Genomic DNA, 56,209 nt, shown 5'->3' with positions numbered 1-56,209 from the left:
GCGATCGAGGGCATGGCCGAGACCGTGCTGCGCAACCAGGGCTTCGCCTTCGGTCGTGACGACTATTACCCGACCGACCTGATGCAGCACCTGTTCGACCGACGCCGAACGGTCGCGGGACGGCCGGCGAACGTGCTTCTCTTCACCCTTGTCGGCCGCTACGTCGACGCTCAGCACGGTCGGCTCAACTACGCCAGGGCCGTCAACCGGACCCGGACGCTGCGCGCCGCCTACGACGAGGCCCTGTCGCGCTTCGACGTCCTGTTGACCCCGACGACCCCGCAGACCGCACGGGCGCTACCCGCTCCCGACGCGAGCCCGGGTGCCGTGATCCAGGCCGCAATCGAGATGTCGTCCAACACCACCCCGTTCAACATCACGCACCACCCGGCGCTGAGCGTGCCGTGCGGGACGGTTGACGGACTTCCGGTCGGGCTGCAGCTCGTCGGGCGCCACTTCGACGAAGCGACGCTCTACCGGGTGGGGAACGCCGTCGAGCGGAGTCGGTGACCGTCCGGCCCTAGGACGTGGCGTGCACGACGCCGTAGAAGCTGTCGACCTGTTCGGACCGACCGTGACGTCGACCTGCACCGGTTGCCCCCGGAGGCGCAGGTCGGCCACGTCCTGCGCCGTCGAGGTGCATTCGAGGTCGCCCTGCGCGACGACGCGGGGCTTGCTGTGCTCGGCGTCGGCGAGGGTGACGCGTGCTCACCGCTCGCAGGCGATGCCGTCCTTGTCGCGGTCGGACTTCTTGTTCTTCGCGTACGTCTTCTTGTCCCGCGTGAAGTCGGTGACGTCGCCACCCTTGTCCTCGGCCCCCGGCTTGCCCACGCCGTGCGGGTAGACCTTTACCAGCGCGGTGCAGTTCTTGTACGCCTTCGGCTTCGGGAGGGGCTTGGGCTTCGGCGTGACGACGATGTGGTCCCCGGGAGACGCGCCGGCCTCGGTGGTGGAGCTGCCGGCGTAGACGTAGCGGAACGTTCCCGAACGGCTCGCCTTGACGGTCGTCTTCAGCACACCCTTGCTGGACGACTTGACGGTCTTCACCTTCGCGTAGTCACCGCCGTCCGCACGGAACTCGAGCGCGGTCTTCAGCTTGACCTTCTCGCCGTCGCGCCGGACCGAGCCCTTGATCGTGATCTTCTTGCCCTGGGTGACCGTCTCGGGGGAGGCGTCGACCGTGAGGGACACCGTCCGCTTCACCGGAGCCGGCGGCACGGGCGTTCCCCGACGCAGGTCGACCTTGGTGACCAGCGTGACCTCGTCCGCGAGCTGGGCGCGCAGCTCGACCGTCTGGGTCCCGACGCGGAAGCCTGCGCCCTTCGCGGTCAGGGGCACGGTCACGGTGCGGTCCTGGGCACAGGCGATCCCCGCGTCCCCCGTCGCCTCGTCCTCCCCCTGCACGCTGACGGACACCCCGCTGGCCCAGCTGTTGCACTGGACGTCGAGCGTGACGCTCCCCTGGGTGGCCGTGGTGAAGACGACATCACCGTCGACCACGATGGACGGGGTCACGACGGGCGGCATCGGGTCGACGTCCGTGCGGACGATCGAGATCGCCTGGTCGAGCCGGCTCTCCTGCAGCGAGACCTCGGCCCGGGCCGGGCCGCCCTTCGACTGGGGCCCGAGGGGGTCGTTGCCGTCGCTGGTCAGGTCGACGACGACCGTGCGACGGGTCCCGTCGCACGTCACGCCGGAGCTGCCCGTGAACGCGAGCGTCGCGCCGGTCACGTCCTGCAGGACGCGTACGCCGAGCGCGTCCTTCGCGGTCGTCGGCATCGTGCACGCGTAGTCGATCGTGATCTCGCCACCGAACCCTTCGTAGAACCCGGCGGGCTCGGTGATCGGGTAGATCGTGGCCGCATCGGCGGCAGACGCGCTCGGCGCCAGGCCGACCAGGCCGAGAGCGGCCAGCGCGAACGCAGCAGCGACTCTGAGACTTCTCACGGGAACCTCTTGGGGTCGGGGACGAGCGAGACCCTGCCACGGTCTTGGCCGCAAGTCCAAGCCCGCTGATGCGTCCGGCAGGCTCACCGGACTGCTCGTTCCCCCGCCACCCGACGCGCTCGAGAGGCCGCCGCGACGGCGGCCCCGACCAAAAGGCCGGCCAGCACGGCCTCACCGTGCGCGTCGCCCAGGACGAGCAGGGCGATCCCGCACCCGGCCACGATGAGTGCCGCCGTACGGATCTGGCGCGCGTGGCTCCCGACGACCAGGACCCCGAGCATGGAGGTGGCGAGGAAGAACGTGGCCCCGGAGTTCCCGCCGCCGCCGTCGTGCCACGCGAACGTGGCCGGCAGGTTGAACACGAGCGCGCCGGCGACGAAGACGGCCACCGCCCGGAGCGGGCGCCACAGGGCCGTGGCGGCGGGCGCGGTCAGCGCGAGCGTCACCAGGTTGTACGCCGTGCCGACGAGACCTCCGTCCTGGACGAGGACGGAGGTCAGCAGCCGCCACCACTCGCCGTGGCCGGTCAGGACGGGGTCGCGCGCGAGGGCGGCGTAGATCTGGGGCCGGACGAGCTGCAGGAGCGACGGCACGGCCACGACGAGCCACAGCACGACGGCGACCGGGTGGGGGCGGCGAGCGGCCCGACCGCTGCGGAGGTGGCCGTACACCGTGCGAAGGGTCGCGACGTAGACGACGACGTAGATCAGGACGGAGGCGAGGCCGCCTTGAGCCGTGCTCATGAGGGTCTCCTCGGACAGGATGGTCGGACAAGAACAGTCCGCCCGTGGGTCTCGGCCGGCCCGATCAACGGGGTGGGGGCGAGTCGCGTTCGGGGCGGAGGCTGAGCTCGTTCCCGGCGGGATCGGCAAGCCGGACGTCGTCCGGTCGTGGGGCGAGACGGGTGGCTCCGAGCGAGAGCAGGCGTTCCACCTCGCCGGCCGGCTCGGCGCTGACGAGGTCGAAGCGGTACCGGTTCTTCCCGACGCGCGGTTCGGCGGGCGACCGGTACTCGAGGTCCCAGGCGATCTTCGTGCCGCCGAGCGGCGACTGGATCGCCGTCTGCTCGCCCTCGTCCCACACCAGCGGCCAGCCCAGCGCGTCGCGCCAGAACAGGCCGACGGCCCGGGGCCCGTCGCAGGTGATCTCGCCGAGGTGCCCCGTGCCGGCGAGGTAGCGGTTGCCCGGCTCCATCACGCAGAGCTCGTTGCCCTGCGGGTCGGCCAGGACGACGAAGCGTTCGTCGTCCGTCTGACCCACGTCGTGGTGGCGGCCACCCAGCCGCAGCGCCGTCTCGATGGTGCGTCGCTGGTCCTCGGGAGTGCTGCTGGTCAGGTGCAGATGGAGGCGCGGCCTGCCGACGCGCTCGGTCTCGGAGGTGACGAAGCGCAGTCCGACCTGGGTCGCGTCACCCGGCAGCAGCGCGGCACCGGGCTCGGGGACGACCTCACGCTCCAGCAGCCCGGCCCAGAACACGGCGGCCGACGACACGTCGGCGACGTCGAAGGTCACCGCTTCGAGGTGCAGAGCCACTGCTGCCGGCCTCCGATCGCCACGGGCCTGCTGCCCCGGTCGTCGGGACACACCTGACCCAGGCTTGCACTGCGCGGCAGCGGCCGGGCGCCCGGTCGCCGGTCGGAGCGGGACCGGATGCGGCGGCCGGCCCTGCGACGATGGCGTCGTGCGCCTGCAGGACTTCGACCCGCCCCGTACGCCGGCGTCCCGGGCCGCCGTTGAGCTGGCCGCCGCGTCCCACACCCCGGCCCTGCTCCACCACGTGGTCCGCTCGTGGCTCTGGGCCGAGGCGTTCGCGCTGGTCGAGGACCGGCGGGGCGTCGACCACGAGCTGCTGTACGTCTCCGCGGTGCTCCACGACCTCGGGCTCGTCCCGGCCTACGACAACGTCTCGCTGTCGTACGAGGAGGCCGGCGGGCACGTCGCGGTCGCACTCACCGCGGGAGCGGGCTGGCCCGCGGAACGACGCCGGCGTGCGCTCGAGGTGATCGTGCGGCACAACTGGCCGTCGGTCGACCCCGGGCTGGACGTGGAGGGACACCTCCTCGAGGTCGCCACCAGCCTGGACATCAGCGGGGCGCGACCGGACCTCCTGCCCCGCGAGTTCCTGCTCGAGGTCCTCGAGGCGTACCCCCGCCTGACGCTGGCCGACGAGTTCACCGCGGGGGTGACCGAGCAGGCGCGGCGGAAGCCGACGACGGCCGCACGCCGGATCGTCGAGGGCGGGGTCGCGCAGAAGCTGGCGCACCACCCGCTCGAACGTCTGGACCGCTCGCGGCCGTGAAGGTGCCCCTGTTCCAGCTGGACGCCTTCGCGACCCGTCGGTTCACCGGCAACCCGGCCGCCGTCGTGGTGCTGCAGGAGTTCCTGGACGACGACCTCCTCCAGGCCGTCGCCGCCGAGACCAACCTCTCCGAGACGGCGTTCGTCGTGCCCGGCGGGCCCGGCTACCGACTGCGCTGGTTCACGCCGGTGGTCGAGGTGCCGTTGTGCGGGCACGCCACGCTCGCCGCGGGGATGGTGGTGCTCGACCGGCTCGAGCCGGGGCGTACGAGCGTCGCCTTCGCCACCGCGAGCGGCCCGTTGACGGTGAGCCGTCGGGAGACCACGTACGAGGTCGACCTGCCGGTACGTGCGGTCGAACCCGTCGCGACACCGCCGCTGCTGTCGGCCGCGCTCGGCGTCACGCCCGAGGAGACCGCGAGCGACGGGGGGAACTACCTCGCCCGGCTGAAGTCGGCCTCCGACGTACAGACGCTCGCGCCGGATCTCGCGGCGGTCGCGAAGCTGGACCGGACCGGCGTCGTGGTCACCGCAGCGGGCGACGGGCCGTACGACTTCGTGAGCCGCTACTTCGCGCCGGCCAAGGGCATCCCCGAGGACCCGGTGACCAGTGGTGCGCACTGCGGGCTGGTGCCGTTCTGGGCGGCGCGGACGGGTCGGGACACCTTCGTCGCCCACCAGGCGTCGCGGCGTGGGGGCGACCTCACGGGCCGGCTCGTCGGTGACCGCGTGCTGCTGGGTGGCGCGTGCATCCTCTTCCTCGAGGGCCACATCGAGCTGTGAGCACGGCGCCCGTGAGGGCCGGGCATGACCTCGCCACCTCGACCGACGACGTGCGGTGAGTCGCGGGCGCCGCGGAGACGGACGAGGGAGGCTTGTTCCATGAAGCCGAACCGCGCCAGCAACCCGTGGCGTCCGTCGAGGCGCGCAGGGCGTACGCGGTGGGCCGGTCTGCTGCTGCTCGTCGTCGGTGTGCTCACCGTCGTCAGCCCCACACCGGCCAGCGCCCACGACGTGGACCTGGGTGGCTCGACGCCCTCCGCCGACGAGGTCGTCCGTACGGCCGAGGTCATCGAGCTGCGCTTCACCGGCCCGGTCCGGACCGAGGGGGCGACCTTCACGCTGCGGGGGCTGTCCGGCTAAGCCCCGACCCTGGGGACCCCGACGTTCGCCGACGACAAGACCTCGGTCACCGTCCAGCCCGTCGCCCCGCTCCCCGACGACCGGTACCGCGTGGGCTACGAGCTGGCGGCCTTCGACGGGCATCCCGGCAGCGGTGTGCTCGAGTTCGAGGTCAGCCGGGACGGCGAGTCGCACGCCCCTGCCTGGCCCAGCGAGGAGACGGCGTCGACGGTCACCCCTCCGGCGCAAGCAGCGGACGCCGACCGCAGCAGGCCGTGGATCCTCGCCACGACCGGCGCCGTGATCGTTCTCCTCACCGTCGTGCTGCTCCGCCTCGACCGCGCCGACCGCCGCAGGAAGGCCGCTGCGGAGGAATAGGTCACTTCCCCCGAACGTCGCCCGACAGGTATGGAGGGACCTTGCGGAGCAGCAGGTCAACCAGCTCAGGGGCCATGTAGGCGTAGTCGTCAGGGATCCCGAGCACCGCGACCGGAGTATCTCGGAGGAACGGCATGAACCTTCGAGAGAGCTCCTGCTTGTGCTTCTTCTCCATCACGAGCACCAGATCGGCCCACTCCAGGTCTTCGGAGGTGACGACCTCATCAGCGTCCGGCTTGAGGCCGGCTGACGCGACCTGGACTCCGGGCCACGAGCGGAACACCTGCTCTGCAGTCGGGCTGCGCAGACGGTTCCGGCTGCACACGAACAGGACATGCATCACCTGAGGCCACCGACCAGGGCCAACCGATTCTTGCGGTGACCGGCGGAGGCACCACGACGCGTCAGACCGAACCGACGGTTTTGCGGAGCATGCACGTCCATGTTGCTAAGCGCTCAGGGCGGCCACCGCGTCCACCTCGACGAGCTGGTCGGGGTAGCCGAGGGCGGCCACGCCCAGCAGCGTGCTCGGCGGGTCGTGCGGGGCCAGTGCGTCTCGGACGACCTCCCACACCGCACCGAGATCGGCCCGGTCGCTCGAGGCGACGTAGATCGTCGTCCGGACGACGTCGCCCAGGGAGCCCCCGGCGTCGCGCAGGCTGACGGCCAGGTTGGCCATCACCTGGGCGGCCTGCGCCCGGACGTCCCCGACGCCGACCGTGGCGCCGTCCTCGTCCAGCGGGCAGGCGCCGGCCGTGAAGACCAGTCGTGAGCCGGCGCCGACCACGGCGGCGTAGGCGTATTCCACCTCGCTGGTCAGCTCAGGGCTGCGGATCAGACGGCTGGCGTCGGGCATGCCCCCGATTCTGGCTCCGCACGCCGGGAGTCGCCACCGGGTTCAGAGCAGCCGGCTCGAGAGGTCGGTCGGTCCGGTCAGTGCGTCCGGCCGTGGCCGACGAGGCGGTGCTGAGGGTCCAGCCCGTCGAGCAGCCGCTCGCAGATGCTCGAGAGCTGGTCGAGGTGGTCGGGGTCGAGCAGGTCGAAGACGGAGGAACGGACCGTCCGCACGTGCCCGGGAGCGGCCTCCACGACCTTGGCCCAGCCCGCCTCGGTGAGCGCGACGTCGGTCGCCCGGCGGTCGTCGGCGGAGGGCTTCCGCTCGACCAGTCCCCGCGACGCCAGCCGCGTCACCACGTTGGACAACCGGGCCAGGCTGGCGTTGGTGAGCCCGGCCAGGGTCCCCATGCGCAGCGTCCGGTCGGGAGCCTCCGACAGCATCGCCAGGGTGAAGTAGTCAAAGTGGGTCAGGCTGTCATGGCGTACGAGCTCGGAGTCGAGGACCCCGGGCAGCAGCTCGAGCACCGCGGCGAACCGTCGCCACACCTGCTGCTCGCGGTCGTCGAGCCAGGGCGTGTCCACGACTCCAGCCTACGCAGACATGGTTTTCCCTACAACCATCCGTGCTACCGTCTTGGTTGTAGAGACAACCACTTGGGCCGAGGGCTCATGAAGGAGCACCGCACCATGTCGAACCCGACCGGGCCGAACCTCACCGGCTCCGACCTCCTGGCGCCCGACACGCACATGGGTGCGGTCACCCTCCGCGTCGCCGACCTCGCGACGATGACGGCGTACTACCGCGACGCCGTACGCCTCGCCGTCCTGTCCGACGTCGCCGGCACCGTGACGCTCGGCCGCGGCCGGACGCCGATCGTGGTCCTCGAGCATGCCCCCGAGCTCCAGCGCGCGAGCCCGCGCCAGGCCGGTCTGTTCCACACCGCGGTGCTGTTCGAGACCGAGGCCGACCTGGCCGCCTCGGTCTACGCGGTGGCGCAGGCCCACCCGGGGACGTTCACCGGCAGCGCCGACCACCTCGTCAGCAAGGCGTTCTACTTCACCGACCCGGAGGGCAACGGCGTCGAGCTCTACTGGGACCGCGACCGCACGGAGTGGAGCTGGACGCACGGTCGGGTCGAGATGGCGAGCCTGTTCCTCGACCCGAACGCCTACCTGCGCGACCACCTCGACCCCGTCGCCCTCGCCGGGGCCGATCAGCGCCCGGCCAGCGTCGGTCACGTCCACCTCTGCGTCGGCGACGTCGACTCGGCCCGTGACTTCTACGTCGACCGGCTCGGCTTCGAGACCATGGCCGAGTGGCAGGGCCAGGCCCTGTTCGTGAGCGCCGGGAAGTACCACCATCACATGGCCATGAACACCTGGAACAGTGCCGGCGCCGGTCGACGCCGAGCCACCCTGGGCCTGGGGCTGGTGCGCATCGAGCTGCCGGCGACCGACGACCTCGGCGCCCTCGGCGAGCGTCTCGCCCACCACCGCGTCCCGGTCGCCGACGACGGTCAGGCGGTCCGCTTCGACGACCCGTGGGGCAACCGCCTCGAGGTCTCCGTGAAGGCATGACCACCACGACGGAGCTCTGGCACACCACCCTCGAGCAGGCCGACGGCCCCACCGCTCCCCTGGTGGTGCTGCTCCACGGGCGCGGCGCCGACGAGCGCGACATCGTGACCCTGGCCGACCGGCTGCCCGTCGGGCCGGCGTACGTGGCCCTCCGCGCGCCGATCGCCGAGGGCGGTGGTTTCGCCTGGTTCGCCAACCGCGGCATCGGACGCCCGCTCCCGGACTCGCTCGCCGCCTCCGTGGCCTGGTTCACGACCTGGCTGGACTCCCTGGGCGCGCAGGACCGACCCGTCGTGCTCGTCGGCTTCAGCGGCGGCGCCACCTTCGCGGGCGGAGCCGCTCTGGCCGATCCCTCGCGCTACGCGGGCCTGGCCACGCTCTACGCGACCCTCCCCTTCGACGCCGGGGTGCCGACCACCCCGGACCGGCTGGCCGGTCTCCCGGTCCTGCTCGTCCAGGGCCGCGTCGACCAGGTCATCCCGCCCGAGCTCCAGGCCCGTACGTGGACCTATCTGCACGACGGCTCGGGAGCCACGTTGACGGCCCACCGGACCCCCGGCGGGCACGGCCTGACCGCGGACGACCTGGACGTCCTCGCTTACTGGCTCACCGCTTCTCCCGCTGCAGACGAGGGTCGACCTCCGCACGCGGGTGCGTACGGAGGTCGACCGGTGTGACTTCTTCCCCTCGACCAGCCCGGCGGAGGGCTGGCGAGGTGGTGGCTCAGCTGGCGCTGACGCCCGCCTTGGCGTAACCGACGGTCAGGGTGGTGCCCGACTTCAGGCCGAGCGTGTCGGTGTTCAGCACGAGCTGCACACCGACGACCGTGGTGCTGACGCCCGTCTTGACCACCTTGCGGAGGTAGAGCGTCCCGATCCCGGCGATGTCGATCTGGGTGTTCTCCTTGACGTCGACGCTGATCTTCTTGCCGTTGATCTTGAGGCCGGCGATCTTGGTGCCCGACGACGAGGTCTCGACCTTGCCCTTCTTGCGGGTCGCGGTCGCCGACGCGTTCACGGCGTCCAGGGTGACGACACCGTCGAGCAGGTTCACCTTCGCCACCGACGAGCTCGTCGCCGCCTTCGTGGAGGACGAGCTGTCCGTCGACTTGCCGGTGCTCTTGACCGCGCCCACCTTCAGCACCCCGGGGGCGCTGACGGAGGAGATCGAGTTGGTCCGGGTCTTCCCGGCACTGCCGCCGCACGGCAGGGTGACCGCGGCGGTCTTGCCGGAGCCGACGATGCTGGCCACGTTGAGCTGCGTGCCGTACGCGTTGCCGTAGGGCAGGGCGTGCGTCGTCTTCTGCATCGACGCGTTCGCGCCGCCGACGACGATCTTCCCGGTCGGCAGCCCGAGCGTGTTGTTCTTGAGCAGCGTCACCCGGATGGCGGCCGTGCCGGCCTTGTAGCCGGCCGAGCCGCTCGAGCTGTCCTGCGCGTTCAGCTCCACGGTGGCCACCCCGGGCACCTTCACCGTCGTGTTCTTCTTCGGGGACGCCTTGATCGGCAGTCCGGCGATCTTCAGGTTGACGAACACGCTGGACCCGGAGGTGTCGTACCCCTTCGAGTCCTTCGTCACGGTGGCGGTCGAGGTGATCGCGTCCGCCTGGATGATGCCGGCGAGCAGCGAGGTCCCGGCCACCTCGGTGACGGCCTCGGCCTTCTTCGCCTTGCTGGTCTCGGAGGTGGAGACCGTGGTGGTGGCGGCCCCGACGTTGCCGAGCAGGCCGCCCAGGTCCAGCGCCGCGGTGTTGCTCGAGACCGAGTCCGGCGTCTTCGTCGTGCACAGCGGCACGTAGGAGGTCTTGCCGAGGTTGACGAGGGTGCCGACGCTCGCGGTGGTGGCGTAGGCGGAGCCGCCAGACGGGTTGAAGGTGGCGGCCTGCGCGGGCAGGGCGACCGTGAGGGTGACGGCGGCAGCCGCGAGCGCGGCGGCTCCGATCCGGCGGGGGTGGGACATGGAACTCCTTCAGTTCGTGCGGGGAGGTTGCCGGCGCCACCCCCGATGACGCCGATCACCAGCAGGTCTTTGATCGTGCTGGCCGAGAACACTCCCATTCCGATTCGCATTGCCGCGGAAAGGCGGTCAGCGCCGGTCTGGGAAGCACGAGCGTAACGCTGGAGAAGCACCACCGGAGAAGAACAGAAGAAGAAAGACCCAACTGCTCGACCATTCACTGGTTGAACAGGCAATGGCTTGCCGGCGCTTGATCGAGCAGCAGGAATCGTCGACGGCGGTCTTGTCCGAGGAGCTTGCCGGACCACTCTTCGTCCCGAAAGGAATGTGTCCCCCGCGCGGGGGACAAAAGCGCTTCGCGCAGCAGCCCGCCATCGCTGATGACGTCCTCGGCATTCCTGCCAGGGTGAAGAAGTGAAGGCGACCGGCCTACCACTCCGCCTCCTCGACCACCGACAGCGCGGCGGCCCCACGTACTCGTGGAGCGGCGGCGCGGCCCCGCAGGAGCGGGCAGGACGGTGCGGACGGCTCTTCACCGCGAAGGTCGCTGGCCGGAACCCCGAGATGATTACGTCATTCACGCACGAAGTTCAACGTTCCGTTCTGTCCTGGACCTCGCGGCTTTCTTTCTCTCGATCTTTCTTCGGGAATCCACACGCCAAGAGGGCCACCCGTTCTGGTCGGGGCTCCGAATGCTCTGCCCCTTCGCGCCCGTCATTCGCGTCGTCCGCGGTCCCGGGACCCGGACGAGGAGAGGGGGTTCGTGGTCACCAACCGATGCTCGTGGTCATGGATCTGATGATCGAGCTGTGTTGTCGCCAGGTCGCTACGGGTTCGTCGGGTCCCAGCTCCCGCGCCTTCGGGCCGGCGTCAACAAATGTCCCGACACCCGGGTTCCGCTACCGGGGTCGGTCCCTTTCGTGTCGTTATGGTGACCGGCAGAAGAACAGGATGGGCGGGTCCACGCCCTTCACGGAGGCAGAGGGCGGACATGACATCTCTCGTCCCGACCACCGTGCGGCACCATCTCGGCCGCACGGCGCCGGGCGCAGTGACGAAGTACGCGCGTCTCGTACGCCAGGGCGAGACCCTCCCGCAGCGGGCGGTGTCGGACGCGCGGGCCGCCGTCCTGCGTCGGCGCCTGTCCAAGAACCTGCAGCGCACCGGCGACGCGGACACCTTCGTGCGGGTCAAGGTGGACGGTCGGGCGGCGCTCGCCCGGGTCGTCGAGACCTTCCGGTCCGACCTCGTCTGGGCCGAGCAGGCCGCACAGGTCGCCGAGGCGCTCACCGCGCACGGCGTCGACCACGTCTTCGTGTCGGTCGACCCCTTCCGCCGACGGGTCATCGCCGTCCCCGAGTCCCAGCGCGCCCTCGCGAACCGCGCGCTCGCCGACCGGCTGACGGCGGCCGCGTTCCAGGTCGGTCCGGTCTACTCCCGGCAGCCGTCGAGGTTCCGCCCGTTGACCCGGCGCGGGCTCCGGACGAAGACGCTGCGCGTCTTCCAGCCGCTGGCGACCGCGTCCGGGGCGTTGCTCAGCGGCGCCGAGATGGGGTGCGACCTCCAGTTCTGGTGCGAGGTCGGCCCGAGCCACCAGCGCACCTCGAACGGCGAGTTCCTCGAGAGCGGCACCCTGCTGGGTGAGCGCACGACGGACGCACTGCCCGAGGCGGTGGAGCCGGCGCCGGTCGGCGTCGTCGAGCGGCCGGTCGACGGCCGGCTGCGACCGGTGGCGGCCGCGCTGCAGCACCCGCACCTCCTGCAGCACCTCGACCCGGTGGACGTCGTCTACACCTGGGTGGACGGGAGCGACCCGGCCTGGCAGCGTCGCCGCGACGCCGCGCTCCACGAGGAGCGCAACGCTCCCCTGCACGACCTCGCGGCGAACGAGTCGCGCTTCACGTCGCGCGACGAGCTGCGCTACTCCCTGCGCTCGCTCGAGATGTACGCCCCGTGGGTCCGCCACGTCTTCCTGGTCACCGACGACCAGGTGCCGGACTGGCTCGACGTCGACCACTCCCGCCTCACCGTCGTGGATCACGCCGCCCTGTTCGGGTCCCGGGGCCGGCTGCCCACGTTCAACTCGCACGCCATCGAGTCGCAGCTGCACCACCTGGACGGGCTCGCCGAGAACTACCTGTACCTCAACGACGACTTCTTCTTCGGCCGCCCGGTGGACCCGAGCCTGTTCGTGCTCGGCAACGGTCTGCCCAAGATCTTCTTCTCCAACGTCAAGGTCGCGCCCGGTCCGCTGCGCGCGAGCGACCTCCCCATCACCAGCGCCGCCAAGAACAACCGCGACGTGCTGGCCGACAAGTTCGGGCGGACCACGCTGCACCGGTTCCAGCACGCGCCGTACTCGCTGCGCCGCTCCGTGATGTACGAGCTCGAGGACGTGTTCGCCGAGGAGCTCGCGGCGACGGCCTCCGCACCGTTCCGGAGCCCGTCGGACCTCTCGGTCTCCGCGTCGCTGGGCCTGGCGTACAGCTATCTCGTCGGCAAGGCCGTGCCCGGCCGCCTGCGCCACCTCTACGCCGACATCGCCCGGGCCGACACCCCGGACCGGCTCGCGCTCCTGCTCGAGAGCCGCGACCGCGACGTCTTCTGCCTGAACGACCACGACTCGAGCGGTCTCACCACCCAGCGTCAGCACGACGTCGTGGCCGGGTTCCTCGAGAGCTACTTCCCCCTCCCCAGCCGGTTCGAGTGCTGAGCCCGTTCGCCCGCGAGGTCGCGTGAGCCCCTACCGCCGCGCGGTGCTGCGGCTGGGCCGCACCCGGGCGGGCGCGGTGGCGCGCGGCACGCTGGGCGGACGACGGGTCCGGGCCCTGCGCGTGCTGGTCCTGCCGCGCACCCGCGCCCGGCGCAGCCTCCGCGCGACCCTGGCCGAGCGGCGGGCCCGGCAGCTGCCGTCCAACGAGCCCCGGGCCGTCCTCGAGGCCGGACGCTGGGTGGTGACGGACCCCCACTGGCATCCTCAGCGGCTCCGCGAGGACAACCTCGCCCGCACCGCGACGGCCCTCGAGGCCGCCGGTGTGCCGTACGTGCTGATCCGGACGTCTTCAGCGACGCGCTACACCCTGGCGGTGAGCGCCGCCGACCAGGCCCTGGTGCTGAGCGCACTGGCCCGGGCTCCCGATCTCCGGTCCGCCCAGGTCCAGCTCGCCGTGGGCAGCCGCTCCGTGGGGCGTGCGTTGCCCGCCGCCGCTGCGGAGTCGATCGAGTGGGGCACCCGGCGGGTGGTGCGCGTGTACCGGCGGGTGCGCTCGGCCCCGGGCGCGTGGACGGTCGGGCAGCAGTACGGCTGCGACGTCGAGCTCTGGGAGGAGGGCGAGGTCGCGGGCGCCGGGTCGCCGATGTCGATCGGCCCCCGCTCGAACGTCGCGTCCAACCTGCTCCCCGTCGGCACCCTCGCCGACACCGAGCCGCACGAGATCGGCGGCCGCGTGTACGCGCGACCGCGCGTCTTCGGCCAGGTCATGCTGGAGGACGTCACCTTCGACGTCGACGTCGTCTACACCTGGGTCGACGGGTCCGACCCGGTCTGGCGCGACCGCATGCTGCGCACGCGGGCCCGCGTCGAGGGCACCCCGTTCCACCCGGAGTCGGCGGCGGCCAACCGCTTCACCGACCGCGACGAGCTGCGCTACTCGCTCCGCTCGCTCGACGCGTACGCGCCCTGGGTCCGCCACGTCTGGCTGGTGACCGACCAGCAGCGGCCGTCGTGGCTGGCGGAGGAGACGCCGGGGCTCACGGTGGTCGACCACCGCGACATCGTCGAGGACCACGGCGTGCTGCCGCTCTTCAACAGCAACGCGATCATCAGCCAGCTGCACCACATCCCGGACCTGGCCGAGCACCACGTCTACCTCAACGACGACGTGTTCCTCGGCCGTGACGTCGTCAAGCGCGACTTCTTCATGCCCAGCGGGCTCGCGCGACTCTTCCCCGCCCGGCTGCACCGCCCCTTCGGGCCGCCGACCGTGACCGACGAGCCGCACCTCAACATCAGTCGGAACATCCGGGCGATGCTGGAGGAGCGTTTCGGCACGACCATCACGCGGGCGGTCCGCCACACGCCGCACGCCCAGCTGCGCAGCCGGCTGTACGAGCTCGAGGAGCTCTTCGCCGACGACTTCGCCCGCGTGCTGCGCCACCCGTTCCGGCACCACGACGACTTCGCCGCGGACCAGCTGCTGCAGTACTACCTGGAGCTCACGGGGGCTGGCGTGACCACCCGGATCAGCTACGACTACGTCAACATCGGCCTGGCCGAGCAGGCACCCCGGCTGCAGCGGCTGCTGCGGCACCGCGACCGGTCCGTGTTCTGCCTCAACGACGCGCCGGCGCCCGACCAGCCCCCGATCGACCACGCCGACGTGCAGGACTTCCTGGCCGCGTACTTCCCCGTGCCCTCGCGCTGGGAAGTCGGAGGGCGCTCGTGAAGGTCCTGATCACCGGCGGCGCCGGCTACATCGGGTCGACGACCGCCCGTGCCCTCGAGCTGGCCGGTCACGTCCCGGTCGTCCTGGACTCCCTGGTCTGCGGCCCCCGGTCGTTCGTCGCCGACCGGGCCTTCTACGAGGGCGACGTCGCCGACCGCCACCTGGTCGCCCGGGTGCTCGACGACCACCCCGACATCGGCTGCACGATCCACATGGCCGCCCGCATCGTGGTGCCCGAGTCGGTCGAGCAGCCGTACGCCTACTACCGCAACAACGTCGCCGGTTCCCTCGAGCTGCTGGACCAGCTGGTCTCGAGCGGGCAGACCCGCGTGGTGTTCTCCTCGTCGGCCTCGGTGTACGCGCCGGGTCCGGCGCCGGAGGTGAGCGAGGACTCCCCTACTGGGCCCGGCTCGCCGTACGCGCGCAGCAAGCTGATGATCGAGACGGTCCTCGCTGACCTGGCCGCCGCGACACCGCTCCGGGCGATCAGCCTGCGCTACTTCAACCCGGTGGGCGCGGACCCGTCCCTGACCACCGGCCCGTACGTCCGGCGCCCCACCCACGTGCTCGGCCAGCTGCTGATGGCGGCCCGCGGGGAGCAGCCCACGTTCACCCTCACCGGCACCGACTTCCCGACCCGCGACGGGTCGGGGTTGCGCGACTACCTCCACGTCTGGGACCTCGCCCGTGCCCACGTCCGCGCCGTCGAACGGCTGGACGCCGTGGTCGGGGAGGCGGGGCCCGCCGTCACGCTCAACCTCGGCACCGGTCGTGGCGTCACGGTCCGGGAGCTGGTGGCGCTCGTCGAGCAGGTGACGGGGAAGCCCGTCCCGGTGGTGGAGGGTCCCCGGCGCCCCGGCGACTCCGCCGGCGCGTACGCGAACGTCGACCGGGCGCGTGAGCTGCTCGGGTGGCACGCGGAGCTGTCGCTCGAGGACGGCGTCCGCTCGGCCCTCGCCTGGCTCGACCGGCGTGCGGACCTGCTCGGCTACTAGCGGACCGCCTCTACCGGCGCAGGCCGTCGAGCACGAGGGTGACGGCGCGGTCGGCGTCGGCGCGTGATCCCGGGTGCCCGCAGGCCGTGCAGATCCCCTGGAGGACCATCAGCACGGCGCCGGGTCCCACGTCGTCGCGGACGGTGCCGTCCTCGACCCCGGCCGCCAGCAGCTCCCCGATCACCTGCTCCAGCTCGCGGCCGCCGTCGGCAAGGGTGTCCGGCTGGGCGGTCATCAGCGTCGCGAGCGTGCGCGCCAGGCCCTGGTGGCTGCCGAGGTGGCTGACGAAGCCTCGGAGGAAGGCCGCGAGCGCCTCCGCCGCCGGCAGCGTGGCGCGCAATGTGCGACCGCGGTCGCACAGCGTGGCGAGCTCCTCGCGGTAGACCGCCTCGGCCAGCGCCGCACGGTTGGGGAAGTGCCGGTAGAGCGTGCCCGTCCCGACCCCGGCGAGCCGGGCGAAGTCGTCGAAGCGCAGGTCGAAGCGGCCGTCCGCGAACAGCTCACGGGCCTTGGCGAGCAGGGCGTCGCGGTTGCGCCGGGCGTCTGCGCGCAGCGGCTTGCTGGTGGTCACCCGACGTCCTCCTTTGACAAGCGGAACCTGCCTCCATATCTTCGAAGTGGAGACAGTTTCCGATTCTAGGCGGCCTGGAATGGACGAGGGTCGCGAGGTGGGGCGATGAAGATCTTGATGTTCGGGCGCGGCGTGATCGCCGTGGCGTACGGGTGGGCGCTGGAGCAGGCCGGGCACGAGGTCGAGTTCTACGTCCGGCCCGGGCGGCCGGTGCAGTACGGAGCGGCGATCGACCTCGAGCTGCTCGACGCACGCCGCCGCCTGCGCGGGCGCCCGGTCACCGGGACGTGGCCGGTCCGCTACCGCGAGTCGCTGGAGCCGGACCACGACGTCGACCTGATCGTGGTGAGCGTCCAGCACTACAGCTTTCCCGAGGTCGTGTCCTTCCTGGCGCCCCGGGTCGGCCGCGCCACCGTCCTCGTCTTCAACAACCTCCTGGTGGAGCCGTCGGTCGCGGTCCAGGCCCTGCCCGCCGACCAGGTGGTCTGGGGCTTCCCGGGCGCGGGCGGCGGCTTCGGCGAGGACGGTGTGCTGCGAGCCGCCCTGCTCCCCGTCGTCTTCTTCGGCACGCTCGGCGGACCGCCGTCGGAGCGCGGGCGGGCCGTACGGGCGGTGTTCCGGAAGGCTGGGTTCAGGATCTCGGAGACCACCGACTTCCGGGGCTGGCTGACGATCCACTTCCTGCAGAACGCCGGCCTCCACACCCAGAGCCTGCGACTCGGGTCCCTCGCTGCCCTGGCCAGGAGCAGGCGCGACGTTCGCGAGGCGATCCTGGCCACCCGCGAGCTCCTGCCCCTCGCCGAGGCTCGCGGGGTCGACCTGCAGCGGCACCGCGTAGACCTGCTGCCCTACAGGGCGCCGGTCGGGCTGGCCGCACCGGTGTTGACCTGGCTCTTCGGCCACTTCCCGCCGATGCGCCTGGTGATGGAGGCGCACGCCAATCCCGAGGAGCTGCGCGCGGTCTGCCGCGACACCCTGGCCGAGGCCCACCGCCTCGGAGTCCCCGTGCCGCGGCTGGAGGCGGCCGAGCCCTGGTTCGCGGCCGAGAGGCTCAGCTGACCGCCGGTGGCCGGGCGACCGGTCAGCGGGCGAGCTCGTCCTCGACGAACGCGGGTCTGGACAGCGCGATCGCCGGGACGGTCGCCACGAGGGCGACGGCGAGGAGGAGCACCAGCGGCAGGGTCCAGCCGCCGGTCACGTCGTGCAGCAGCCCGACGAGCAGCGGCCCGAGGGCGCCGAGCGCGTACGCCACCCCCTGGGCGAAGCCGCTGACCGCGACCGTGCCGCCGGGGGTCCGCGTGCGCGCGTTGATGAGCACGAGGCAGACCGGGAACAGGATCGACCCGGCGCCGACGAGCAGCACCCACAGCAGGGTGAGCGAACCCGGCGCGAGCAGCAGCCCGAGGTAGCCGAGGACGAAGCTCCCGCTGCCGGCTGCGATCAGCCAGCCGACGTTGCGCAGCCGCGCCACGAGCAGAGGCGCGACGAGGGCGCCCGGGACGCTCACGAGGCCGGTCACCGCGAGCAGCAGGCCCGCCTCGGTCGGTGTCGACCCCGCGAGGTCGACGAGGATCTCCGGCAGCCAGGCGAAGCCGGCGTAGGTGCAGATCGTGCTGGTCGAGAACACGGCGGTGATCGACAGGACCACGCGCGACCGCCAGAGGCGCGTGACGAGGGCGGGCGGAGCTGTCACGTCGTCGGCCGCCGCCCGTCTCCGACGGCGCTCCCGCCCGAGGACGACGAGCCACGGGACGAGCGCGACCACCGAGGTCAGCGACCAGAGGCCGAGCGAGAACCGCCAGCCCTCCCGCTCGGCCACCGGCGCCGCGAGGGCGGCCGGCACGGCGGTGCTGACGCCCACGATGCAGGCGTACAGCGCCGTCAGGAGGGCGACCCGGTCGGGGAAGTGGCGCCGGACGAGCGACGGCAGCAGCACGTTCCCGAGGCCGGTGCCGGCGAACGCCACGACGCTGCCGGCGAGCAGCACGCCGAAGCCCGGGGCGGCCGCGCGGACGAGGTGGCCCGCGGTGATGAGCACCAGCGCCAGGACGATGCCGCCGTCGAGCCCGACGCCACGCGCGACGCGTGGGGCGACGAACCCGGACGCCGCGAACAGCAGGGGCGGCAGGGTGCCGAGCAGACCGACGTCGAGGTTCGAGACCGGGACGTCCACGCGGATGGCGCCGAGGATCGGCGAGACCGCCGCCACCGCCTGGCGCAGGCTGAAGGCGACGAGCACGATCCCCAGCAGCGCCGCCGTACGTCCCGCCCAGAGCGGAAGGCGACGGCTGTCGGGCACCCGGGGAGTCTAGGAAGGTGTCGACCGGCTAGCGGTCGTCCCGCAGCGCGTCGCGCAGCGCGGGGACCAGCTGCTCCACCAGCCGGGGCACGAGCAGGTCGACCAGGTCGTCGAGGTCCGCGGTGGGCTCGGGGGTCCGCGCCAGCTGTTCCATGCGGACGGGCGGCGCCGCCAGGGGCCTGGCGAAGGTCTGGGGCCTGGACCCGGTCGCCTCGGTCGCCGCGGGCGTGGCGGCGTCCCAGTCGTCGATCGCCTGGTCGAGGGAGCGGTGCAGCTGCTCGGCGAGCCGGCGCAGGGCCGCGGTCCGATCGTCCGATGAGGTCATGCCCCCAGCCTTCCACGACGCTCGAGCCGGAGCCCCGGTCACAGGCACGAGCCCGGGTCGGTGCCGGTGCCGATGAGCTCGAAGAGCATCCGCCGCAGCACGGCGACGTCCGCTGCGCTGAAGCTGCTGAGCGCGGCCAGCTCGGCTGCGGTGCTCGCTGCGGCCACCGTGGCGCGCCGCTCGTCCCCGGCGGGGGTCAGCTCGGGCAGGCGTGCGCGGCGGTCACGCGGGTCGGCGCGACGGACGACGAGCCCCTGCTGCTCGAGCCGGTCGAGCAGGCTCATCAGGGTGGTCTTGTCCAGGCCGAGGGTCTTGGCCAGCTCGACCTGGGTCATGCCCGGCGTCTTGTCCAGCGCGCTCATCACGATGTGGTCGCGCAGGCTGAGACCGTGCTTCTCGGCCTGCTCGCCGGTCACGACGTGCATGCGCTGCGCGGCCCTGTGCAGCAGCCAGGTGATCTCGGCGTCGACCGTCGGTCCCGCGGCGCCCGTCACCGCGACATCACCTGCGGCAGCAGGGGGATGCCGTCGTACGCGTGCACGTCGTGGGCCGGGACGACCTGCATCACGTCGGTCAGCGCAGCGGCACGGAGGATGGCGCGCCGGACCTGGGCGGCGTCGCTGTCGGCGAGGACGCGCAGCAGCCAGGGCCGTTCCCGGCGGTGGCGGATGCCGTCGAGCTGCCAGGTGAGGTCGCCGATGAACGCGTACCGCTCCCCCGTCGGGACGGTCACGAACACGACCACGGACCCGGTGGTGTGCCCGCCGGCGAGGGCGATGACCAGGGAACCGTCTCCGTGGACGTCGAGGCTCTTCTCGAAGCCCAGGTACGCCGGCCCGTCGAGCGCGTACTCGTGGACGGGGTGGCCCGGGGCCACGGTGCGGTAGACCCTGCCGTCGCCGTCGGTCGCGGCGTACTCCCGCTCCCCCGCGTTGATCCAGATCGGCACCGGGAGCGAGTCCAGGCCGCTCGCGTGGTCCCAGTGCGCGTGGGTCAGGATCACGCCTCGCAGCCGGGCGAGGTCGTAGCCGGCGTCGGCCAGCTGCTGGGCCGCCGTCCTGTCCGTGTCGTACGGCGCGCGAACGAGCGCCGGCAGCATCTAGACGTGGTCGGCCACGTGCTCTCCGAACCCGGCGTCGACGAGGAAGTCCCCGGCGGGATGAGTGACGAGGACCGCGGTCGCGGCGAAGCGGCGCTTGTCCCGGAACGACCCGCCGCTCATGGCGAGGGCCGCCCGCGTCTCGTACGTCCCGGTCGGGAGCTGGTAGACGGCCGCCCCCTCGGGCGGACGGGCGTCGGGGAGCGGGCCGGTCCACGGCGCAGGGGCGGGGAGGGATCTCACCTGGCCGACCGTACGATCTCAGATAGTCTGAGTCAAGACGATCTCCGCGCCACGGCCTCCCGAGCCGTCATGGGTTCCCTTGATCCGTGATGTGCCAGGGTTCGGCCGGTCCCGCGCGCTCGAGGTCGTAGGCCCACCCGTTCGGGCCGGGCGTGTAGGCGGACTCGGAGCCCTCGAGACCGCTGAGCTGCAGCGTCACGCGCACGTTGTAGTAGCTGACTCCGGGCCTCGCAGGGTTGCCGTCCTCCGTCCCGTCCATGGCCCTGCTCTCCACGACGACCACGTCCGACATGGTGCCGATCGCACGGAACCGGTCGATGGACCGGTCCGGGTAGATCTTCGCCATGGTCGACCAGTCCCGGTGGTCGTAGGCCTCGACGTACGTGAGGACGACCTGCTCGGGGGTCGAGGCCGCAGTCGGCGCCGGGACCCGCGCGGTGGTGAGGTTGAGCCGGTAGCCGAGCAGGTGCCCGACCACCGAGGTCAGGGCGCAGACCACGACGAGCACCACCGCGAACCTGATGCGCCGCGACGTCCGCCCAGGCGACTTCGGTCGACCCGTCGACCCTCCGGAGGACACCACGGCCCTCATCATGCCGACCGCCCTTCCCGATCCCATCGGCGCACAGGAGCTCGTCGCCCCGCCGGGCTACCGTCTCTCCTCGTGCGTCCTTCTCCTCCCGACCGCGCGCTCGACCGGACCCGGCTGCCGGAGCCGGTGCTGGACCGGAGCCCCGGCCTGGTCTCCCTGTACTGGACGGCCTGGGAGACGGCGTGGGGGCACGTCGTCCACCAGCCGGGGGTGCCGCGGTCGCCGTACATGGACGAGGGCTTCGACCCGGACGTCATCTGGATCTGGGACACCTGCCTGATGACCCACTTCTGCAAGTACGCCCCCGACCTGTTCCCGGGCATCGAGAGCCTGCAGAACTTCTACGGTCCCCTGCACGACGGCACACCCTCGGTCCTGCAGATCCAGCACCCCGACAACCCGCCGCTCTTCGCGTGGGCCGAGGAGGAGTACGTCCGCCACACCGGTGACCTCGAGCACGTGGCGCGGCTCCTGGACGCGGGCTACCTGCAGCGCCACCTCGCCTGGTTCGACACCGTCGCTCCCGGGACGGTCCTGCCCACCACGGTGATGCCGACGGCGATCGAGCGGCGGCCGGAGGGCTACCGCTGGGGCGCCATCCAGAGCGGCATGGACAACACCCCACGGGCCGGGGAGGCGAACTGGTACGGCAACTCCCGCGGCGGGATCCTCTGGCTCGACGCCCTGGCCCAGCAGGCGCTGTCCGCCCGGAGCATCGCCCGGCTGGCCCGGCTGGTCGGTCGGACCGCGCTCGCCGAGGACCACGAGGCGCGCCACGAGGCCCTCTGCGCCGCGCTCCAGCACCACTGGGACGACGACGACGCGACGTTCTACGACCGGTTGGACACCGCACCGTTCGCGTTCCGACGCGTCGTCACGCCGGCCGCCTACTGGCCCCTGCTGGCCGGCGCCTGCAGCCCGGAGCAGGCCCGGTCGCTGGCCGACCTGCTCACCGATCCGCAACGGCTGGGCGGTCCGGTGCCGTGGCCGTCGGTCGCCCGCGACGACCCGGCGTTCCGCGCCGACGGCCAGTACTGGCGCGGGAGCGTCTGGGTGCCCCTGGCCTACATGAGCGCCCGCGCCCTGGCCGACCACGGTCACGGCGAGCTGGCGAAGACCGCCTCGACGGCCCTGCTCGAGCACATGGCACGCACCTACGCCGAGCACTCCCCCGCGACGATCTGGGAGGCCTACGCCGCGGTCGACGCCGCACCGGCGACGGACAAGGACGGGCGTACGGCCGTCCGCCCGGACTTCTGCGGCTGGTCGGCGCTGGGTCCGATCTCCATGCTGATCGAGCACGTGCTCGGGTTCCGCGTCGACGCCACCACCCGGACCGTGCACTGGGACCCCGACGGCGACGGACGCCAGGGGATCCGGCGCCTCCGGTGCGGCACCACGCTGGTCGACGCGGTCGCCGACGGGGACGAGGTCGTGGTCGACACCGACCACCCGGTCACGCTGGTGCTGGCCGGCCGGGAGCACGAGCTGGGCGTGGGTCGGCACCACCTGCCCCGCCCGGAGACCGTCCCGAGCGCGGCCTGACGCTGACCCAGTCGCCACCGGTCAGGCGGCGACCTTCTTCGCCGTGCCGTAGACCGCGTCGACCTCGGTCAGCCACGAGGCGTACTGCGCGTAGGTGAAGGGCATCTTGTCGTCCCAGGTCAGCGTCTGCCTGGCCTTGACCGCGGGCAGCGACCGGTAGACCGAGATCTCCGGGAACTCCTTCGCCGACCCGACGTAGGCGAGGACGATGTCGGCCGGGTAGTCCGGGACGAGCTCCCAGCTCACCTCGGCCCAGTCCTCCCCGTCGGCGCTGGTCTTGCTGGGCGGGCCGACGGTCGTGGCGCCCAGGTCGTTGAGCAGGCCGAGCTGAGGCAGTCCGGGCCCGCCCACGTAGAGATCGGCGGCGGTGCCGTTCAGGGCGATGGCCTTGAGGTCGCGCCGCTTCGCGGTGCCGGCGAGGGTCTCGCTGGCAGCCGTGAAGGCGTTCTGGGCCTGGACGACGCTCGCCGAGGTGGTGTCGGCACCGAGCGCGGCCGCGAGGCGGCGGTACTCCTCGATGACGTCGGGCACCTTCTGACCGACCGAGCGGACGCCGACGAACGGGGCTACGGCGGTGGCCTGCTTGGTGACGTCCTCGTCCCACCACGTCCACCCAGCGCCCGCGGTGGTGACGTTGCCGAAGCCGATGACCACGTCGGGCTTCAGCGCGGCCAGCTTCTCGATCTGCAGCTCACCCCCGGTGCCGACGACCTGCATCGCCGCCCGGTCGGCGTTGCCGAGGGCCAGGGGCGAGGCGTTGGGCTCGAGGCCGTAGCCGAAGACGCCGGCGGGGCGGATCCCGTAGTCCCACAGGGCGGCGGCGCTGTAGGCGTCGGCCACGATCACCTTCGGCCTGGTGGGGAGCGTGACGGCCTCGCCGAACCCGGTGGTGTAGCTCCAGGGCTGCGCGGCCTCCGACGTCGCGGGTGGTGCGGTCCCGGGGTCCGCCGCTGGTGAGCAGGCGGTCAGGGCGACCACGGAGAGCAGGACGACGAGCGGACGTACGAGTGGCATGTGACCTCCAGTTTAGGTGAGGCTCACCTAACCAGCAGTCAGCCGGGCGTGTCCACGCCGTCCACCCCATCAGCCGAGGAGCGCGGGCTCGGAACTGCCAGGACGTCGTCGTTGTGCACGTCGAGAGACCCACCCAGCCGTGCCCTTTTCGTGCACCGGCCCGTGGACGCTCCTAGACGACCCGCCGGTACGGACCGTGCAGCGCCTCGGACGTCCGGACGAGCGCGCTGAGCTCGCGCCGAGCCCACACCGCGAGCACCGTCCTCGCGGCCCGCCCGCCCTCGTGGTGACGCCCGTGGACCGTGGCGCTCAGGTGCGCGAAGGACCCGTTGGCCGCCGGCTCCGCCTCGAGGCACCAGTCCACGACCCACGGGCCGGGCATCTCCGACCGCCAGGCCACCGCGTGGGGTCGCAGCCGGTCCGACCAGGCCGGCACGGGGGTGGTGCTCGTCGCGCGTCGCTGCTCGACGTGCCGCAGAGCCGCCTGGGCGAGCAGCACGTCGGCGGGCGTGCGGACCAGGCAGTGCTTCTTCACACGGACACCTCGATCGTCGGGATCAGAGGATGAGGTAACCCACGGGAACCGCGTCAAACGGCCCCGTCGAGCGATCCCGTCGAACCGCTCCGTCGGACGGTGGCGTCAGCCCGCCCGGCGCGCGGCGCGCAGGCGCAGGGCGATCACCAGCGCGACGGCGAGCGTGCCCGCCACGAGGACGACGCCGCCGACCGCGACCGCGCTCGCGACCCCGAGGGTGGCGCCGAGCAGGGCGAGCGTGACCCCGTTGCCGGTACGCAGGCCGCTGCCGAACATGTTGTAGACCCCGACCACGCGGCCGCGCTGCTCCATCGGGGCGCGGAGCTGCACGACGGCCTGCCCGATCGAGGTGCTCGTCATGTTCGCCACCCCGCCGATCAGGAGCGCGACGACGGCCAGGACGTAGCTGTGGGTGAGCGCGACGGCCACGGTCGTCGCGCCGAAGAGCACCGTGGCGACGACGACGGCGCGGACGTCCGGCCTGATCACCCCGGTCGCCTCGAGCAGGAACCCGCCGACCACGCCGCCGGCGCCGTTCGCGAACAGCAGCAGCCCGTACCCGAGGCCGTCGCTGCCCGTTCCGAGGGCGTCGGCGAACGCCGGGATGGACACCTGCAGCGACCCGCCGACGCAGAGCGCGACGAGCCCGGCCAGGACGATCATGGACACGAGCACCCGGTCGTCGCCCACCGAGCGCAGCACCCGGAACCCGTCGAGCAGCGTGAGGCGGACCCGGTGGACGTACCCGCTGCGCGTGTGGCCGGTGTACGGCGTGCGCAGCATCAGCAGCGTCATCGGCAGGTAGAACAGCACGTTCGCGAAGATGCCGAGCTCCGCGCCGAGGCCGAGGAGCAGGGCCGACCCGACGACGGGACCGGCGAGGATCCCGAGGCTGCGGAACGTGGCGTTCAGCCGGACCGCCCCCGGCAGGTCGGCGGGCTCGGCGAAGTCGTGCAGCAGCAGCTGCTCGGCCGGGGCCCAGAGCGCTCCGGCGCAGCCGTGCAGCACGAGCAGGACGCACGCCTCCCACACGTCGAGCGTCCCGGTCAGGAAGAGCAGGCCCCAGCACAGGGACACGAGCATGAACAGGCCCTGGGCGACCTGGATGAGCCGGCGGCAGTCGTACCGCTCGGCCAGCCCGCCGAACCAGACCGACAGCACCAGGAACGGCAGCCAGTGGCTGACGACCTGGAAGCCGACCAGGGCGGGCGAGTGGAACGTCTGCCAGAGCACCCAGTAGGTGATGACGTGCTCGATGTTGTCGCCCATCATCGACAGGCCGGCGGTGAAGAGGTACGGCCGCGCGTGGCGGTCCCGGAGCGCGGCGAAGCGCCGCGGTGCAGCGGTGGTGGTCAAGGGTCACATCCTGCCCGACCCCGGGGAGAACCTGTGGCCCGGCTTTGGAAGCAATCCCCCGGCCCGGGTGTTGCCGCTTCTTGTAGTCCTGCCCGGGTCGAGCACCACCCGGTGCCAGCGCCTCTGCACGGCCCGCCAACGTCCGCCGGGCACCACGTCCCGTCGTCCTGACAGGTCCGTCCGCGGCCCTGAGCAGGCATGCACTAGGAGCTGGCATGACGAGCACCGCTTCGGTCTCCGTCACCGAGACCCCCACGACCACCACGACCACCGGCACCACGACCCCGGTCCGCTCGGGCTGGCCCGGGGTGATCGCCCTGATGGTCGCCATCTTCACCCTCGTCACCAGCGAGTTCCTGCCGGCCAGCCTGCTGCCGCTGATGGCGAGCGACTTCGGCATCACCGAGGGCGTCGCCGGCCAGGTCGTCACGGCGACCGCCCTCGTCGGGCTGGTCGCCGGCCCCACGATGGGGCCGCTGTTCCCGAACCTCGACCGCAAGCGCCTCCTGGTCGGCCTGCTCGTCCTGGCCCTGCTCTCCAACCTGCTGACCGCCGTCGCACCGAGCTACGCGCTCGTGGTCGTGGCCCGCCTGGTCCTCGGCATCTCGATCGCCGGCACCTGGTCGATGGCCCTGGCCGTCTCGTCCCACCTCGTCCCGGCCGACAAGCTCGGCCGCGCGATGTCGGTGGTCAACCTGGGCGTCGCCGGTGCGACCGTGGCCGCGGTCCCCCTCGGGGCGCTGATCAGCTCCTTCGCCGGGTGGCGGGCCGTCTTCTGGGCCGTCTCCGCCGCGACCGCGCTCGCCATCGTCCTGTTCGTCGTCCTGATGCCGTCGGTCCCCGCCCGGGCCAGCGGCGGCCTCCGGACCCTGGTCGACGTCCTGCGCTCGCGCGTCGTGCTCCTCGGGCTGATCGGGCTCGCGGTCCTCGTGGCCGGCCACTTCGGCAGCTACACCTTCATCCGGACGGCCGCCGAGGGCGTCTCCGGGCTGACGCCCGCGACGATCGCCGTCCTCCTCGCCGTGTACGGCGTCGGCGGTCTGGTCGGCAACCTGCTGTCCGGCCTCGTCGCCGACCGCCACCTCGGCCTCGCGCTGATGGCCGTCCCGGTGCTCGTCGCCGCCGGGATCGTGACCTTCTCGGTGTCCACCGGCTCGCCGTTCGGAGTGTTCGTCGCCGTGGCGCTGTGGGGCATCGGCTTCGGCGCGGTCCCCACCACGTCGCAGACGTGGATCTCGCGGGCCGAGCCGCGCCGGGTCGAGGCCGCGGGCGGCCTGGTCGTCGCGACCTTCCAGCTCGCGATCGCCCTCGGGGCCGCCCTCGGCGGCGTGCTGCTGGACACCACGAGCGTGCGGACCGTCTTCCTGGCCGGCGGCGTCGCCGTGGTCCTCGGTGGCGCGCTCCTCGCGTCGACGCGACGAGGGCTGTCGGCGACCCCCGCGTCGTGACGCGGGGGTCCATGGGGCCGGGTCAGGCGACCCGGACCACGCGCGGGGTGCTCGCGGCCCCGTCGAGGCTCGCCGCCTTCGGCACGGAGACGCGCAACGACGTCTTCATCTGCAGCCGCACACGACCCGAGAACGAGCCGTCCGCGCGGGTGCGGAGGGTGGTGAACTTCCTGCCGTTGCCGCTGAGGACGACGACGCGGCCGGCCCGGGCGGGGGTGACCCGGCCCTTCACCACGAAGGTCTGGCCCCGCTGCGCCCGGGCGGGCGCGTCGAGCCGGACGTGGGCGAGCGCACGGACCTCGACCCGCGGGCTGCGCGACGACGCGGCGGCCGACGTCAGGCTCTTGCTGCGCGAGCCGGCGTAGCGCAGCTCGTACGTCGTGTGCGCGCTCGGGGTGACGCTCAGCTCGACGTCGCCGCGGCGGTCGGTGACGGCCTGCCGGACCAGGACCCACCGTGCGCCGGAGCGACCCCAGAGCTCGACCGGCTCCCGGTGCCCCAGGACCTTGCCGTTCGCCCACCGCAGCGACCCCGACAGGTGGACCGCGCCGGCGCTGTCGGAGTCGCCGTACGCGGTGAGCACCGTCTGGGTGGCCCGCGCGTGGGTCTTGGCGGAGGACGCCGGAGGTCGCGCCGAGGGATCGGCGTGGGCCGCGACGACCGGCTGGAGGGGTGCGAGCAGGGCGGCGCCGAGGACCACGGCGGCGAGCGGTCGGCTCATACGTGACGAGAAGGAACGGATCGAGAAGGAACGCGTCGAGAAGGACGGGGACGACAAGACCATGGGGGAGCTCCTGGGACTGGGGTGGCGCGGGGGAAGCGACCAGCCGAAGATGTGCGGGGAGTTGTCACTCACGCAACATCCGTCACAGTAATCACAGACGTACCGGCGCGTGCCGAGTTCGTGGATCTCGTCGGCGGAGCTCCGCCACGCGGGGACGGGCTTCGGACTCATTGACGTCCACGCCGGACGGGCCATGACTGTGAGCGGCTGATCACAGCCGTCCAGGAGCATCCCGACGCCGCGCCCGCTGCCGCGTCGTGGTCGACCGCCTGCAGGCTTCCAGCCCGGTGAACGACCGATCTCTCACGCACCCCGCGGTAGCTCCCGACCTCTCGGTCCGCTGCGCCTGTCCGCACCGGTGCGTGCCCACCTGCTCCGACACGTTCTCCCGCCGCGTGCCCTGCGTGCGCACCCAGTCCTCTCGACGACGAGGTCGATGAGGGGCGGACGGAGGCGGCGTGGCCCCCTCGGGGACCGCTGCGCGCCGCCTCCGTCCAACCGTCCCCGCCGACCCCGACGCTGCGTGAACAGGTCGCCCGGGCCGGTCGGCCCGGTCGGTCCTCGAGCACTGGTCCTCGCAGCGGGTCCTCGACGACGCACAGCTGCTGCGCCAGCTGGTGGACGTGCTGCACCGCTGGAGCAGCACGCGCGGGGACGACGCCAGCCTCGAGGAGGCGCTCACGGTGCTGACCGGGTTGCGGCGCTGACGACCCGGCCTCCGGGACCGACGTCCGACCAGCCGCGCGGCTCCGTCGCGCTGACCACGTGCGCCGGCTCCCGATCCGGCCCGGGCGGCCAGACTGGTGGCGTGAGTGCCGATGCAGTCGCGTCCGAGCGGTCGGCGACCGTCCTCGTCGTCGGGGCAGGCCAGGCCGGGCTGTCCGCCGCCCACCACCTCCAGCGGCGGGGCTTCGTCAGCGCGTCGGCGGAGCCTGACGCCGTCCGCAGCTTCGTGGTGCTCGACGCCGAGGTGGGGCCCGGCGGGGCGTGGCAGCACCGGTGGGAGTCGCTCCGGATGGCGACGGTCAACGGCATCTTCGAGCTGCCGTCGTACCCGACGCCACCGGTCGACCCGGACGAGCCCAGCCGCGTCGCGGTGCCGCGCTACTTCGCCGCGTTCGAGCGGGACCGTGCGCTGCCGGTGCTGCGGCCGGTGGCCGTCATCTCCGTGACCCGCGCGGACGGCGACCCCGACGGCGACCTGCTCGTGGACACCGACGCCGGGCGCTGGCGGACCCGGGTGGTCGTCAACGCGACCGGCACGTGGGACGAGCCCGTCCTCCCCCGCTACCCGGGGCACGAGAGCTTTCTCGGCCGCCAGCTCCACACCCGCGACTACGTCTCGGCCGCCGCGCTCGCCGGGCTCCGGGTGGCCGTCGTCGGTGGCGGCATCTCCGCGGTGCAGCAGCTGGAGGAGATCTCGCGCGGCGCCACGGTCCTCTGGTACACCCGGCGCGAGCCCGTCTTCCTCGACGGCGACTTCCGGCCGGAGGTCGAGGGGCGCAAGATCATCGCCGCGGTCACGGCCGACGCCGAGTCCGGTCGGCCCACCGGCAGCGTCGTCTCCTACACGGGCCTGCCGCCGGCCGCGTACGTCCTGGCCGCCCGGCAGCGCGGCGTGCTGGTCCGACGGCCGATGTTCACCGCGATCGAGCCCGGCGGCGTCCGCGAGGCCGACGGCTCCTTCACGCCGGTCGACGCCATCCTCTGGGCGACCGGGTTCAGGGCCGCGCTGCACCACCTCGACCCGCTCCACCTGCGCAACGACCGCCGCGGCATCACGCTCCGCGGGACGCAGGTCGCGGACGAGCCGCGGGTCCACCTGATCGGCTTCGGCCCGTCCCAGTCGACGGTCGGGGCCAACCGGGCCGGTCGGGACGCCGTCGCCGCGCTCACCCGCTACCTGCGGGACACCGGCACAGACACCGACGACCGTCAGGCGTCGGCGTAGCGGGTGGCGCAGGCGACGTCGAGGGCGAACTCGACCGGGAAGGTTCCAAAGAGGAGCTGGCCGGCCCGTCGGGCCGCGGAACGGACGGCGTCGGCGACGGCGTCCGCCAGCTCGACCGGGGCCTCGACGATCACCTCGTCGTGCAGGAAGTAGACCAGCCGCGCGCGCCGCCCGGCCGCCCCGTCGGCGCCGTCGTGCCCACCGAGGGCCGCGAGCTGCCGGCGCAGGTCGGCCAGCCAGCACAGCGCCCACTCGGCCGCCGTGCCCTGGACGACGAAGTTCCGGGTGAAGCGGCCCCAGTCACGCGCCCGGGTGCGGGCCTCGCGGCGTTCGTCGGGACCGGCCTCGGGCAGCGCGGACCAGCGCTGCGCCTCCCGCCACGCCTCCGTCGGTGGCGGCGAGCTGCGCCCGAGCCACGTGGTGACGACCTCGCCGGCCTCCCCCGCCCGCGCCGCACGCTCGACGTACGCGGTCGCCGCCGGATAGCTGCGCTGCAGCCGGGGCATCAGCCGACCCGACTCCCCGGACGTGGCCCCGTAGAGCGCGCCGAGCATCGCCACCTTGGCGTGCGCGCGGGTGTCCGCGACGCCGTCGTCGACAAGGGCCTGGTAGAGGTCGCCGCGGCGTGAGGCGGCCGCCATCGCCTCGTCACGCGACATCGCGGCGAGGACGCGCGGCTCGAGCTGGGCCGCGTCCGCCACGACGAGCACGGAGCCGGGGTCGGCGACGACGGCGCCGCGGACCTGCTTCGGCAGCTGCAGCGCGCCCCCGCCCCGCGCGGCCCAGCGGCCGGTCACGACCCCGCTCGGGACGTAGCCCGGCCGGAACCGCCCGTCGACGACCCAGGTCGACAGCCACGACCAGCCGTTCGCCCCGTGCAGGCGGGCCAGCTTCTTGTACTCCAGGAGCGGCGCGACCACCGGGTGGTCCACCTGGGCGAGGTCCCACTGCCGCGTGGAGTCGACACCGACCCCGGCGCTGTGCAGGGCGCGCAGGAGGTCGGGTGCGGAGTCCGGGTTGAGCGTCGGCGCACCGAGCTCCGTCCGGATCCGCCCGGCGAGGTCCTCCATGACGCGGGGCCGCGCGCCCGGCAGCGGTCGCGGTCCGAGCAGGCGGGTCAGCAGCCGGTCGTGCTCGGCCGCGTCGAACGGGAGGCCGACGTGGGTCAGCTCGGCCCCGGCCAGCGCGCCGGCCGACTCGGCGGCGAGCAGGAGCCGCAGCCGGGCGGCGTGGGCGGAGAGGCGCACCGCCTCCTGCTGCGCGCGGTGCTCCTCGGCGACGTCGGCCAGCGACAGGGCGTCGACCGCGTCGGCGAGGTCGAGCAGCGTCGGCTCGACGTCCGGGGCGGGCTGGCGCGGCTCCCACCGCGGGTCGCCGGTCGAGGCCAGCGGGCTGGTCGCGTACGTCGACCGGGACAGCACGGCGTGGCACTGGCGCAGGTCCTGACCGCGGGCCACGGTGACCCCCGCGGCCAGCAGTGCCGGGTAGCACCGGCTCGTGTCGGCCCACACCCAGCGCGGCTCGTCCGGCTCCAGCCGGGCGACGTGCGCGGGCAGCGCCGACCAGGTCAGCCGCTGCGCCGTAGTCGGTCGGCCGTCCCCGTCGAGCACGGCCACGTCGACGCCGTCCTCGGCGGCAGCGACGGCGACATCCACCCGGCGACCGTAGTGCGGCGTCGCGCACGCCCGGGGTGCGCCGGGCCGGGGAGACTGTCCGCCGTGACCGAAGCCGCGCGCGCCCCCCGCGCCCCGTCCGCCGCCGACCCGGTGGTCGGCCTCACGAGCGTCGAGGCGGAGGCACGCCGGCGGCGGGGCGAGGTCAACCGGGCGGTCAGCGCCTCGTCGCGCACCTACGGACGCATCCTCCGCACGAACGTCTTCAACCTCTACAACACCATCCTCTTCGTCATCGGCGCGGCGCTCCTGGCGCTGGGCCGCTACGGCGACGCGGTGATCAGCGTGTCGATCGGCCTGCTCAACGCGGCCGTGAGCGCGGTGCAGGAGATCCGCGCCAAGCGTCAGCTCGACCGGCTCCAGCTCCTGGCCCGCAGCACGGTGGTCGTGGTGCGCGACGGCCGCGACGTCGAGGTCGCGCCCGAGGAGGTCGTCCGCGGCGACGCCGTCCGGGTGCGCCCGGGGGACCAGCTGGTCGTCGACGGACCAGTCCTCGAGGGTGCCGTCGAGGTCGACGAGTCGCTGCTGACCGGCGAGTCGGAGGCGCTGGTCCGCACGCCCGGGGAGGACCTGCTCTCGGGCAGCCACAGCGTCGGCGGGGCCGGTCTCCAGCTCGCCCGCGACGTGGGGGCGGCGAGCTACGCGAACCGGCTCACCGCCGAGGCGCGGCGGGCCACGACCGACACGACCCCGCTGCAGCGCCAGATCGCGTTCTGCGTCCGCCTGGTCATGGTCGTCGTGGTCCTGATGAGCGGGGCGATCCTGCTGCAGGCCGCGCTCGAGGGCGTGACCCTCGTCCGGGTGGTCCAGACGGCGGCGGTGCTGTCGGGCCTGGTGCCGTACGGGCTCTTCTTCCTCATCGTGCTCGCCTACACCGCGGGCGCGGTCGCCTCCTCCCGCCGCGGGGCGCTGGTCCAGCGCGTCAACGCCGTCGAGTCGGTCAGCAACGTCGACGTGCTCTGCACCGACAAGACCGGCACGCTCACCACCGGCCGGCTCACGGTCGCCGAGGTGGTCCCCCTCGGCGGGCAGGACCGCCAGGAGGTCGAGGAGGCGCTCGGGTCGATGGCCCGCAGCACCGACGCGGGCAACCTGACCAGCGCGGCCCTCGCCGAGCACCTCCCCGGCGCGGCGGTCCCGGCCGTCGAGCTCGTCCCCTTTCGTTCCTCGACCCGCTGGAGCGCGGTCCGCACCGACCGGGCCACCTGGGTCCTGGGGGCGCCGGAGGTGCTCGCCGGCGCCGTCCGGGGTCCGGACCTCACCGCCGACGTGGGGACGCGTACGGCGCAGGGCCTGCGCGTCCTCGTCTTCGGGCGTGCCGTCGACCCGGCCGCCCCGCTCCGGGACGCGGACGGGCGTCCGACCCTGCCCGCGCTCGAGCCGTTGGCCCTGGTCGCGCTCGCCGACGAGCTGCGCCCCGACGTCCCCGAGACGATCGCCCGGCTCCGCGAGGAGGGCATCGCCCTCAAGGTCCTCTCCGGCGACGACCCCGGCACCGTGGCCGCCCTCGCCGCCCGGGCCGGCCTGACCGACCCGCGTCCCGTGCACGCGGGGCACCTCGACACGCTTTCCGACGCCGAGCTGGATGCCGTCGTGGCCGGCAGCGACGTCTTCGGCCGCGTCGCGCCCGAGCAGAAGGAACGGATCGTCGCCGCCCTGCGGCGGCAGGGCCGCTACGTGGCGATGGTCGGCGACGGCGTCAACGACGCCCGGGCCCTGAAGGCCGCGCACGTCGGCGTGGCCATGCGCAGCGGCAGCAGCGTCGCGCGCGACGTCGCCGACATCGTGCTGGTCGACGACTCGCTGGCCGCGCTGCTCCCCGCGCGCCGCGAGGGCCGGCGGATCATCAGCGGCATCGCGATCTCCTCGCAGGTCTTCCTCACCCGGGTGGCCACGCAGGCCCTCGTCATCGTCACGATCACGATGCTGGGGCTGGGTTTTCCCTACTCCCCCGCCCAGACCGGGCTGACGCTGTTCACCGTCGGGCTGCCGACCGTCTTCCTCACCGCCTGGTCGCGGCCCCGGCCGCCCGACCGCCACCTGCTGCTCGACCTGGCGCGCTTCGTGCTGCCCGCCGCCGTGCTGACGGCGGGCTTCGCGGTCGCGGTGTACACGTACCTCTTCACCACCATCACCCAGGGCTTCGACGACCCGGCACTCCGCGACCGGCTGGCCACCGAGTTCGCGCACTACACCGACCTCGTCTACGGCGTGGACCCCGGCTTCGTCGAGTCCGCCGCCACCCTCGGCGCCCAGACGGGCCTGTCCACGTTCGTGTCGCTCGCCTCGATCCTGCTGATCCTGTTCCTCGAACCGCCCCACCGGGTCTTCGCCGCCTGGACCCGCACCACCCCGGACCGACGTCCCGCGATCCTGGTCGTCGCCCTGCTCGTGGGCCTGCTGACCGCTCTGGTCGTGCCCACCCCGCGTACCTACTTCGGGCTGACGAGGCCGGCCGGCATCGTCTACCAGACCTCGGTCCCGCTGCTGGTCGTCTGGTTCCTCGCCCTCGCCGGCGCCTACCGCTTCCGCGTCATGGACCGCCTCCTCGGCCTCGGCGACCCGGGCCGGCCCGAGCCTGAGGATCCGGAGCCGTCGAGACCCCCGGCCGGTGACGAGCAGCCCAGGACCTCCCTAGACTGACCTCCTGCTGACGGCAGCCCTCTGGCGACGCCGAGACCCCCCGACCAGGCGTCCCGACGTGCGAACCGAGCTTCACGGGGCCCAGGACTCCGGGACGCGTTCCGCTCGCGTCGTGCGTCGTGAGGCCCCCGTGACCAGCTCCCTCCCCCTCCTGCTCGACGGGCCCGCGTTGGACGACGCCCTCGACGACCTCGCGCTCCGGGCCACGTGGGCGATCGACGGCGTGGATGCGGCGGGGGCCCTGGTGCATCGCGGTACCGGGGTGGTCGCCCGTTCCTCCCACCCGCTGGCGGCCGCCGTCGACGCCGTGCAGCACGGGTCGGGCCAGGGCCCGTCCCTGCACGCCCTCCACACCGGAGAGGTGGTGCTGCTGGAGGTCGACGACCAGGACACCCGCTGGCCCGTGTTCCAGAGCGCGGCGCGAGCGGCAGGAGCGCGCACGGTGCTCTCGGTGCCCCTGCGCCTCGCCGACCAGAACATCGGTTCCCTGAGCCTCTACAGCCGCGCGCCCCGGGCGTTCGACGCGCGGCTGGTCCGGCAGGTCGAGGTGTTCGCGAGCCCGCGCGTGCTCGGGCTCACCCAGTGGGGCTTCGCCGCGGACGCCGCCGCCGTGGCCACGGTGGCCGGCTTCGAGCTGCAGGACCGTGTCCTGGTGGACCGGGCTCTCGGCGTCCTGATGGGGATCCACCACGACGCGTCCGTCGAGCGGGCGCGGCTCCGGCTGCAGGAGACCGCGGACGGTCTCGGGGTCGACGTCCTGGGGGCCTCCAGGTACGTCCTCGCCCACGTCCTGCGTCGGGAGGACTGACGGGCCGGGCCCGGGCCCGACCTTCTCACGCCGCGGTGCGGGTGGCGGAACGGTCGGCGAAGCGCTCCCGGTGCTCGGCCGAGCCGGCGACGAGGAGACGGATCCGGGCGAGCGCGCGGTGCTGCGTGACGCGTACGGCGTTGGCGGACATCCCGAGGACCGCACCGACCTCCTCGGCGCTGAGCCCCTCGGCCCGCAGCCGGACGACGCGGGCCGTCCGCGGCGGCAGCAGGTCGAGCAGGGCCAGCGCCGCCCGCACGTCCGAGCGGGTCATCGCCTGCGTCTCGGGACCCGGGGCCGGCTCGGGCCGGTCGGGCAGCTCGTCGACCAGGTGGTAGGGGGTGCGGGCGTAGCGGCGCTGGGCGTCGACGACCTTGTTGGACGCGATGGCGTAGACGAGGGCCCCGAACGGTGCGCCGTGGTCCTGGTAGCGGGGCAGCAGGTCGACGACGGCGAGGCAGACGTCCTGGGCCACGTCCTCGGCCACCTCGGCCCCGCCGCTGTAGGTGGAGAGCCGGGACCGGGCGTAGGCGTGGACCGCCCGCCGGACGGCCGCGACGAGCAGGTTCACGGCGCCGTCGTCACCGGGGCGCGCGCGGGTCAGGAGGTCGCGGTCGAGCAGGTCCTTGCCGAGAGGGGTGCTGGACACGGGGTTCTCCGTCGCTCCCCGAGCGTCTGGCGTGGAGCGCGTACCTCTGTGCGCCGGTTACTTATTCTACTCGTCGTACTAACTGGGCCCAAGCCTTCCCCGCGGCCTAGACGGACGTCGCGTACGTCGGCTGGTTGAACGGCGTGATGACCTGCACCTGCGACGGGCGGCTGCGCGGGGGTCCGGGCAGGGCGCCGTGGGCCTGCAGGACCAGCTGGCAGGCGTGCCGGAGGTCGGCCCGCAGGTCGTGGTGGAGCACGGCGGTGATCGACTGGCGACGGAGCAGCGTCGTGTTGTCGCCGTCGAGGTCGTGGGCGACGAAGGCGGCGGGGGTCCTCCCGGCCTGCCGGAAGGCGTCGAGCGTCGCGGTGTTGCCGCCCCCGGCGGAGTAGACGGCGTCGATGTCGGGGTGCAGCGCGAGGACCCGGGCGACGGCGGCGTACATCGTCGCGTCGAGCCCGTCGGTCTCCGACACCTCGAGGACGCCCCGACCGGGAGCCAGCGTCCGCATCGCCGACCGGAAGCCGCTCTCACGCTCCTCCTCGCCGCGAAAGCTGCTGCTGCTGAGGGTGACGAGCACCGAGCCGGTCGAGCGTGACAGGTGCGCGACCAGGTAGGCGGCGGTGGCGCCCGCGGCCCGGTTGTCGATGCCCACGTACGCGATCCGCGGGCTGAGCGGCAGGTCGGTGACCAGGGTGACCACGGGCACGCCCTGCTCGTGGAGGCGGGTGACCGCGTCGACCACGGCCGGGTGGTCGGGGGCCTTGAGCAGCACGCCGGCGGACCCGCGCCGCCCGATGCCGTCCAGGACCTGGGCCAGCTCGGCGGGCTGTCCCTCCTCACGCAGGTGGAACCGGCTGCGGATCACCGCCGGCCGCAGCCCGGGGAGCTCGGCCTCCAGGGCCGACCGCACCGACGAGCTGAAGCGGCTCGGCGCCTGCATCACGAGGTCCACCCGGAACGTCCGGCCGCCCAGCTGCACCTGGTCGCGCTGGCGGTCGAGCTCGTCGACGGCCCGCTGGACCTGGTCCGCCGTGCTCCGGCGCACCCCCGGCCGACCGTTCAGGACGCGGTCGACGGTCGCCTGGCTCAGGCCGGCCTGGTCGGCGATCTCCTGGATCCGGTAGCGGTGCACAGGTCCCTCCCCCTGAGGTCTTTTTGATGGTTTTGGGAGGTCTGGCGGCCCTCGTCCTCCACTAGTGTCGCTGACAGAAGAGCACCACGCACCACCCCTGGACCTCCCCCTCCCGCACCCCGCGGCGAGTCGAGCGGAGGCCCCGAGAAGGAGGAGCCATGACCACCACCGCAGCACCCACCACCGCCGCCGGCACCGCAGCCGCCGCCCCCGCGCGCCCGGGTCGCTTCACCGAGGCCGACTGCCGCGTCGAGGACTTCGCCGCCCTGGTCGACCAGGTCACCGAGCTGGGCGACTACCCGCACGCCGCCGACGTCCAGCGGAACGTCCTGGTCTACGACGCCGCGGCGCTCCGCGCGGCGATCACCTCGGAGGAGGCCCGCGTCGAGGTCGAGGCCGAGCTGGTCCGTGCGCTGACCGAGGGCCCGGGCGTCGTCGCGTTCAAGGGCGCGTTCCCCGACACGTCCGTGGTCGACCGGGCCACCGCCGTCTTCGACGAGATCATCGCGGCGGAGAAGATCGCCGGCGGGGGACCCAACGACCACTTCGCGACGGCCGGCGCCAACAGCCGCGCCTGGAACGCCCTGGAGAAGCTCGCGGTCCGCGACCCGGGGGCCTTCGTCGACTACTACGGCAACGACGTCCTCGCGCTGATCAGCAACGCCTGGCTCGGCCCCGGCTACCAGGTCACCTCCCAGATCAACGTCGTCCGGCCCGGGGGCAAGGCCCAGGACCCGCACCGCGACTACCACCTCGGCTTCCTGTCGAACGAGGTCGCCGCGACCTACCCCGCCCACGTCCACCTGCTCTCCCCCGTGCTGACGCTCCAGGGCGCGGTCGCGCACTCCGACATGCCGCTGGAGAGCGGCCCGACGATGTACCTGCCCTACTCCCACCAGTACGCCCCCGGCTACCTGGCGTGGCGGCTGCCGGAGTTCCGGGCGTTCTTCGGCGAGCGCCACGTGCAGCTGCCGCTCGAGAAGGGCGACGCCGCCTTCTTCAACCCGGCGCTCTTCCACGGCGCCGGGACCAACGTCTCGACCGACGTGCAGCGGATGGCGAACCTGCTGCAGGTGAGCTCGGCGTTCGGCCGCGCCATGGAGACGGTGGACCGGACCAAGGTGTCGAAGGCGGTCTACCCCGTGCTGCGGGCCCGTCGCGCGTCCGGCGCCGACCCGGTCGCCCTGACGAACGCGATCGCCGCGTCCGCCGAGGGCTACCCCTTCCCCAGCAACCTCGACCTCGACGAGAACGTCGGCGGCCTGACGCCCCTGGCCCAGAGCGCCCTGGTGCAGCAGGCGCTGGACGAGGACTGGCACCCTGAGCGGGTGTCCGAGGCTCTGGACGCCTACGCGACCCGCCACCGGACCGACGAGATCTGACCCCGGTCCGTACGACCGGCACCACCACCAGCACCACCTCGAGGGAGAGAACATGCGCATCGGACTCATCGGGCTCGGCCGGATCGGGGCGTTCCACGCGGACACGCTGATCCGTCACGACGAGGTCGACGAGCTCGTCGTCACCGACGCGATGCCGGGGATGGCCGAGGCGGCCGCGAGCCGCCTCGGCGCCACCCCGGTCGCCGACGCCGAGGCGCTGCTCGCCTCACGGCTCGACGGCGTGGTGATCGCGTCGTCCACGCCGACGCACCTCGGGCTGCTCCGGGCCGCGGTCGCCGCCGGCATCCCCACCTTCTGCGAGAAGCCGGTGGCCGAGGACCCGTACGCCGTGGCCGGCCTCGTCGGCGAGATCGAGCGGTCGGGTGTGCCGGTGCAGATCGGCTTCCCCCGCCGCTTCGACCCCGCCTTCGTGGCGGCGAAGGCCGCGTCCGACGCGGGCGAGCTGGGCTGGCTGACGACCGTCCGGTCGACGACGATGGACCCGGCTCCCCCGCCCGCCGCGTACGTCGCCAGCTCCGGCGGGATCTTCCGCGACTGCGCCATCCACGACTTCGACGCGGTGCGCTGGGTGACCGGCCGCGAGGTCGTCGAGGTGTACGCCGTGGGCGGCAACCGGGGCGACGCGCTCTTCGCCGACGCGAACGACGTCGACACCGCCTCGACGCTGCTGACCTTCGACGACGGCACGCTCGGCGTCGTGTCGGACACGCGCTACAACGGCCAGGGCTACGACGTCCGCCTCGAGCTCCACGGCTCCGAGGGTTCGATCAGCGCCGGGCTCGACGACGGCCTCCCGTTCCGGTCGGCCGACCCCACCCTCGCCTTCCCCGCCGGGCCGGCCCACACCTTCTTCATGGACCGGTTCGCGACGGCGTTCCAGATCGAGCTCTCGACCTTCCTGGCCGTCGCCGCCGGCCGACAGGCCTCCCCCTGCACGATCACCGACGGGCTCGAGGCCAGCTGGATCGCCGAGGCCGCCACCCTTTCGCTGCACGAGCACCGTCCCGTCCGGCTCGACGACGTCCGTGGCTGACGGGCGCGACCTCCCCGCCACGCCGGAGTTCGTCGCCGCCTGCTGGACGTCGGCGGGCGACGTGATGCCGCTGCGCGGGCCCGACACGAGCCCGCTCGACGTCCGCACCCGCATCGAGGCCGTGGCCCGGGCGGGCTACACCGGCTTCGGGCTGACGCACGCGGACCTGCTGGTGGCCCGGGAGACGGTCGGGCTGCCGACGGTCGCGCAGCTGCTGCGCGACCACGGCATCACGACGGTCCAGCTGGAACGCGTCGTCGACTGGTGGACCACCGGGGAGCGGAAGGAACGGTCCGACGCGCTCCGGCAGGACCTGTTCGACGCCTGCGCGGTGCTCGGGGTCGACAACATCAAGATCGGCGGCGACGACGACGGGGAGCCGGTGACCTACGACGCGCTGTGCGCCGGCTTCGACGCGCTCGCCGACGCGGGCCGCGAGGCCGGGGTGCGGATCGCGTACGAGAACACGCCGTTCTCGCCGCCGCCCATCCGGACCACCGAGCAGGCGATCGACCTCGTGACCGACGTCGGGAACGCCAACGGCGGCCTGATGCTCGACGTCTGGCACGCCTACCGGGGCGGGACGCCGTACGACAACCTGCTGCGGCTCGCCCCGGAGCGGCTCTTCGGGGTCGAGCTGGACGACGGCGCCGCCGAGGTCGTCGGCACGCAGATCGAGGACACCTTCGACAACCGGCTGTTCTGCGGGACCGGGGACTTCGACGTCGTGTCGTTCGTCGCGGTCGTCCGCCGGCTCGGCTGGGACGGCGTCTGGGGGATCGAGCACATGTCCGAGACCGACCGGAAGCGCCCGGTGGAGACGGTGCTCCGGGAGGCCCGAGAGGCCGCCGCGCTCTGCATCGCGCAGGCCGACGAGAGGAACGCCGCATGACCACCCCCACGAGCACCTCCGCCGGCTCAGAACCGCTGCGGATCGGCCTCCTCGGGGCGAGCCGCATCGCCGTCGAGTCCCTCGTCGTCCCCGCGCACGACGGCGGCGCCCGGCTCGTGGCCGTCGCGGCGCGCGACCCGCGGCGGGCGGAGCAGTTCGCCGCCGAGCACGGCGTGGAGCGGGTCGTCGCCACGTACGAGGACCTGCTCGCCGACCCCGAGGTCGAGGTGGTCTACAACGCCCTGCCGAACAGCCTGCACGCACCCTGGAACCTCGCCGCGATCGCCGCGGGCAAGCACGTGCTGACGGAGAAGCCGTTCGCCAGCAACGCCGAGGAGGCCCGGACCGTCGCGGACGCGGCGGCGGCGTCGGGGCTCGTCGTCTTCGACGCGTTCCACCACCGCTACCACCCGGTCTTCGCCCGCCTGCTCGAGGTCGTGACCGGCGGCGAGCTCGGCACGCTGCGCACCGTCCGGGTGCAGATGGTCATGCCGCCCCCGCCGGAGGACGACCTTCGCTGGTCGCTGCCCCTCGCCGGCGGCGTGCTCATGGACCTCGGCTGCTACGCGCTGAACGTGATGTCGACCGTGGCGACCGCGCTCGGCGGGGTCGCGGAGCCCGTCGCCGCCCACGCCGTCGAGGGCGAGGGCCGCCCCGGGGTCGACGCGCGCTTCGAGGTGGAGGTGGCCCTGCCCGGCGCCGTCCGTGGCGAGATCCTCTGCGCCATGAGCGACCCCGAGCTCGACTTCTCGATCATGGTCACCGGGGACCTAGGCGAGGCCAAGATCAACAACTTCATCAAGGTCAGCACCGACGACCGGCTCGTCGTCCGTCGTCACGGCGAGGACGAGCGGGTCGAGCACCTCGGCACCCGCAGCAGCTACCACCACCAGCTCGACGCGCTGACCGCCGCGGTACGCACGGGGGCGCCCTTCCCCACCGACGCCGCGGACGGGGTGGTCAACCTCGAGCTGATCGACGCCTGCTACCGCCTCGCCGGGCTGGAACCTCGGCCGACCTCGAAGGGCTGAGCCGGCCGGTCAGCCGACGACAACCCCATCCGGAGCCTCGCTCCGCCCACCTGACCGCCGGAGCCGGTAGGCACGCGTCTTGTGCCGGTTGCCGCAGACCTCCATCGAGCACCAGCGGCCGCCACCGCTGCGTGACGTGTCGTGGAAGGCCCAGCGGCAGTCGTCCGCCGCGCAGAGCTTGAGCCGCTTCCAGCCGCCGTCGGCCACGCTGGTCGCCACGGTCTCGACGACGGCGTCGAGGCCGGCCGTCCCGGACGAGGCGACCAGCCGCAACCTCCCGGACCCGGTGGGCTCGAGCCGGAGGGCGAAGTCCGCGAGCGACGCGGCGAGCGCGTGGTCGTCGGTCAGCGCCGCCCGCAGCGCCGTCCGCAGGGAACGGGCCCGGTCGAGGTCGCCCCGGTCGACCGACTCCCCCGGCGACAGGAGGTCGTGCGCCTCCAGCCAGGCCGCGAGACCCTCGACCGAGGTGAGCTCGTCGGCGGCGCGGTGGGCGCTGCCGTGCCGGTTGAACGACCGCTCGTCGAGCGTGTTCAGGAACTGCTCCACCACGACGAGACCGTCGTCCGCTCGCATCACGACACCACCTTAGCGACTTTCCGGTGTTGCGCATCGACGACACCGGCTTTAGGTTGCTGTGGTGTCGAAGCAGCAGAGCGCGCCCCAGGGCAGCGCGGTCGAACCTCTCCACCTGCACGTGGAGGAGGCGGCGCTGGACGACCTCCGTGACCGGCTCCGCTGTACGCGGTGGCCCGAGCGCGAGACGGTCGGGTCGGCCGACCGCCCGGACTGGTCGCAGGGTCCGCCGCTCGCGTACCTGCGCGACCTCGTCGTGTCCTGGCTGGCGTACGACTGGCGGCGCGTGGAGTCCGCGTTGAACGCCCACGGCCAGGCGGTCACGACGGTCGACGGGCTGGACCTGCACCTGCTCCACGTCCGGTCCCCGCGGCCCGACGCCCGCCCCCTGGTCATCACCCACGGCTGGCCGAGCTCGGTGCTCGAGCCCCTCGCGGTGATGGACGCCCTCGCTGACCCAGGCGACCCCGACCTGCCCGCGTTCCACGTCGTCGCGCCGTCGCTGCCCGGGTTCGGCTTCGGGGGCCGACCGACCTCGACCGGGTGGACGGTCGCGCGGACGGCGGACGCCTGGGCCGAGGTCATGTCCCGTCTGGGCTACGACCGCTTCTACGCGGCGGGCGGCGACTGGGGTGCCCGCGTGACCGCGGGGCTGGCGATCCGCCACCCGGACCGGGTGGCCGGCGTCCACAGCTTCACCCCCTACCTCCAGGCCCCGGACGACCCGGACGAGCACGGCCGGCTCAGCGACCCCGAGCGTGGCTGGCTGGCCGACCGCGAGACGTTCTTCACCCGTGGTCGTGGCTACTCCCTCGAGCAGTCCACCCGGCCGCAGACCGTCGGCTACGTCCTGAGCGACTCACCGGTCGCGCAGCTGGCGTGGGTGCTGGACAAGCTCTGGGCCTGGACCGACCACGACGGCGATGTGGAGCAGGCCGTCAGCCGCACCCAGGTGCTCGACACGGTCACCCTCTACTGGCTGTCGGCCACGGCCGGGTCGTCGGCCCGCTTCTACTTCGAGAACGACCCGCCGGACGAGTCCGGCGCGGTGACCGTCCCGAGCGCCGTGACGATCTTCCCGGCCGACATCGAGAAGATCCCGCGGCCGTGGGTGGAGAGCCGCTTCACCGACCTGCGGTCGTTCCGGGTCGCCGAGCGCGGCGGGCACTTCCCCATGCTCGAGGTGCCCGAGGCGTACGCCGACGAGCTGCGCGTCGGCCTGGGTGCGCTGCCGTGGTGATCGCGGGGCCGGACGCCGCGCCCCCGGTCGTGCCGGAGGCGGAGCTCGACGACCTGCGCCGTCGGCTCGCGGGCTACCGGCGCGTCGCGCTGCCGGCGGGCCACGGCTGGGAGCGGGGCACGGACGGCGACGTCCTCGCCGAGCTCGTCACCCACTGGCACGACGCGTACGACTGGCGCGAGCACGAGGCGCGCCTGCGGAACCTGCCCTGGGTGCTGACCACCGACCCGACGACCCCGGTCCGGGCGATCCGGACGCGGGGCACGGGCGAGGGCCGACCGACCGTCGTGCTGCTGCACGGCTGGCCCGACTCGGTGCTGCGCTTCACCCGGGTCCTGCCGCTCCTGACCGACGTCGACGTGGTCGTGCCGGCGCTGCCCGGCTTCCCGTTCGCCGCACCGGTCGAGCGCGGGGGCCTGTCGGCCTGGGACGCCGGGACGGCCGTCGCGGCGGCGCTGGAGGAGCTCGGGGTCGAGCGCTACGTGCTGTCCGCCGGCGACGTCGGCACCGACGTGGCCGAGGCGGTCGCGGCCCAGCACCCGGACCGGGTCGCCGCCCTGCACCTGACCGACGTGACGCAGATGCGCTACCTCCTCGACCCGCCGGGCGACCTCACCGCGGAGGAGGCGGCGTTCGTGGAGCGGGGCCACCGCTGGCAGGCGGCCGAGGGCGCGTACGGCCACGAGCAGTCGACGAGGCCGCACACCCTGGCGGTCGGGCTGGGCGACTCACCGGCGGGGCTGGCCGCCTGGCTCGTGGAGAAGCTCCGCAGCTGGACCGACTGCGCCGGCGACGTGGGCGCGGTGTTCAGCCGCGACGAGCTGCTGACGTGGGTGACGGCCTACTGGACGACCGGCGCGATCGGCACCTCGTTCACCCCGTACGTCGAGGCGTCGACGCAGCGGAGGCCCGGCCGGATCCTCCCGCCCGCCGTGTTCACGATCTTCCCCCACGACCTCGCGAACCCGCCCCGTTCCTGGGCGGAGCGGTTCTTCGACGTCGCCGGGTGGCAGGAGCTGGAGGCCGGCGGGCACTTCGCGGCGTGGGAGCGGCCGGACGAGTACGCGGCGGGGGTGCGTGCGGCCCTCCGGCTGGCCGAGGGGACCTCGCCGCTCCGTTCCGGCCGCGTATCGTCGGCCTGATCATGACCGCCGAACCGCCCCGGAAGCTCCGCAGGGACGCCGCGGAGAACGCCGAGCGCGTGATGGCCGCCGCGCTCCGGGCCGGGCTGGCCGAGGGCAAGTTCGTGCCGCTGGCGCAGATCGCCGCGGACGCGGGCGTCGGGGTCGGCACCCTCTACCGTCGCTACCCCAGCCGCGAGGCGCTGCTGGAAGCCATGTCCGTCCGCGCCTACCGCCTGATCCTCGCGGAGGCCGAGGACGCGCTCGCGAAGGGCGAGACGGGTCTCGACGCGATCGGCCGGTTCCTGCGCCAGACCTTCGTCCACCGTGACGAGCTGGTGCTGCCGATGCACGGCGCCCCGCTGACCGAGGGCACGGAGTCGGCCGAGCTGCGGGCGCGGATGCAGCGGACGATGGGCGCCATCGTCGCGCGCGGGCACGACGACGGGAGCGTCCGCCGTGACGTCGACGGCGGGACCGTGGTGCGCTTCGGGGCGATGCTCGCCCAGCCGATGACGAACGTCCCGGGCTGGGAGGCGACCGCCGCCGAGCAGCGGGCGGTGTTCCTGCGCGGCATCGCCGCCGACGGGGACTAAGGCTGCTGCCGCCCCTCCTGCCGGCCCAGCCAGGTCGCGAGGTCGCTCACGTCGGGCACGAGGCGCCGGGTGGCGGCGAGGTCCGCCCGGTACGACGGCACCGTCGCGAACCACCGGAACATCGCCTGCAGGTCGGTGTCGTCCCCGAGGGCCTCGACCGGCACGGCCTCGTACCGCGCCGGGCGGCCGTACGCCCGTGCCACCCCCTCGGCCACCTGGTCGAGGGTGAGCTCGTCGCCGGCGATCTCGACGGCGTCGCCGTCGACGGCCCCGGGGTCGGTCAGCAGGCGTCCCGCGGCGGTCCCGATGTCGCGCACGGCGACCATCTGGAGCGGCACGTCGGGCGCCAGCGGCAGCCGGACGACCACGGTGCCGTCGGCTCCGGGGGTCAGCTGGGGCAGCAGGTTGTCCATGAAGAAGGTCGGCCGCAGGAACGTCGCGCGGACGAGACCGCTCAGCCGCTCCTCGACGCGCCGCTTGCTCTCGAAGTGCGGGATGCCGGTGTGCCGCTCGGCGCCGCCGACCGAGGAGTAGACGACGTGCGGGACCTCGGCGCGGGCCGCGGCCTCGGCGACCGTGCTGCCCCGACGGACCTCCCCGTTCGTGCCGTCCGGCGCCGCGAACGTGGTCATGAAGAAGAGCGCGGAGACGTCGGCGAGGCCCTGCGTGAGGGAGGTGCCGTCCTCCTGGTCGGCCTGGACCAGCTCGACCCCGCGACCGGCGAGAGCGCGGGCGGCGGACGACCCGGGGTCACGGACGAGCGCGCGCACGGCGACGTCGGCGCCGAGGAGCGCGTCGACGACGGCGCGGCCCTGCTGACCCGTCGCGCCGATCACGGCGACGGGTGGGGTGTCGGAAGCGGTCATCGGGATCCGTCCTGCGGAGGTGGCGGGAGACAAACGGACGAAGTCGTCCGTTTCCGTTGTAGCGTAGGCCCATGCTGCTCAGCCCCGGGTCGGACGCCTACGCGAGGTCCACCCAGCCCCACAACTCCTCCTCGACGCAGACACCGGCCCGCGTCGCCACGATCGTCCGCCCGGAGGACCTCACCGCCGCGCTGGCCGAGGTGGACGCGCTGGCCCGCTCGACCGGCCGGGCGCTCACGGTGGCGCCGCAGGCCACGGGGCACGGCGCCGGCGCCGGCGTCGACGAGGGCGTCGTCCTGCTAGACACCGCAGGTCTGGACGAGGTCTCCGTCGACCCGGTGACCCGCGTGGCGACGGTCGGGGCCGGCGCGACGTGGTCGGCCGTGAACGCGGTCGCCGAGCAGCACGGGCTCCTGGGGCTCGCTGGGTCGGCGCCGAGCGTCGCGGTCTCCGGCTACACGTTCGGCGGGGGCATCGGGTGGCTGGCGCGGCGCGACGGTCTCGCCACCGGCACGCTGCGCGCCGTCTCATACGTCGACGGTCGCGGACAGCTACGTCGGGCCGCGGACGACGCCGCCGACGTGGTCGACCGGGACGCGATCTGGGCGTTCCGCGGCGCGGGCGGGGTCGGTGTCGCGCACACGCTGGAGCTCGACCTCGTCCCGGTCCCCGACCTGCACGCCGGGGCGCTGCTGTGGCCCGCGACCGCCCTGCCCGAGCTGGTGGCGGCGTGGGCGGGCGCGATCGGGTCGGTCGGACCCGCCACGTCCTCGAGCCTCTCGGTGCTCCACGTCCCGCCGCTCCCGATGTTCCCGGAGTCGCTGCACGGCTCCGTGGCCGTGCACCTCGCGGTCGCCGACCCCGACGGGCCCGTGGGTGCCGCTCCCCTGCTGGACGCGATGCGCACGGCGTCGACCCCGGTCCTGGACGACTGGGGTCCGAAGGACGCGGCCGGTCTCGCCCGGATCCACCTCGACCCGCCGACCGCGGTCCCGGCGATCGGCGACGCGCGCTGGCTCGACGACTCCACGCCCGGCCTCGCGGAGGCGCTCCTGACGACCGCGGTCGCGGACGACTCCCCGGTCGTGATGCTGGAGCTCCGCCACGTCGGCGGGGCCCCGACGCGGCGTGACGGCGCGGTCACCGCCCCACCCGGATCGTTCGTCTACCACGCCGTCGGCCCGCTCGGCCGCTCCAGCCGCGCGCAGATCGACGCCGCCTTCGCCCGCGCGAGGGCGGTCTGGACCACGGCCGACACCGGCCTCACGCCCGGGTCGTGGGTCGACGGCGCCGCCGCCGTGCCCGAGTCCCTGCCACGCGACGTCCGTGACCGCGCGCGGGCCGTCGCGGACGCCGTGGACCCCGACCGCACGTTCCACCGGTCGCGGCTGCTCGCCTGACCGCCGGCCGTCTCCCCCACCAGTCCAGAACACCCACCAGGAGACCAGCCATGAAGGCAGTCCGCTTCCACGCGTACGGCGACCCGTCCGTCCTCCGGCTCGACGACGTCGAGCAGCCCGTCCCGGGCCCCGGGCAGGTCCGCGTCCGGGTGACCGCGACGTCGTTCAACGGCATCGACGCGAACATCCGGGGCGGCGGCATGCAGGGCCCGATCCCCGTGGCGCTGCCGCACACGCCCGGCATCGACGTCGCCGGCACGGTCGACGCGCTCGGCGACGGGGTGACCGGCCTCGAGCCTGGCGGCCGGGTCGTCGGCTTCCTCCCGATGGTCGACGACGGCGCCTCCGCGGACTTCGTCCTCGCGCCGGCCGACCTCCTGGCAGCCGCCCCCACGAGCATCTCGCTGACCGACGCCGCCGCGTTGCCGACCGTCGGCCTCACCGCCTGGCAGGCGCTCTTCGACCACGGCGGCCTGACGAGCGGCCAGCGCGTGCTGGTCAACGGTGCGGGTGGCGCGGTCGGCGGCTACGCCGTCCAGCTGGCGAAGCGGGCCGGCGCGCACGTCATCGCCACCGCGAGCCCGCGCAGCAGCGCCCGCGTCCGATCGGCCGGCGCCGACGACGTCGTGGACCACACCACCACCGACCTGGCCGCGGCGGTCACCGAGCCCGTCGACCTCGTGCTCAACCTCGCCCCCGTCGTCCCGGCGCAGCTCGACGCGCTGGTGGGGCTGGTCCGTCCGGGCGGCGTCGTGGTCAGCACCACCGTGTGGATGCCGGCTCCCTCGGACAAGGCCCGAGGCGTACGGGGCGTCGACCTCTTCGTCCGCAGCGACGCCGCCCAGCTCGCCCACCTGGTGGCGCTGGTCGACCGCGGCGAGCTGCGCGTCCACGTCGAGGAGCGCGTCCCGCTGGCCGATCTCACGTCCGTGCACGCCCGGGCCGCCGCCGGCGAGCTCTCGGGCAAGGTCGTGGTCGTCGTGGCCGGCGACTGACCGGTCGCCGGGGTCGCTGAACTATCACGTCACCTTGCTGTCCGATGGTCGTGCCGTTACGCTGCCGACGGCATCAATTCCGGGCCGGGTGCACGTACGGCTCGGACCCTGGACCGGGCGGACACCTCGCCTGGTGCTGCGCGACGACGACACGACGACGTACGTCCACACGCACCTGAACAGCTGAGGATCGGGCTTCCCCCACCCGTGAACCCGGAGGAGTCGTCATGTCCAGCACCGCCACCCCCACGGCCCCGAGGACGACGCCCGACGCGCCCTCGGAGGGCCGGCCCGAGCGGCGTCGCAGTCGGCAGCCCTCCTTCTCCACGCAGTCGTACCGCCACGGGTCCGGGGGCCGCGTCGGCCGCGGCACGAAGCAGCCGAGCCCCCGCTCCCGCTGGGACATCCAGGGCCTGCGCGCCTTCGCGGTGCTGGCCGTGGTGGCCAACCACGTCTGGGACTGGCCGCGTGGCGGTTTCGTCGGGGTCGACGTCTTCTTCGTCATCTCCGGCTTCCTGATCACCGGGCTGCTGCTCCGCGAGCACGACCGGACCGGCCGGATCTCGTTCTCCGGCTTCTACCGTCGCCGGGTCAAGCGGATCCTGCCCGCCTCGCTGCTCGTGCTGGCGGTCACGGTGGCCGCGTCGTGGTTCGTCTTCAACGTCGCGCGCTGGCAGGCGACCGCGGTGGACGGCGTGTGGGCCCTGTTCTTCGCCGCCAACTGGCGCTTCGCGCTGCAGAGCACGGACTACTTCGCCCACGACCGTCCGGTCTCGCCGCTGCAGCACTACTGGTCGCTCGGGGTCGAGGAGCAGTTCTACCTCGTCTGGCCCTGGCTGATGCTCCTGGTCCTGGTCCTGCTGGGCCGCTCCGCGGCGAAGAGCGTGCGTCCGCGGGTGGTGCTGGCCGCGCTCGTCGTCGTGCTGTCCGTCGCCTCGTTCGTCTGGGCGCTGCACGACTCGCAGGTCGCGGCCAACCGGGCGTACTTCTCGACCTTCTCCCGCACCTGGGAGCTCGGGGTCGGGGCGCTGCTGGCGATCGCCGTGCCGCTCGTCAGCCGGCTGCCCGACCGCCTCCGGCCGCCGCTCGCGTGGATCGGCCTCGCCGGGATGGTCGCCGGGGTCTTCCTCGTCGACCCTGCCGACGGCTTCCAGGCCCCCGCCGCCGCGCTGCCCGTGCTGGCCACCGCCCTGGTCATCGCCGCGGGCACCGGCGTCGCGCAGCAGCGCCTGCTCTTCCCGCTCACCAACCGGGTGTCCGGCTACGTCGGCGACATCTCGTTCTCGCTCTACCTGTGGCACTTCCCGGTCGTGATCCTCGGCCGGGCGGTGCTCGGGGGCGGCTTCTTGACCGGGCTGGTCCTGCTCGGCGTGGCCACGGTGCTCTCCGTCTACACCTACCACCTGGTCGAGGACCCGATCCGGCGCTCGCAGTGGCTCCAGCCCCGGGCCGACCGGCCGCGTCACCGCCGTCGGCGGCAGGGCGCCCCCGCCCGGCCGAGCCCGTTCACCCCCGCCTACCAGCGCACGGCCGTCAGCCTCCTCGCCCTCGCCACGGCGGTCCTGGTCGTCGTCACGTTCCAGACCCAGGCGCGGTCCACCAGCGCGGAACCGGCCCCGCTGGCGCTCCCGTCCGGTGGCGCCACCGGCGCGGCCTCGGCCCAGGACCAGCTCCAGGCCCGGATCGCGCAGGCGCTCACCGCGAAGGCGTGGCCGACGCTGTCGCCGTCGATGAACTCGGTCATGACGGGCGGGCTCGGCCCCGACGACATCCACAGCTGTGGCGGTGCCGACACCATCGACGAGGCCGCCTGCACCTGGGGCGACCCGAAGGCCGACCACACGATGGTCGTGGTCGGGAACTCGGTCGCGCTCGTCTACGTCGACCTGCTGCGGCAGGTCATCGGCACCGACCAGGGCTGGAAGGTCGTCTCGTACGGCATGTACGGCTGCGGCTTCCGCGACATGACGATCCTCGCCCCGCCGCCCGACGCGCAGAAGAGCTGCCGTCAGCGCCCCGACGACGCGGTCGCCGCGATCAACCGCCTCGACCCCGACGTCGTCGTGCTCGCCGGCACCGGCAACGTGGAGTCGGCCGAGGCGCAGATCAAGAAGATCACCGTGAAGCCGAAGCTCGTGCTGATGCCCGGCCCGCCCGCGGACAAGGACGTCAACGACTGCTTCAGCAAGGTCAGCACGCCCGCCGACTGCGTCTCCACGCCCGAGCCCAGCTGGGGCGTCCTCGAGGCCAAGGTGGCCCGCGACGTCGGCGGCGTCTACGTGAACACGCAGAAGTGGGTCTGCGTGGACAACCGGTGCCCGGCCTTCGTCGGCACCACCCCGGTCAAGCTCGACCGGTTCCACCTGACGAGCCCGTACAACACGCTGATCGCCCCGGCCGTCCGCGAGGAGCTCGTGTCGCGGGAGATCGTCGACCTCCCGGCCTGACCGACGACCGCCGCCCGACCCGTCAGGAGCCGAACCGGCGGCTCTCCTCGGTGAGGCCCGCCGCAAGCCCGGTCAGGGCGCAGGTGACGGTCTCGACGCTCGCCGGGTCGAGCCGGTCGAACGTCCGGGCCAGCCCCTCGCGGCACTCGGCGAGGATCTCCCACGCGTGGTCGGTGAGCTCGATCCGGTGCCGACGCCGGTCCTGCGGGTCGAGGGCCCGCCGGGCGTTGCCGGTCTGCTCGAGCCGGTCGACGAGCCCGGTGACGCCGGCGCTGGTCAGCCCGAGGAGCCGGGCGAGCTCGGTCTGCGACATCGGCCCGTGCTCGGCCAGGTAGCTGATGGCGTGCGTGTCGACCAGGGCCAGCCCGAAGTGCTGGGCGGCGGCAAGCCGGAAGGTGTCGGCGGCGACGATGACGGCGGACAGGGCCAGCGCGGAGGAACCGCGGTCCAGCTCGCTTTGGATCACGCGCGAACTTTAACCAGACGCGATCATCGGCGTCTGTGACTGTTAAGTTTCTCAGCAGTACCTGCACGACCTCTCAGGTTGACGACGCGAAGCGGCTGGACCCCAGATCTGTTGGAGGAACCTGGGACCCAGCCGGTCCGCGCGACCGGTCGGTGCGGTGCCGCAGACTTGTCTCCCCGGCCCCGGCCGGCCCACGCCGCTCCCGAAGGATCCCGTGTCCCCCGACGCCCCGCAGCCCGCCGACGGCCCCTCGACCGCCCTGCGCCTCGACGACCAGCTCTGCTTCGCGCTGTACGCCGCCACCAACGCGATCGTGCGCTCGTACCGCCCGCTGCTGAAGGAGCTCGGCCTCACCTACCCGCAGTACCTCGTGATGATGGCGCTGTGGGAGGAGGACGAGATCAGCCTGAGCGACCTCGCCGGCCGGCTCGACCTCCCGGCCCACGGGCTCAGCCCGGTGATCGAGCGGCTCGAGCAAGCCCACCTGCTCGACCGCCGCCGCGACGAGGACGACCGGCGCGTCTTCCGGGCCGCCCTCACGGGCGCCGGACGTGACCTCGAGCAGCAGGCCGCGATCGCCCAGCACCGCGTCCGCTGCGACACCGAGCTCGCGCCCGACGAGCTCGCCCGCCTGCGCACGGAGCTCCACGACCTCAGCGCCCGCCTGACCGGGCACCTGGGCTAGCGGCTCACGCGTTCAGCGTCGCCCCACCACCGCGTGCACGGACGGCCAGGACAGCAGCTGCGTACGCACGGCCTCGTTCTGCTCCACCTCGACCGCGGTCGCGTACGCCGCGTCCAGCACCTCGGCGATCGTCACCCGCCGGCCGGCCTCCGCCGACCTGGTGGCGGCCTCGACCATGGCCAGGCTCAGCACGTTCGCGTGCACCTCGCCCGAGGGGACGCCACCCTCGCGCAGCACGGCGACGAACTCGGCCAGCGAGCCGGCGATCTGCTCCGGCTCGTCCTCGACGACGACCGGCAGCGACGAACCGTCGGCGTCCTCGGCCACCGGCTCGCCGTCGCCGTCCCACAGGGCGGTGCCGCCGTCGGCGCTCACCCGCCAGCGCCCGTTCCAGGAGGTCTCCAGCCCGGGTGAGCACCAGCTCCCGGTGAAGCTGAAGCGTGCGCCGCCCTCGAACTCGAACACCGCGTTCGCGGCGGCATCCCCGCCGAACCAGCTCCAGGACGGGTTGAAGCTGTCGCAGAAGACCGACACCGGCTCGGTGCCGATCAGGTCGCGTGCGAGGTCGAACTGGTGGATCGCCATGTCCACGAGCAGCGGGTACGCCATCTCCTCGCGGAAGCCGCCGAAGTGCGGGGCCTTGAAGAACTCGCAGCTCACCGTGCCGACCCGCCCGAGCCCCGCGATCTGGCGGCGGTAGGCCGACAGGTGGCGCCAGTAGCGCCGCGACTGCGACACCATCAGCAGCCGGCCGGCCACCTCCGACACGGCCACCATCGACAGGCCCTCGGCGACCGACTCGGCCAGCGGCTTCTCGCTGAGCACGGGAAGGCCGCCGAGCAGGGCCGCGGTGCTCACCGCGTGGTGCGCCACCGGGACGGTGACGTTGACCAGGGCCTCGGCCTCGGGGCGCGAGCCGAGACCCTCCACCATGGTCGCCACCTCCACCCCGGGCCAGCCCTCCTCGTCGGCGGCCCGTCGCGCGGCGTCGACGTCGAGGTCGACCAGCCCGACCAGCCGGACGTCCGGGTTGGCGGCGAGGGCACGCAGCCACGTACGCCCCATCCCGCCCGCCCCGACCTGGACCAGACGCAGCGGCTCAGACACCCGCGGGCTCCGGCGTCTCCTCGACCGACTCGATGGCGCCCGCGTAGCTGCGGCCCTGGAAGAACTCACCCGTCTCGTAGCGGAGCAGCGTCGGCAGGGCGCGCTCGCCGTCGCTGGCGGCCCACCGCACGCCGTTGGCGATGACCCGGCGGACGTCGCGGTGGTGGTAGACGGGGAAGTCCTGGTCCCCCGGGGAGAAGAAGAAGATCTTGCCGTGCCCCCGGCGGAACGTGCAGCCGCTGCGGAACACCTCGCCGCCGCTGAACGACGAGATGAAGATCAGCTCGTCGGGCGCGGGGATGTCGAACGTCTCGCCGTACATCTCCTGGGCGTCGATGACGATCGGATTGGGCACGCCCTGCGTGATCGGGTGCGTCGCGTCGACGGTCCAGACCAGCTCGCGGTCCTGCTCGCTGCGCCAGCGGAGCGTGCAGGTCGTCCCCATCAGCCTGCCGAAGATCTTGGACCAGTGCGCGGAGTGCAGCACGAGCAGGCCCATCCCGGACAGCACGTGACGGTGCACCCGGTCGACGATCTCGTCGGCGACCTCCGCGTGCGCGGCGTGCCCCCACCAGACCAGGACGTCGGTGCTCGCGAGGACCTCCTCGGTCAGGCCGTGCTCCGGGTCGTCGAGGGTCACCGTCGTGACCGAGACGTCCTCCCCCAGGTTCTCGGTGATCCCGGCAGCGATGGTGGCGTGCATGCCGTCGGGGTAGATCGCGGCGACGTGGGGCTCGATCTGCTCGTGCCGGTTCTCCCCCCAGACGACGACGTTCAGGTGCTTGGTGGTGCTGCTGGACGACATGGGTGTCCCTCTCGAGGGGGTCGGATGAGTGGTCGGGTCGGGTTACTTGACGGCCCCGCCGGTGGCGCCGGCGGAGATGTAGCGCTGGGCGACGACCAGCAGGACGATCGCCGGGAGGGAGGCGAGCACGGCGGTGGCCATCACCGCGCTCCAGTTGGCGATGTGGGCGCCCAGGTAGGTGTAGATCCCGAGGGTGACGGGCACGACCTGACCCTTGGTGGTCAGCGTGAGCGCGTAGATGAAGTCGCTCCACGCGAACAGGAAGGCGAACAGCCCCGCGGTGATCAGCGAGTTGCGGCTGATCGGCACCACGATGGACAGGAACGCCCGGACCAGGCCGGCCCCGTCCACGCGAGCCGCCTCGACGATCGAGGGCGGCACGCCGAGCATGAACGACCGCATGATCAAGATGCCGAACGGGATCCCGCTCGCCGAGTTCACGACGATCAGCCCCGGGATCGAGTCCAGCAGCCCGATGCGCTCGTACGCGGTGTAGAGGGCGTTGGCGATCACGATGCTCGGGATCATCTGGGAGATCAGGATGGCGAGCAGGGCCCAGCTGATCCAGCGGAACCGGAACTGGGCGAGCGCGTACGCGCAGGGCGCGGCGACCAGCAGGGACAGCACGACCGTCCCCGAGGCGATCACCAGGCTGATCACCAGGTGGCCGCCCTGGTCGGCGATCGCCGCCCGGTAGCCGTCGAGGCTCGGGTGGGTCGGGAAGAAGGTGCCGGACAGGGCGTTGCCGCTCGGCTGCAGCGAGATGTTCAGCATCCAGTAGACGGGGAACAGCAGCAGCGCGAGCAGGACGATCGCGATGGCGGTCCGGACGGGACCGCGGGCGTGCCGGGCTTGCCCCTTGGACACAATGGCGGACATCGTCGCTCCCCTACTCGTCGACCTGGCGCCGGTTGACGCGCAGGTAGATGATCGCGAAGGCCAGCGAGATGACGATCAGGATGTTGCTCAGCGCGGCCCCCTGCCCGAACTTGAACTCCACGAAGGAGCGTTGGTAGGACTGCAGCGCGATGGTCTGGGTCGCGTTGGCCGGCCCGCCCTGGGTGAGGCCGAGGATGATGTCCAGGACCTTGAGGGTGTAGATCACGCCGAGCATCAGCACCACGCTGACCACCGCCCTGAGGTTGGGCCAGGTGATCGACCAGAAGGCCCGCCAGCCCGTCGCGCCGTCCAGTGCCCCGGCCTCGTACAGCTCGTCCGGGATGGCCTGCAGCCCGCTGTAGAGCAGGGTCAGGTTGAACGGGATGCCCAGCCAGATGTTGACCAGGATCACGGAGACCAGCGCCACCGAGGGCGACGTGAGCCACGGGACCGGCCCGTCGATGACGCCGAGGTTCTGCAGCGTGACGTTGAGGATGCCGCTGTCCTGCTCGAGGATCGCCCGCCACGCGGCGCTGCCCACGATCAGCGGCAGCAGCCACGGCAGCAGGAAGAGCGCGCGCAGCACCCCGTTGAGCGGAAAGCTCTGGTGGAAGAACAGCGCGAGCAGCATCCCGATCACGAACTGGCCGAGGATCGAGCCCAGCGTGAAGAGCGCGGTGTTGACGACGGCCTTCGAGAAGACGTCGTCGCTCACCACGGCGACGTAGTTGCTGAGCCCCACGAACGGGGCCTTGCCGGTGAAGAACGTCTTGAGCCCGTAGTCCTGGAAGCCCATCACCACGTTCTTGACGACCGGGTAGCCGAACAGGGCGACGATCGCCAGGCCCGCCGGCACCACGAAGAGGATCTTGGTGATCTCCTCGAGGCGCCGGCTGCCGCTCCGACGAGCGGTCGGAGGACGAGGCGCCGGTGCGTCCCTGGGCGGTGCGGGGGCGAGAGTCTTCGTGTCCGACACGACTCGGCTCCTCTCCTCGCCGACCCGTTAGCCGCCGGCCTTGGCCATCGCGTCCGCCGGAGCGGCCTGGCCGGTCAGCACGAGCTGCACGCCGGTGTAGATGATCTTGGCGGTGTCCGGCCACTTGGCGCCGAGCTTGCCGGTCCGGGCCCGGGCCTGGGCCACGGCGTCGGTGAAGCCGGCCATCTTGGGGACCTCGGTCTTGAACTGGTCGGCGAGCGCGAGCTTGGTCGGCACCAGACCGCCCTGCTTGGCGCGCAGCAGCTGGTTCGCGTCGGTGTTCATGCACTTCACCAGCTCGGCGGCCTTGGCCATCTTCGCCTGGTCGCCGGTCATGGGGACCGTCCACGCCTCGCCGCCGAGCGGGGCGACCGAGGCCTGGCCCGCCTGGTCGACCGGGAACGGGACGACGCCGTAGTCGACCTTCGCCTTGTCCAGGGCGGGTTCCTGCCACGGCCCGTTGAGCATCATGGCCGCGTTGCCGGCGATGAACTGGTCGTTCACGTCGGACTGCTTCCAGTTGACGACGCTCTTGGACGCGGAGCCGTCGTCGACGAGGTCCTTCCACAGCTGGAGGGCCCCCGCCACCTGCGGGGTCTTGAGGTCGGTCTCGTCACCGCCGTTGCTCCACATCGCCGGCAGGAACTGCCAGGCGCCCTCGTAGTCGGCGGTGGCGTTGAAGGCGAAGCCGTACTGCTTGCCGACGGTCAGCTTCTTGGCCGCCGTCCGGAGCTCGGCCCAGGTGGTCGGGGGCGTCACACCGGCCTTCTCCAGCACGTCCTTGCGGTAGAAGATCGCGATCGTGTTGGCCCCCGGCTGCAGGCCGTAGAGCTTGCCGTCGGCTCCGGTGGCCGCGGCGACCGGGCCCGGCGCGTAGCCGTCCGCGGTGATGCCGAAGTCGCCGAGGGGAGCCAACGCGCCGGTGTCGGCGATCTGCTGGATGTCGGGGTTGTCGAGCATCAGCACGTCGGGCAGGGACTTGGACGACGCCTGCTGCAGCACCTTCTGGATCAGGGTCGGACCGGGCACGGCCTCGCGCTCGATCGTGCCGACCCCGATCGAGGTGCCGCACGCGGTCAGCATGTCGCCGATCTGGGTCTTGCCGGGCTCGTCGGTGTAGTAGTCGAGGACCTTGAGGGTGTCGACGGTCGCGGACGCGTCCCCGCCCGACGACCCGGAGGACCCGCCGCCGCACGCGGCGAGGGAGAGGGGGGCCAGGGCGGCCAGGGCGGCGAAGGTCGCCACGCGCTTGGAAACCAGCTTCGTGATCATCGGTGCAGCTCCTTTGCTGACGCGACCGAGGGCGCGTCGGAGCGGCCGTGGACCCGGGCTCCTGCCCTCGTCCACGGACGTCGTCAACCCTCGGTTAAGCGCTTAACTACGCTTGTGAGGATCCTGGGACGGGCCCCACGGTTTGTCAAGGGTCCTTCGTCCCACGACCTCGGTCCGCGCCCCCGGACAGGCGCGT

General features: G+C 73.0%; 56 protein-coding genes (1 of these 56 only partly in view). 27 read left to right on the top strand and 29 right to left on the bottom strand.

Annotation, left to right across the window (positions count from 1 at the left end; all coding sequences use genetic code 11):
* Positions 1–510 carry the 3' portion of an amidase gene (locus FHX39_RS09505; protein WP_183337866.1) on the top strand. It extends 990 nt beyond the left edge of the window, so only the last 510 of its 1,500 coding nucleotides appear in the window; its start codon lies off the left edge, out of view; its stop codon occupies positions 508–510.
* Between the two features lie 198 nt (positions 511–708).
* Here the strand turns inward: FHX39_RS09505 and FHX39_RS20670 are convergent, their stop codons facing one another.
* The 3 genes from FHX39_RS20670 to FHX39_RS09490 all read right to left on the bottom strand — a co-directional run bounded on the left by FHX39_RS20670 (position 709) and on the right by FHX39_RS09490 (position 3,480).
* Positions 709–1,947, bottom strand: a complete 1,239-nt coding sequence (locus tag FHX39_RS20670; protein WP_198423330.1) for an excalibur calcium-binding domain-containing protein — start codon at positions 1,945–1,947, stop codon at positions 709–711.
* 83 nt (positions 1,948–2,030) lie between these two features.
* Complete coding sequence (locus tag FHX39_RS09495) at positions 2,031–2,690, bottom strand: rhomboid family intramembrane serine protease (protein WP_183337865.1); 660 nt, start codon at positions 2,688–2,690, stop codon at positions 2,031–2,033.
* A 64-nt stretch (positions 2,691–2,754) separates the two neighbouring features.
* Entirely contained in the window at positions 2,755–3,480 is a 726-nt protein-coding gene (locus tag FHX39_RS09490; RefSeq protein WP_183337864.1) for a VOC family protein, read from the bottom strand.
* Positions 3,481–3,628: 148 nt separating this feature from the next.
* Between FHX39_RS09490 and FHX39_RS09485 the strand changes: the two genes are divergently transcribed.
* From FHX39_RS09485 to FHX39_RS09470, 4 genes are all read left to right on the top strand, one after another.
* The gene (locus FHX39_RS09485; RefSeq protein ID WP_183337863.1) at positions 3,629–4,246 is read left to right on the top strand and encodes an HD domain-containing protein; all 618 of its coding nucleotides are present in this window, start codon (positions 3,629–3,631) and stop codon (positions 4,244–4,246) included.
* The gene (locus FHX39_RS09480) at positions 4,243–5,028 is read left to right on the top strand and encodes a PhzF family phenazine biosynthesis protein (protein ID WP_183337862.1); all 786 of its coding nucleotides are present in this window, start codon (positions 4,243–4,245) and stop codon (positions 5,026–5,028) included. The genes FHX39_RS09485 and FHX39_RS09480 overlap by 4 nt, the downstream gene beginning before the upstream one ends.
* Positions 5,029–5,127: 99 nt before the next feature.
* Entirely contained in the window at positions 5,128–5,388 is a 261-nt protein-coding gene (locus tag FHX39_RS09475) for a hypothetical protein (protein WP_183337861.1), read from the top strand.
* A 9-nt stretch (positions 5,389–5,397) separates the two neighbouring features.
* Positions 5,398–5,745, top strand: coding sequence for a copper resistance protein CopC (locus FHX39_RS09470; RefSeq protein WP_183341190.1), 348 nt, complete (start codon positions 5,398–5,400; stop codon positions 5,743–5,745).
* A 1-nt stretch (position 5,746) separates the two neighbouring features.
* Here the strand turns inward: FHX39_RS09470 and FHX39_RS09465 are convergent, their stop codons facing one another.
* The 3 genes from FHX39_RS09465 to FHX39_RS09455 all read right to left on the bottom strand — a co-directional run bounded on the left by FHX39_RS09465 (position 5,747) and on the right by FHX39_RS09455 (position 7,164).
* Positions 5,747–6,085, bottom strand: coding sequence for a low molecular weight protein tyrosine phosphatase family protein (locus FHX39_RS09465; RefSeq protein WP_183337859.1), 339 nt, complete (start codon positions 6,083–6,085; stop codon positions 5,747–5,749).
* Positions 6,086–6,193: 108 nt separating this feature from the next.
* The gene (locus tag FHX39_RS09460) at positions 6,194–6,601 is read right to left on the bottom strand and encodes a RidA family protein (protein WP_183337857.1); all 408 of its coding nucleotides are present in this window, start codon (positions 6,599–6,601) and stop codon (positions 6,194–6,196) included.
* 77 nt (positions 6,602–6,678) lie between these two features.
* Positions 6,679–7,164 (bottom strand): MarR family winged helix-turn-helix transcriptional regulator, encoded by a 486-nt coding sequence (locus tag FHX39_RS09455; RefSeq protein ID WP_183337855.1) that lies wholly within the window; start codon positions 7,162–7,164, stop codon positions 6,679–6,681.
* Between the two features lie 105 nt (positions 7,165–7,269).
* Between FHX39_RS09455 and FHX39_RS09450 the strand changes: the two genes are divergently transcribed.
* Entirely contained in the window at positions 7,270–8,160 is an 891-nt protein-coding gene (locus FHX39_RS09450) for a VOC family protein (RefSeq protein WP_198423329.1), read from the top strand.
* Positions 8,157–8,837 (top strand): alpha/beta hydrolase, encoded by a 681-nt coding sequence (locus FHX39_RS09445; RefSeq protein ID WP_183337853.1) that lies wholly within the window; start codon positions 8,157–8,159, stop codon positions 8,835–8,837. The genes FHX39_RS09450 and FHX39_RS09445 overlap by 4 nt, the downstream gene beginning before the upstream one ends.
* 46 nt (positions 8,838–8,883) lie before the next feature.
* Here FHX39_RS09445 and FHX39_RS09440 read toward each other — a convergent pair whose 3' ends face one another.
* Positions 8,884–10,119 carry a choice-of-anchor P family protein gene (locus FHX39_RS09440; RefSeq protein ID WP_183337851.1) on the bottom strand — a complete coding sequence of 412 codons (1,236 nt, stop codon included), beginning with the start codon at positions 10,117–10,119 and terminating at the stop codon, positions 8,884–8,886.
* Positions 10,120–11,107: 988 nt separating this feature from the next.
* Between FHX39_RS09440 and FHX39_RS09435 the strand changes: the two genes are divergently transcribed.
* The 3 genes from FHX39_RS09435 to galE are packed head-to-tail and all read left to right on the top strand — an operon-like array spanning position 11,108 to position 15,556.
* Complete coding sequence (locus tag FHX39_RS09435) at positions 11,108–12,829, top strand: stealth family protein (protein ID WP_183337849.1); 1,722 nt, start codon at positions 11,108–11,110, stop codon at positions 12,827–12,829.
* A 22-nt stretch (positions 12,830–12,851) separates the two neighbouring features.
* Entirely contained in the window at positions 12,852–14,561 is a 1,710-nt protein-coding gene (locus tag FHX39_RS22100; RefSeq protein WP_183337847.1) for a stealth family protein, read from the top strand.
* Complete coding sequence (galE, locus tag FHX39_RS09425; protein ID WP_183337845.1) at positions 14,558–15,556, top strand: UDP-glucose 4-epimerase GalE; 999 nt, start codon at positions 14,558–14,560, stop codon at positions 15,554–15,556. Before FHX39_RS22100 ends, galE begins: the two co-directional genes overlap by 4 nt.
* A 10-nt stretch (positions 15,557–15,566) precedes the next feature.
* On the opposite strand, the gene FHX39_RS09420 is transcribed toward galE, so the two are convergent.
* Positions 15,567–16,127, bottom strand: a complete 561-nt coding sequence (locus FHX39_RS09420) for a TetR/AcrR family transcriptional regulator (RefSeq protein WP_183337843.1) — start codon at positions 16,125–16,127, stop codon at positions 15,567–15,569.
* Between the two features lie 105 nt (positions 16,128–16,232).
* Between FHX39_RS09420 and FHX39_RS09415 the strand changes: the two genes are divergently transcribed.
* A complete protein-coding gene (locus FHX39_RS09415) occupies positions 16,233–17,186 on the top strand; it encodes a ketopantoate reductase family protein (protein ID WP_183337841.1) in 954 nt (317 codons plus the stop codon).
* A 22-nt stretch (positions 17,187–17,208) separates the two neighbouring features.
* On the opposite strand, the gene FHX39_RS09410 is transcribed toward FHX39_RS09415, so the two are convergent.
* The 6 genes from FHX39_RS09410 to FHX39_RS22095 form a co-directional block, all read right to left on the bottom strand.
* On the bottom strand, positions 17,209–18,426 hold the full coding sequence (locus FHX39_RS09410; protein ID WP_183337839.1) for an MFS transporter: 1,218 nt from the start codon (positions 18,424–18,426) through the stop codon (positions 17,209–17,211).
* Between the two features lie 28 nt (positions 18,427–18,454).
* Positions 18,455–18,751, bottom strand: coding sequence for a hypothetical protein (locus FHX39_RS09405; protein ID WP_183337837.1), 297 nt, complete (start codon positions 18,749–18,751; stop codon positions 18,455–18,457).
* 38 nt (positions 18,752–18,789) lie between these two features.
* A complete protein-coding gene (locus FHX39_RS09400; protein WP_198423328.1) occupies positions 18,790–19,245 on the bottom strand; it encodes a MarR family winged helix-turn-helix transcriptional regulator in 456 nt (151 codons plus the stop codon).
* Positions 19,242–19,850: an MBL fold metallo-hydrolase gene (locus FHX39_RS09395; RefSeq protein WP_198423327.1), complete on the bottom strand. Its 609-nt coding sequence runs from the start codon at positions 19,848–19,850 to the stop codon at positions 19,242–19,244. Before FHX39_RS09395 ends, FHX39_RS09400 begins: the two co-directional genes overlap by 4 nt.
* Complete coding sequence (locus FHX39_RS20665) at positions 19,851–20,093, bottom strand: MBL fold metallo-hydrolase (RefSeq protein WP_198423326.1); 243 nt, start codon at positions 20,091–20,093, stop codon at positions 19,851–19,853.
* A gap of 67 nt (positions 20,094–20,160) precedes the next feature.
* On the bottom strand, positions 20,161–20,604 hold the full coding sequence (locus tag FHX39_RS22095) for a hypothetical protein (RefSeq protein WP_183337835.1): 444 nt from the start codon (positions 20,602–20,604) through the stop codon (positions 20,161–20,163).
* A 153-nt stretch (positions 20,605–20,757) separates the two neighbouring features.
* Between FHX39_RS22095 and FHX39_RS21750 the strand changes: the two genes are divergently transcribed.
* Positions 20,758–22,230, top strand: coding sequence for an MGH1-like glycoside hydrolase domain-containing protein (locus FHX39_RS21750; protein ID WP_183337832.1), 1,473 nt, complete (start codon positions 20,758–20,760; stop codon positions 22,228–22,230).
* Positions 22,231–22,251: 21 nt separating this feature from the next.
* Here the strand turns inward: FHX39_RS21750 and FHX39_RS09380 are convergent, their stop codons facing one another.
* The 3 genes from FHX39_RS09380 to FHX39_RS09370 all read right to left on the bottom strand — a co-directional run bounded on the left by FHX39_RS09380 (position 22,252) and on the right by FHX39_RS09370 (position 25,135).
* Entirely contained in the window at positions 22,252–23,244 is a 993-nt protein-coding gene (locus FHX39_RS09380) for an ABC transporter substrate-binding protein (protein ID WP_183337830.1), read from the bottom strand.
* Between the two features lie 172 nt (positions 23,245–23,416).
* The gene (locus FHX39_RS09375; RefSeq protein WP_183337828.1) at positions 23,417–23,779 is read right to left on the bottom strand and encodes a hypothetical protein; all 363 of its coding nucleotides are present in this window, start codon (positions 23,777–23,779) and stop codon (positions 23,417–23,419) included.
* A 105-nt stretch (positions 23,780–23,884) separates the two neighbouring features.
* Entirely contained in the window at positions 23,885–25,135 is a 1,251-nt protein-coding gene (locus tag FHX39_RS09370; protein WP_183337826.1) for an MFS transporter, read from the bottom strand.
* 215 nt (positions 25,136–25,350) lie between these two features.
* On the opposite strand from FHX39_RS09370, the gene FHX39_RS09365 reads away from it, so the two are divergent.
* Positions 25,351–26,583, top strand: a complete 1,233-nt coding sequence (locus FHX39_RS09365) for an MFS transporter (protein WP_183337824.1) — start codon at positions 25,351–25,353, stop codon at positions 26,581–26,583.
* A gap of 22 nt (positions 26,584–26,605) precedes the next feature.
* On the opposite strand, the gene FHX39_RS09360 is transcribed toward FHX39_RS09365, so the two are convergent.
* Positions 26,606–27,304 (bottom strand): hypothetical protein, encoded by a 699-nt coding sequence (locus tag FHX39_RS09360; protein ID WP_183337822.1) that lies wholly within the window; start codon positions 27,302–27,304, stop codon positions 26,606–26,608.
* An 871-nt stretch (positions 27,305–28,175) separates the two neighbouring features.
* Here FHX39_RS09360 and FHX39_RS09355 point away from each other — a divergent pair.
* The gene (locus FHX39_RS09355; RefSeq protein WP_332836755.1) at positions 28,176–29,318 is read left to right on the top strand and encodes an NAD(P)-binding domain-containing protein; all 1,143 of its coding nucleotides are present in this window, start codon (positions 28,176–28,178) and stop codon (positions 29,316–29,318) included.
* Here the strand turns inward: FHX39_RS09355 and FHX39_RS09350 are convergent.
* Positions 29,303–30,973: a bifunctional 3'-5' exonuclease/DNA polymerase gene (locus FHX39_RS09350; protein WP_183337818.1), complete on the bottom strand. Its 1,671-nt coding sequence runs from the start codon at positions 30,971–30,973 to the stop codon at positions 29,303–29,305. The two genes, FHX39_RS09355 and FHX39_RS09350, sit on opposite strands and share 16 nt — an antisense overlap.
* 63 nt (positions 30,974–31,036) lie before the next feature.
* Between FHX39_RS09350 and FHX39_RS09345 the strand changes: the two genes are divergently transcribed.
* Together FHX39_RS09345 and FHX39_RS09340 are read left to right on the top strand one after the other, a co-directional pair.
* Positions 31,037–33,634 (top strand): HAD-IC family P-type ATPase, encoded by a 2,598-nt coding sequence (locus tag FHX39_RS09345; RefSeq protein ID WP_198423325.1) that lies wholly within the window; start codon positions 31,037–31,039, stop codon positions 33,632–33,634.
* A gap of 130 nt (positions 33,635–33,764) precedes the next feature.
* Complete coding sequence (locus FHX39_RS09340) at positions 33,765–34,442, top strand: GAF domain-containing protein (protein WP_183337816.1); 678 nt, start codon at positions 33,765–33,767, stop codon at positions 34,440–34,442.
* 25 nt (positions 34,443–34,467) lie between these two features.
* Here the strand turns inward: FHX39_RS09340 and FHX39_RS09335 are convergent, their stop codons facing one another.
* Both FHX39_RS09335 and FHX39_RS21745 read right to left on the bottom strand, forming a co-directional pair.
* Positions 34,468–35,091 (bottom strand): sigma-70 family RNA polymerase sigma factor, encoded by a 624-nt coding sequence (locus tag FHX39_RS09335; RefSeq protein ID WP_183337814.1) that lies wholly within the window; start codon positions 35,089–35,091, stop codon positions 34,468–34,470.
* A gap of 106 nt (positions 35,092–35,197) precedes the next feature.
* The gene (locus tag FHX39_RS21745; protein WP_183337811.1) at positions 35,198–36,226 is read right to left on the bottom strand and encodes a LacI family DNA-binding transcriptional regulator; all 1,029 of its coding nucleotides are present in this window, start codon (positions 36,224–36,226) and stop codon (positions 35,198–35,200) included.
* A gap of 158 nt (positions 36,227–36,384) precedes the next feature.
* Here FHX39_RS21745 and FHX39_RS09325 point away from each other — a divergent pair, with 158 nt between their 5' ends.
* From FHX39_RS09325 to FHX39_RS09310, 4 genes are read left to right on the top strand one after another with little or no spacing between them, the layout of a single operon-like run.
* On the top strand, positions 36,385–37,608 hold the full coding sequence (locus FHX39_RS09325; RefSeq protein WP_183337809.1) for a phytanoyl-CoA dioxygenase family protein: 1,224 nt from the start codon (positions 36,385–36,387) through the stop codon (positions 37,606–37,608).
* 52 nt (positions 37,609–37,660) lie between these two features.
* Entirely contained in the window at positions 37,661–38,662 is a 1,002-nt protein-coding gene (locus tag FHX39_RS09320) for a Gfo/Idh/MocA family protein (RefSeq protein WP_183337807.1), read from the top strand.
* Positions 38,655–39,554, top strand: coding sequence for a sugar phosphate isomerase/epimerase family protein (locus FHX39_RS09315; RefSeq protein ID WP_198423324.1), 900 nt, complete (start codon positions 38,655–38,657; stop codon positions 39,552–39,554). Before FHX39_RS09320 ends, FHX39_RS09315 begins: the two co-directional genes overlap by 8 nt.
* Positions 39,551–40,585, top strand: coding sequence for a Gfo/Idh/MocA family protein (locus FHX39_RS09310; RefSeq protein ID WP_183337805.1), 1,035 nt, complete (start codon positions 39,551–39,553; stop codon positions 40,583–40,585). The genes FHX39_RS09315 and FHX39_RS09310 overlap by 4 nt, the downstream gene beginning before the upstream one ends.
* A 9-nt stretch (positions 40,586–40,594) precedes the next feature.
* On the opposite strand, the gene FHX39_RS09305 is transcribed toward FHX39_RS09310, so the two are convergent.
* Positions 40,595–41,158 carry a CGNR zinc finger domain-containing protein gene (locus tag FHX39_RS09305; RefSeq protein WP_183341180.1) on the bottom strand — a complete coding sequence of 188 codons (564 nt, stop codon included), beginning with the start codon at positions 41,156–41,158 and terminating at the stop codon, positions 40,595–40,597.
* 64 nt (positions 41,159–41,222) lie between these two features.
* Here FHX39_RS09305 and FHX39_RS22090 point away from each other — a divergent pair, with 64 nt between their 5' ends.
* The 3 genes from FHX39_RS22090 to FHX39_RS09290 are packed head-to-tail and all read left to right on the top strand — an operon-like array spanning position 41,223 to position 44,115.
* On the top strand, positions 41,223–42,398 hold the full coding sequence (locus FHX39_RS22090; protein WP_332836754.1) for an epoxide hydrolase family protein: 1,176 nt from the start codon (positions 41,223–41,225) through the stop codon (positions 42,396–42,398).
* Positions 42,395–43,540 carry an epoxide hydrolase family protein gene (locus FHX39_RS09295; RefSeq protein ID WP_198423322.1) on the top strand — a complete coding sequence of 382 codons (1,146 nt, stop codon included), beginning with the start codon at positions 42,395–42,397 and terminating at the stop codon, positions 43,538–43,540. Before FHX39_RS22090 ends, FHX39_RS09295 begins: the two co-directional genes overlap by 4 nt.
* Positions 43,541–43,542: 2 nt before the next feature.
* Entirely contained in the window at positions 43,543–44,115 is a 573-nt protein-coding gene (locus FHX39_RS09290; RefSeq protein ID WP_183337803.1) for a TetR/AcrR family transcriptional regulator, read from the top strand.
* Here the strand turns inward: FHX39_RS09290 and FHX39_RS09285 are convergent.
* Positions 44,112–44,981 carry an NmrA/HSCARG family protein gene (locus FHX39_RS09285; protein ID WP_183337801.1) on the bottom strand — a complete coding sequence of 290 codons (870 nt, stop codon included), beginning with the start codon at positions 44,979–44,981 and terminating at the stop codon, positions 44,112–44,114. The genes FHX39_RS09290 and FHX39_RS09285 overlap by 4 nt on opposite strands.
* A gap of 71 nt (positions 44,982–45,052) precedes the next feature.
* On the opposite strand from FHX39_RS09285, the gene FHX39_RS09280 reads away from it, so the two are divergent.
* From FHX39_RS09280 to FHX39_RS09270, 3 genes are all read left to right on the top strand, one after another.
* On the top strand, positions 45,053–46,381 hold the full coding sequence (locus FHX39_RS09280; protein WP_183337799.1) for an FAD-binding oxidoreductase: 1,329 nt from the start codon (positions 45,053–45,055) through the stop codon (positions 46,379–46,381).
* A 50-nt stretch (positions 46,382–46,431) separates the two neighbouring features.
* Positions 46,432–47,376 carry an NADP-dependent oxidoreductase gene (locus FHX39_RS09275; RefSeq protein ID WP_183337797.1) on the top strand — a complete coding sequence of 315 codons (945 nt, stop codon included), beginning with the start codon at positions 46,432–46,434 and terminating at the stop codon, positions 47,374–47,376.
* A 227-nt stretch (positions 47,377–47,603) separates the two neighbouring features.
* Positions 47,604–49,823, top strand: a complete 2,220-nt coding sequence (locus tag FHX39_RS09270; protein ID WP_183337795.1) for an acyltransferase family protein — start codon at positions 47,604–47,606, stop codon at positions 49,821–49,823.
* Between the two features lie 22 nt (positions 49,824–49,845).
* Here FHX39_RS09270 and FHX39_RS09265 read toward each other — a convergent pair whose 3' ends face one another.
* A complete protein-coding gene (locus FHX39_RS09265; protein ID WP_183337793.1) occupies positions 49,846–50,289 on the bottom strand; it encodes a MarR family winged helix-turn-helix transcriptional regulator in 444 nt (147 codons plus the stop codon).
* A 214-nt stretch (positions 50,290–50,503) separates the two neighbouring features.
* Between FHX39_RS09265 and FHX39_RS09260 the strand changes: the two genes are divergently transcribed.
* Positions 50,504–50,974 (top strand): MarR family winged helix-turn-helix transcriptional regulator, encoded by a 471-nt coding sequence (locus tag FHX39_RS09260; protein WP_183337791.1) that lies wholly within the window; start codon positions 50,504–50,506, stop codon positions 50,972–50,974.
* A gap of 12 nt (positions 50,975–50,986) precedes the next feature.
* Here the strand turns inward: FHX39_RS09260 and FHX39_RS09255 are convergent, their stop codons facing one another.
* Genes FHX39_RS09255 through FHX39_RS09235 form a run of 5 tightly spaced genes read right to left on the bottom strand, consistent with a single transcriptional unit; the run spans position 50,987 to position 56,013 of the window.
* Positions 50,987–52,081, bottom strand: coding sequence for a Gfo/Idh/MocA family protein (locus tag FHX39_RS09255; protein WP_183337789.1), 1,095 nt, complete (start codon positions 52,079–52,081; stop codon positions 50,987–50,989).
* A complete protein-coding gene (locus FHX39_RS09250; RefSeq protein WP_183337787.1) occupies positions 52,074–52,886 on the bottom strand; it encodes a ThuA domain-containing protein in 813 nt (270 codons plus the stop codon). Before FHX39_RS09250 ends, FHX39_RS09255 begins: the two co-directional genes overlap by 8 nt.
* 42 nt (positions 52,887–52,928) lie before the next feature.
* Positions 52,929–53,765: a carbohydrate ABC transporter permease gene (locus tag FHX39_RS09245; RefSeq protein ID WP_183337785.1), complete on the bottom strand. Its 837-nt coding sequence runs from the start codon at positions 53,763–53,765 to the stop codon at positions 52,929–52,931.
* 10 nt (positions 53,766–53,775) lie between these two features.
* Positions 53,776–54,741, bottom strand: coding sequence for a carbohydrate ABC transporter permease (locus FHX39_RS22085; RefSeq protein ID WP_183337783.1), 966 nt, complete (start codon positions 54,739–54,741; stop codon positions 53,776–53,778).
* 27 nt (positions 54,742–54,768) lie between these two features.
* Entirely contained in the window at positions 54,769–56,013 is a 1,245-nt protein-coding gene (locus FHX39_RS09235) for an ABC transporter substrate-binding protein (RefSeq protein ID WP_183337781.1), read from the bottom strand.
* Positions 56,014–56,209 lie beyond the last annotated feature (196 nt).

The sequence above is a fragment of the Microlunatus antarcticus genome, assembly GCF_014193425.1.
Classification (GTDB): domain Bacteria; phylum Actinomycetota; class Actinomycetes; order Propionibacteriales; family Propionibacteriaceae; genus Microlunatus; species Microlunatus antarcticus.
The sequence above is the reverse complement of the archived record's forward strand: the minus strand, read 5'-3'. Positions and strand labels throughout refer to the sequence as shown.

Bases quoted from the DNA above. Each gene is read 5' to 3' on its own strand.
- FHX39_RS09495 (WP_183337865.1), bottom strand. From the start codon at position 2,690: ATGAGCACGGCTCAAGGCGGCCTCGCCTCCGTCCTGATCTACGTCGTC.
- FHX39_RS09475 (WP_183337861.1), top strand. From the start codon at position 5,128: ATGAAGCCGAACCGCGCCAGCAACCCGTGGCGTCCGTCGAGGCGCGCA.
- FHX39_RS09465 (WP_183337859.1), bottom strand. From the start codon at position 6,085: ATGCATGTCCTGTTCGTGTGCAGCCGGAACCGTCTGCGCAGCCCGACT.
- FHX39_RS09460 (WP_183337857.1), bottom strand. From the start codon at position 6,601: ATGCCCGACGCCAGCCGTCTGATCCGCAGCCCTGAGCTGACCAGCGAG.
- FHX39_RS09450 (WP_198423329.1), top strand. From the start codon at position 7,270: ATGTCGAACCCGACCGGGCCGAACCTCACCGGCTCCGACCTCCTGGCG.
- FHX39_RS09445 (WP_183337853.1), top strand. From the start codon at position 8,157: ATGACCACCACGACGGAGCTCTGGCACACCACCCTCGAGCAGGCCGAC.
- FHX39_RS09440 (WP_183337851.1), bottom strand. From the start codon at position 10,119: ATGTCCCACCCCCGCCGGATCGGAGCCGCCGCGCTCGCGGCTGCCGCC.
- FHX39_RS09435 (WP_183337849.1), top strand. From the start codon at position 11,108: ATGACATCTCTCGTCCCGACCACCGTGCGGCACCATCTCGGCCGCACG.
- FHX39_RS09415 (WP_183337841.1), top strand. From the start codon at position 16,233: ATGAAGATCTTGATGTTCGGGCGCGGCGTGATCGCCGTGGCGTACGGG.
- FHX39_RS09405 (WP_183337837.1), bottom strand. From the start codon at position 18,751: ATGACCTCATCGGACGATCGGACCGCGGCCCTGCGCCGGCTCGCCGAG.
- FHX39_RS09395 (WP_198423327.1), bottom strand. From the start codon at position 19,850: ATGCTGCCGGCGCTCGTTCGCGCGCCGTACGACACGGACAGGACGGCG.
- FHX39_RS09380 (WP_183337830.1), bottom strand. From the start codon at position 23,244: ATGCCACTCGTACGTCCGCTCGTCGTCCTGCTCTCCGTGGTCGCCCTG.
- FHX39_RS09365 (WP_183337824.1), top strand. From the start codon at position 25,351: ATGACGAGCACCGCTTCGGTCTCCGTCACCGAGACCCCCACGACCACC.
- FHX39_RS09360 (WP_183337822.1), bottom strand. From the start codon at position 27,304: ATGAGCCGACCGCTCGCCGCCGTGGTCCTCGGCGCCGCCCTGCTCGCA.
- FHX39_RS09325 (WP_183337809.1), top strand. From the start codon at position 36,385: ATGACCACCACCGCAGCACCCACCACCGCCGCCGGCACCGCAGCCGCC.
- FHX39_RS09320 (WP_183337807.1), top strand. From the start codon at position 37,661: ATGCGCATCGGACTCATCGGGCTCGGCCGGATCGGGGCGTTCCACGCG.
- FHX39_RS09310 (WP_183337805.1), top strand. From the start codon at position 39,551: ATGACCACCCCCACGAGCACCTCCGCCGGCTCAGAACCGCTGCGGATC.
- FHX39_RS09305 (WP_183341180.1), bottom strand. From the start codon at position 41,158: ATGCGAGCGGACGACGGTCTCGTCGTGGTGGAGCAGTTCCTGAACACG.
- FHX39_RS09290 (WP_183337803.1), top strand. From the start codon at position 43,543: ATGACCGCCGAACCGCCCCGGAAGCTCCGCAGGGACGCCGCGGAGAAC.
- FHX39_RS09285 (WP_183337801.1), bottom strand. From the start codon at position 44,981: ATGACCGCTTCCGACACCCCACCCGTCGCCGTGATCGGCGCGACGGGT.
- FHX39_RS09280 (WP_183337799.1), top strand. From the start codon at position 45,053: ATGCTGCTCAGCCCCGGGTCGGACGCCTACGCGAGGTCCACCCAGCCC.
- FHX39_RS09275 (WP_183337797.1), top strand. From the start codon at position 46,432: ATGAAGGCAGTCCGCTTCCACGCGTACGGCGACCCGTCCGTCCTCCGG.
- FHX39_RS09270 (WP_183337795.1), top strand. From the start codon at position 47,604: ATGTCCAGCACCGCCACCCCCACGGCCCCGAGGACGACGCCCGACGCG.
- FHX39_RS09250 (WP_183337787.1), bottom strand. From the start codon at position 52,886: ATGTCGTCCAGCAGCACCACCAAGCACCTGAACGTCGTCGTCTGGGGG.
- FHX39_RS09245 (WP_183337785.1), bottom strand. From the start codon at position 53,765: ATGTCCGCCATTGTGTCCAAGGGGCAAGCCCGGCACGCCCGCGGTCCC.
- FHX39_RS09235 (WP_183337781.1), bottom strand. From the start codon at position 56,013: ATGATCACGAAGCTGGTTTCCAAGCGCGTGGCGACCTTCGCCGCCCTG.